The organism is Rhodococcus sp. 06-156-4, from assembly GCF_002259345.1.
GTDB classification, from domain to species: Bacteria; Actinomycetota; Actinomycetes; order Mycobacteriales; family Mycobacteriaceae; genus Rhodococcoides; species Rhodococcoides fascians_E.
The window spans coordinates 170721-219983 of sequence record NZ_NPGB01000012.1; the positions used below are offsets into that span (position 1 = coordinate 170721).

General features: G+C 63.5%; 52 protein-coding genes and 1 riboswitch (1 of these 53 cut by a window edge). Of the genes, 28 read left to right on the plus strand and 24 right to left on the minus strand.

The genetic code is table 11. From position 1 onward, the window contains the following. Window positions 1-180, minus strand: the 5' end (the start) of a protein-coding gene (locus CH290_RS07780) for an NUDIX hydrolase (RefSeq protein ID WP_033188957.1). Its footprint begins 288 nt before the window's first position; only the first 180 of its 468 coding nucleotides appear in the window; its start codon is at window positions 178-180; its stop codon lies beyond the left edge, outside the window. Between the two features lie 94 nt (window positions 181-274). Here CH290_RS07780 and CH290_RS07785 point away from each other — a divergent pair, with 94 nt between their 5' ends. From CH290_RS07785 to CH290_RS07800, 4 genes are all read left to right on the plus strand, one after another. Then, complete coding sequence (locus CH290_RS07785) at window positions 275-1114, plus strand: helix-turn-helix transcriptional regulator (protein WP_033188958.1); 840 nt, start codon at window positions 275-277, stop codon at window positions 1112-1114. Between the two features lie 89 nt (window positions 1115-1203). Beyond that, a complete protein-coding gene (locus CH290_RS07790) occupies window positions 1204-2121 on the plus strand; it encodes an SDR family oxidoreductase (RefSeq protein WP_033188959.1) in 918 nt (305 codons plus the stop codon). Between the two features lie 53 nt (window positions 2122-2174). Beyond that, window positions 2175-2507 (plus strand): hypothetical protein, encoded by a 333-nt coding sequence (locus tag CH290_RS07795; RefSeq protein WP_033188960.1) that lies wholly within the window; start codon window positions 2175-2177, stop codon window positions 2505-2507. A 90-nt stretch (window positions 2508-2597) separates the two neighbouring features. Then, window positions 2598-3662, plus strand: a complete 1065-nt coding sequence (locus CH290_RS07800) for an ABC transporter substrate-binding protein (RefSeq protein WP_033188961.1) — start codon at window positions 2598-2600, stop codon at window positions 3660-3662. Here the strand turns inward: CH290_RS07800 and CH290_RS07805 are convergent. The 3 genes from CH290_RS07805 to CH290_RS07815 all read right to left on the minus strand — a co-directional run bounded on the left by CH290_RS07805 (window position 3659) and on the right by CH290_RS07815 (window position 7256). Then, a complete protein-coding gene (locus CH290_RS07805) occupies window positions 3659-5029 on the minus strand; it encodes an APC family permease (RefSeq protein ID WP_230620939.1) in 1371 nt (456 codons plus the stop codon). The genes CH290_RS07800 and CH290_RS07805 overlap by 4 nt on opposite strands. Window positions 5030-5114: 85 nt before the next feature. Continuing rightward, window positions 5115-6059 carry a manganese catalase family protein gene (locus tag CH290_RS07810; protein WP_019665728.1) on the minus strand — a complete coding sequence of 315 codons (945 nt, stop codon included), beginning with the start codon at window positions 6057-6059 and terminating at the stop codon, window positions 5115-5117. Window positions 6060-6512: 453 nt separating this feature from the next. Beyond that, the gene (locus tag CH290_RS07815) at window positions 6513-7256 is read right to left on the minus strand and encodes a hypothetical protein (protein ID WP_033189003.1); all 744 of its coding nucleotides are present in this window, start codon (window positions 7254-7256) and stop codon (window positions 6513-6515) included. A gap of 88 nt (window positions 7257-7344) precedes the next feature. On the opposite strand from CH290_RS07815, the gene CH290_RS07820 reads away from it, so the two are divergent. From CH290_RS07820 to CH290_RS07830, 3 genes are read left to right on the plus strand one after another with little or no spacing between them, the layout of a single operon-like run. Beyond that, entirely contained in the window at window positions 7345-8586 is a 1242-nt protein-coding gene (locus CH290_RS07820) for a hypothetical protein (protein ID WP_230620940.1), read from the plus strand. Window positions 8587-8618: 32 nt separating this feature from the next. After that, a complete protein-coding gene (locus CH290_RS07825) occupies window positions 8619-8852 on the plus strand; it encodes a type II toxin-antitoxin system Phd/YefM family antitoxin (RefSeq protein WP_033188963.1) in 234 nt (77 codons plus the stop codon). Further along, window positions 8849-9244 carry a type II toxin-antitoxin system VapC family toxin gene (locus tag CH290_RS07830; protein ID WP_033189005.1) on the plus strand — a complete coding sequence of 132 codons (396 nt, stop codon included), beginning with the start codon at window positions 8849-8851 and terminating at the stop codon, window positions 9242-9244. Before CH290_RS07825 ends, CH290_RS07830 begins: the two co-directional genes overlap by 4 nt. Window positions 9245-9885: 641 nt before the next feature. Here the strand turns inward: CH290_RS07830 and CH290_RS07835 are convergent. Both CH290_RS07835 and CH290_RS07840 read right to left on the minus strand, forming a co-directional pair. Beyond that, window positions 9886-10359: a DIP1984 family protein gene (locus CH290_RS07835; RefSeq protein ID WP_033188964.1), complete on the minus strand. Its 474-nt coding sequence runs from the start codon at window positions 10357-10359 to the stop codon at window positions 9886-9888. Window positions 10360-10575: 216 nt separating this feature from the next. Next, window positions 10576-12480: a flavin-containing monooxygenase gene (locus CH290_RS07840; RefSeq protein ID WP_033189006.1), complete on the minus strand. Its 1905-nt coding sequence runs from the start codon at window positions 12478-12480 to the stop codon at window positions 10576-10578. A 169-nt stretch (window positions 12481-12649) separates the two neighbouring features. On the opposite strand from CH290_RS07840, the gene CH290_RS07845 reads away from it, so the two are divergent. The 9 genes from CH290_RS07845 (at window position 12650) to CH290_RS07885 (ending at window position 22853) form a co-directional block, all read left to right on the plus strand. Next, the gene (locus tag CH290_RS07845; protein ID WP_020110594.1) at window positions 12650-13303 is read left to right on the plus strand and encodes a nitroreductase family protein; all 654 of its coding nucleotides are present in this window, start codon (window positions 12650-12652) and stop codon (window positions 13301-13303) included. Window positions 13304-13338: 35 nt separating this feature from the next. Further along, window positions 13339-14901, plus strand: coding sequence for a class I adenylate-forming enzyme family protein (locus tag CH290_RS07850; protein WP_033188965.1), 1563 nt, complete (start codon window positions 13339-13341; stop codon window positions 14899-14901). Beyond that, window positions 14898-15521, plus strand: coding sequence for a TetR/AcrR family transcriptional regulator (locus CH290_RS07855; protein ID WP_033188966.1), 624 nt, complete (start codon window positions 14898-14900; stop codon window positions 15519-15521). The genes CH290_RS07850 and CH290_RS07855 overlap by 4 nt, the downstream gene beginning before the upstream one ends. Beyond that, entirely contained in the window at window positions 15518-16651 is a 1134-nt protein-coding gene (locus tag CH290_RS07860; protein WP_033188967.1) for an EstA family serine hydrolase, read from the plus strand. The genes CH290_RS07855 and CH290_RS07860 overlap by 4 nt, the downstream gene beginning before the upstream one ends. A gap of 258 nt (window positions 16652-16909) precedes the next feature. Further along, window positions 16910-17794, plus strand: a complete 885-nt coding sequence (locus CH290_RS07865) for a TolB family protein (RefSeq protein WP_033188968.1) — start codon at window positions 16910-16912, stop codon at window positions 17792-17794. Window positions 17795-18195: 401 nt separating this feature from the next. Next, window positions 18196-19503 (plus strand): hypothetical protein, encoded by a 1308-nt coding sequence (locus tag CH290_RS07870; protein ID WP_230620941.1) that lies wholly within the window; start codon window positions 18196-18198, stop codon window positions 19501-19503. Continuing rightward, window positions 19500-20597, plus strand: a complete 1098-nt coding sequence (locus tag CH290_RS07875; RefSeq protein ID WP_230620942.1) for an outer membrane protein assembly factor BamB family protein — start codon at window positions 19500-19502, stop codon at window positions 20595-20597. Before CH290_RS07870 ends, CH290_RS07875 begins: the two co-directional genes overlap by 4 nt. Window positions 20598-20841: 244 nt before the next feature. Next, window positions 20842-21753, plus strand: a complete 912-nt coding sequence (locus CH290_RS07880) for a hypothetical protein (protein ID WP_141216190.1) — start codon at window positions 20842-20844, stop codon at window positions 21751-21753. A gap of 2 nt (window positions 21754-21755) precedes the next feature. Beyond that, complete coding sequence (locus CH290_RS07885) at window positions 21756-22853, plus strand: hypothetical protein (RefSeq protein WP_033188971.1); 1098 nt, start codon at window positions 21756-21758, stop codon at window positions 22851-22853. Window position 22854: 1 nt separating this feature from the next. Here the strand turns inward: CH290_RS07885 and CH290_RS07890 are convergent, their stop codons facing one another. The 5 genes from CH290_RS07890 to CH290_RS07910 form a co-directional block, all read right to left on the minus strand. Beyond that, complete coding sequence (locus CH290_RS07890) at window positions 22855-23304, minus strand: MarR family winged helix-turn-helix transcriptional regulator (protein WP_230620943.1); 450 nt, start codon at window positions 23302-23304, stop codon at window positions 22855-22857. Between the two features lie 27 nt (window positions 23305-23331). After that, the gene (locus CH290_RS07895; RefSeq protein ID WP_033188972.1) at window positions 23332-24549 is read right to left on the minus strand and encodes an FAD-dependent monooxygenase; all 1218 of its coding nucleotides are present in this window, start codon (window positions 24547-24549) and stop codon (window positions 23332-23334) included. A 144-nt stretch (window positions 24550-24693) separates the two neighbouring features. After that, a complete protein-coding gene (locus CH290_RS07900) occupies window positions 24694-25530 on the minus strand; it encodes an alpha/beta fold hydrolase (RefSeq protein WP_230620944.1) in 837 nt (278 codons plus the stop codon). A 49-nt stretch (window positions 25531-25579) separates the two neighbouring features. Continuing rightward, the gene (locus CH290_RS07905) at window positions 25580-26530 is read right to left on the minus strand and encodes an alpha/beta hydrolase (protein WP_033188974.1); all 951 of its coding nucleotides are present in this window, start codon (window positions 26528-26530) and stop codon (window positions 25580-25582) included. Window positions 26531-26562: 32 nt separating this feature from the next. Continuing rightward, complete coding sequence (locus CH290_RS07910) at window positions 26563-27360, minus strand: SDR family NAD(P)-dependent oxidoreductase (protein WP_033188975.1); 798 nt, start codon at window positions 27358-27360, stop codon at window positions 26563-26565. Window positions 27361-27437: 77 nt separating this feature from the next. On the opposite strand from CH290_RS07910, the gene CH290_RS07915 reads away from it, so the two are divergent. The 3 genes from CH290_RS07915 to CH290_RS07925 all read left to right on the plus strand — a co-directional run bounded on the left by CH290_RS07915 (window position 27438) and on the right by CH290_RS07925 (window position 30781). After that, window positions 27438-27998 (plus strand): TetR/AcrR family transcriptional regulator, encoded by a 561-nt coding sequence (locus CH290_RS07915; protein WP_033189009.1) that lies wholly within the window; start codon window positions 27438-27440, stop codon window positions 27996-27998. 90 nt (window positions 27999-28088) lie between these two features. Next, on the plus strand, window positions 28089-29327 hold the full coding sequence (locus CH290_RS30185; RefSeq protein ID WP_052083117.1) for a hypothetical protein: 1239 nt from the start codon (window positions 28089-28091) through the stop codon (window positions 29325-29327). Continuing rightward, entirely contained in the window at window positions 29324-30781 is a 1458-nt protein-coding gene (locus tag CH290_RS07925) for an outer membrane protein assembly factor BamB family protein (protein WP_033188976.1), read from the plus strand. The genes CH290_RS30185 and CH290_RS07925 overlap by 4 nt, the downstream gene beginning before the upstream one ends. A 13-nt stretch (window positions 30782-30794) precedes the next feature. On the opposite strand, the gene CH290_RS07930 is transcribed toward CH290_RS07925, so the two are convergent. The 3 genes from CH290_RS07930 to CH290_RS07940 form a co-directional block, all read right to left on the minus strand. Continuing rightward, the gene (locus tag CH290_RS07930; RefSeq protein ID WP_033188977.1) at window positions 30795-31349 is read right to left on the minus strand and encodes a hypothetical protein; all 555 of its coding nucleotides are present in this window, start codon (window positions 31347-31349) and stop codon (window positions 30795-30797) included. A 117-nt stretch (window positions 31350-31466) separates the two neighbouring features. Further along, a complete protein-coding gene (locus CH290_RS07935; RefSeq protein WP_080738081.1) occupies window positions 31467-31898 on the minus strand; it encodes a hypothetical protein in 432 nt (143 codons plus the stop codon). A 73-nt stretch (window positions 31899-31971) separates the two neighbouring features. Continuing rightward, a complete protein-coding gene (locus CH290_RS07940) occupies window positions 31972-32145 on the minus strand; it encodes a hypothetical protein (protein WP_020110612.1) in 174 nt (57 codons plus the stop codon). A 372-nt stretch (window positions 32146-32517) separates the two neighbouring features. On the opposite strand from CH290_RS07940, the gene CH290_RS07945 reads away from it, so the two are divergent. Continuing rightward, window positions 32518-33231, plus strand: coding sequence for a hypothetical protein (locus CH290_RS07945; RefSeq protein ID WP_020110613.1), 714 nt, complete (start codon window positions 32518-32520; stop codon window positions 33229-33231). Between the two features lie 19 nt (window positions 33232-33250). Here CH290_RS07945 and CH290_RS07950 read toward each other — a convergent pair whose 3' ends face one another. Beyond that, complete coding sequence (locus CH290_RS07950) at window positions 33251-34171, minus strand: LysR family transcriptional regulator (protein WP_033188980.1); 921 nt, start codon at window positions 34169-34171, stop codon at window positions 33251-33253. Between the two features lie 161 nt (window positions 34172-34332). On the opposite strand from CH290_RS07950, the gene CH290_RS07955 reads away from it, so the two are divergent. From CH290_RS07955 to CH290_RS07970, 4 genes are all read left to right on the plus strand, one after another. After that, the gene (locus CH290_RS07955; protein ID WP_052060137.1) at window positions 34333-35697 is read left to right on the plus strand and encodes an MFS transporter; all 1365 of its coding nucleotides are present in this window, start codon (window positions 34333-34335) and stop codon (window positions 35695-35697) included. A 3-nt stretch (window positions 35698-35700) separates the two neighbouring features. After that, window positions 35701-37410, plus strand: a complete 1710-nt coding sequence (locus CH290_RS07960; RefSeq protein ID WP_033188981.1) for an acyl-CoA dehydrogenase family protein — start codon at window positions 35701-35703, stop codon at window positions 37408-37410. Next, on the plus strand, window positions 37407-38585 hold the full coding sequence (locus CH290_RS07965; protein WP_033188982.1) for a CaiB/BaiF CoA transferase family protein: 1179 nt from the start codon (window positions 37407-37409) through the stop codon (window positions 38583-38585). The genes CH290_RS07960 and CH290_RS07965 overlap by 4 nt, the downstream gene beginning before the upstream one ends. A gap of 101 nt (window positions 38586-38686) precedes the next feature. Next, window positions 38687-39841, plus strand: a complete 1155-nt coding sequence (locus CH290_RS07970; RefSeq protein ID WP_371828580.1) for an acyl-CoA dehydrogenase family protein — start codon at window positions 38687-38689, stop codon at window positions 39839-39841. A 30-nt stretch (window positions 39842-39871) separates the two neighbouring features. On the opposite strand, the gene CH290_RS07975 is transcribed toward CH290_RS07970, so the two are convergent. From CH290_RS07975 to CH290_RS08000, 6 genes are all read right to left on the minus strand, one after another. Next, window positions 39872-40507, minus strand: coding sequence for a hypothetical protein (locus CH290_RS07975; RefSeq protein ID WP_033188983.1), 636 nt, complete (start codon window positions 40505-40507; stop codon window positions 39872-39874). An 18-nt stretch (window positions 40508-40525) separates the two neighbouring features. After that, entirely contained in the window at window positions 40526-41383 is an 858-nt protein-coding gene (locus tag CH290_RS07980; RefSeq protein ID WP_033188984.1) for a helix-turn-helix transcriptional regulator, read from the minus strand. Between the two features lie 16 nt (window positions 41384-41399). Further along, window positions 41400-42152, minus strand: a complete 753-nt coding sequence (locus tag CH290_RS07985; protein WP_033188985.1) for an SDR family oxidoreductase — start codon at window positions 42150-42152, stop codon at window positions 41400-41402. 528 nt (window positions 42153-42680) lie between these two features. Next, complete coding sequence (locus CH290_RS07990; RefSeq protein WP_033188986.1) at window positions 42681-43226, minus strand: GNAT family N-acetyltransferase; 546 nt, start codon at window positions 43224-43226, stop codon at window positions 42681-42683. A 34-nt stretch (window positions 43227-43260) separates the two neighbouring features. Further along, window positions 43261-43473 carry a hypothetical protein gene (locus CH290_RS07995; protein ID WP_033188987.1) on the minus strand — a complete coding sequence of 71 codons (213 nt, stop codon included), beginning with the start codon at window positions 43471-43473 and terminating at the stop codon, window positions 43261-43263. A 326-nt stretch (window positions 43474-43799) separates the two neighbouring features. Continuing rightward, window positions 43800-44801, minus strand: coding sequence for an ABC transporter substrate-binding protein (locus CH290_RS08000; RefSeq protein ID WP_230620945.1), 1002 nt, complete (start codon window positions 44799-44801; stop codon window positions 43800-43802). Window positions 44802-44871: 70 nt separating this feature from the next. After that, window positions 44872-45058, minus strand: a riboswitch (cobalamin riboswitch). Window positions 45059-45228: 170 nt separating this feature from the next. Between CH290_RS08000 and CH290_RS08005 the strand changes: the two genes are divergently transcribed. The 4 genes from CH290_RS08005 (at window position 45229) to CH290_RS08020 (ending at window position 47781) form a co-directional block, all read left to right on the plus strand. Next, window positions 45229-45768, plus strand: a complete 540-nt coding sequence (locus CH290_RS08005; RefSeq protein WP_141216191.1) for a hypothetical protein — start codon at window positions 45229-45231, stop codon at window positions 45766-45768. Next, complete coding sequence (locus CH290_RS08010) at window positions 45765-46589, plus strand: hypothetical protein (protein WP_094623455.1); 825 nt, start codon at window positions 45765-45767, stop codon at window positions 46587-46589. The genes CH290_RS08005 and CH290_RS08010 overlap by 4 nt, the downstream gene beginning before the upstream one ends. Window positions 46590-46705: 116 nt before the next feature. Then, window positions 46706-47182 (plus strand): hypothetical protein, encoded by a 477-nt coding sequence (locus CH290_RS08015; RefSeq protein ID WP_230620946.1) that lies wholly within the window; start codon window positions 46706-46708, stop codon window positions 47180-47182. A gap of 71 nt (window positions 47183-47253) precedes the next feature. Then, window positions 47254-47781, plus strand: coding sequence for an AAA family ATPase (locus CH290_RS08020; RefSeq protein WP_033188991.1), 528 nt, complete (start codon window positions 47254-47256; stop codon window positions 47779-47781). A gap of 54 nt (window positions 47782-47835) precedes the next feature. On the opposite strand, the gene CH290_RS08025 is transcribed toward CH290_RS08020, so the two are convergent. The 3 genes from CH290_RS08025 to CH290_RS31035 form a co-directional block, all read right to left on the minus strand. Continuing rightward, window positions 47836-48093 (minus strand): hypothetical protein, encoded by a 258-nt coding sequence (locus CH290_RS08025; RefSeq protein ID WP_033188992.1) that lies wholly within the window; start codon window positions 48091-48093, stop codon window positions 47836-47838. Between the two features lie 85 nt (window positions 48094-48178). Next, complete coding sequence (locus CH290_RS08030; protein WP_052083119.1) at window positions 48179-49147, minus strand: GDP-mannose 4,6-dehydratase; 969 nt, start codon at window positions 49145-49147, stop codon at window positions 48179-48181. Between the two features lie 8 nt (window positions 49148-49155). Next, window positions 49156-49263 carry a GDP-mannose 4,6-dehydratase gene (locus CH290_RS31035; RefSeq protein ID WP_349290518.1) on the minus strand — a complete coding sequence of 36 codons (108 nt, stop codon included), beginning with the start codon at window positions 49261-49263 and terminating at the stop codon, window positions 49156-49158.

Sequence of the window (49263 nt, forward strand, 5' to 3'; positions counted from 1 at the left end):
GAGGAATTCGCGCTGAGCTGCGGCCCAGGGATCTTCGTCGTCCTCGTACTCACCCTTGATGATCGACCAGGCGCCGGCGTCCTTCCTCGCCCAGAACGGCCCTCCCGGGTGACCGAGGAGGACTTCGACCTCACCGTTCACCGTTCTGTACAGAATGATTCCAGCGCTTAGTTTGGCCATGGTGTCCTCTCCTCGGGTGTGTCGATGCCTCCATCCTGCATGGGTGGATTCGCGAGTCCTGGCAATGCCCGGCTGCTGACGGTAAGAACAGGGCATGATCGATCGCGAAGGGTTGGCGGCGTTCTTGGTCGGCCGTCGGGCGTTGTTGCAGCCGGAGGACGTGGGGTTGCGACGTGGCCAGCGGAGGAGAACTGCTGGGCTGCGACGTGAGGAGGTGGCGGAGCTGGCCCACATGTCCACGGACTATTACGCGCGGTTGGAGCGAGGGACCGGTCCGCGGCCGTCCGCCGAGATGATTGCGTCCATCGCTCAGGGGCTGCACTTGACGCTGGCGGAGCGTGATCACGTCTTCCGTCTGGCGGGACACAATCCGCCGGCGCGGGGGTCGGCGAGCGAACACGTCAGCCCCGGGTTGCTGCGGATCATGGATCGGCTTCAGGACACTCCTGCCGAGGTCATCACCGAGCTGGGTGAGACGTTGCGGCAAACTCCTCTCGGTGTGGCGTTGACCGGCGATGCTTCGCTGCGCACGGGGGCGTCGCGCAGTCTGGGTTACCGGTGGTTCGCTGATCCTGCTGCTCGTGAGCTGTATCCACCCGAGGAGCGCGAATTCCTGTCGCGGCTCTACGTTTCGGGGTTGCGTGAGGTGGTGGCGGTGCGCGGCCCTGGGTCGGCTGCCGCGACGATGGTGGAGATGTTGGAGTCGGAGAGCGAGGAGTTCGCGCGGCTGTGGGCGGCCCACGAGGTGGGGCTGCGTCCGCCGGACGTCAAGCGTTTCGATCACCCCTCCGTCGGCAGGCTGGAGCTGCAGTGTCAGACGCTGCTGGACCCGGATCAGTCGCATCGCCTGCTCGTCTACACCGCTGTCCCCGGCAGTGAAAGCTACGAGAAGCTGCAGCTCCTCGCGGTCGTCGGCGCCGAGCCCGGTCTGTGAACGGATAGAGGTGGATCGATAGGTCCTGGTTCGACGGGTTTCATGCGCCGAAACTGGTGTTCACACATCCACTTCGACGGGAGCCCATCATGGCACGCAAGATCAGCACCGAACTTCTCGACTCGACAGGCAAGCTGGCTGTCGTGACCGGCGCCAGCGACGGTATCGGCAGTGTCATCGCGACGCGTCTCGCTGCCGCGGGAGCCGAAGTGCTCTTACCCGTGCGTAATTCGGCGAAGGGCGAGCGAGTTGCAGAGCGGATTCGGGCAACCGTGCCGGGGGCGAACGTCTCGATCCGGACGCTGGATCTGTCGTCTCTGAAATCCGTTGCAGCGCTTGTCGATGAGTTGACGGTCGAGGCGAGGCCGATTCACATCCTCGTCAACAACGCCGGTGTGATGCAGCCACCGAGCAGGCAGGTCACGCAGGACGGTCTGGAACTGCAGATGGGCACCAATCATCTCGGTCACTTCGCCCTTACCCGCGGGCTTCTACCGCTCTTGCGCGACGGCGGTGCCCGGGTCACCAACCAGACGTCCATTGCTGCTCGCAGCGGCGGAATCAACTGGGACGACGCGAACTGGGAACGCAGTTACGACGTCGGCAAGGCATACAGCCAGTCGAAGATCGCGGTCGCGCTGTTCGCTCGCGAACTCGATGCTCGGAGCAAGCAGGGCGGGTGGGGTATCACCGGCAACATCGCGCACCCGGGTGTGTCTCCGACGAATTTGCTTGCCGCTCAGCCAGGAATGGGTCGGGACAGGGACACGCTCGCGCGGAGGGTGGTCGACGCGTTGGCGCGGGTGGGTATTGCCGGCAGCGTGGACAGTGCAGCGATGCCTGCGGTGGTCGCCGCGGCGGGTGTCGCCGCACAGGGTGACGAGTTCTACGGCCCATCCCGTGTCGTCGGCGGCCCTGCTGCCCGTCTGTCGATGTGGAAGACGATGACGAACATGGACGACGCCCGACGCCTGTGGGACCTCTCGGAGAATTTGCTCGATCGATAGCCGATGCGGAGATCGGGCGGTGCTCGCCGGTCTGCGCCGGTACCGTGGGTGATATGGCCAGCGGAACCATCGACGACGGTTCGCGCTACGGCGCGGGCGGGTGGCGATGGAGCGTGGGCGACGTCAGGCTGGTGGTCACTGCGCTGCTGGTGGCGGTCATGGCCTTGGGTCTCGTACTGCGATTCTGGGTGTTGTTCGGTGCGGTTGCAATTCTGGCTGTTGCGCTGTGGTTGATTCAGGACAGTGCGGTTCAGCGCCAGGCTCGACGTGAGCTCGAGGAGCGGCACCGCGCAGATCTTCGGTCACGCGCCGACGCCGAGCATCAGGCGTTCCTTCGTGGTGAGCGCCGTGGGCTGTACGGCCAGTACGAGCCACCCGAGGTCTGACTCCGACAATCTGGACACGAAGGGAAGGTTAGTCTAACCTCCCTCTCGGGTGCCGCTGTGGCGCTCGTCGAGTCCAGAGGATCCCCCACGATGAACATTTCCACCAGGACGTCTGCTGCCCTTCGTGGCGTTGCGGTCGCGTCGATTACCGTGATGGCTCTTGCGGGGTGCTCCGGGAACAGCGGCTCGACGACGGAATCCGCCGCGGCTGCGGACTCCTTGCTGCCGGCCGCCGAGGGCAAGACCGAATATCCGCTCACGCTGGACACGGCAACCGGTCCAGCGGTGATCGAGGAGCGTCCCGAGCGTGTGGTGATGGCGAGTTCCTGGGACGCGGACCTCTTTGCTGCACTGGGTGTTACGCCGGTGGGCACCGACGAGCAGATCGACTTCTATCCGTGGGCGGTGGAGAAGATCCCGGGCGAGATCGAGACGGTCTGGCCCATCGGCGACACTGCGTATCCGGCGGAACAGGTAGCCAACACCACGCCTGACCTCGTCGTCGACACCCTTGCGGCGGACCCTGTGGACACCGAGCAGTTGGCCGACATCGCGCCTGTCGTCGGCGCACCGGCCGGCATCGAGGCGCCGCTGTGGGAAGACCGGCTTCGTCTTCTGGGCGAGGCGCTGGACCTGTCCGACCGCGCTGAGCAGTTCATCGACGAGTACAGCACCACCTTCGAGAACATCCGCGCCGAGCACCCCGAGTTCGAGGGCAAGACCGTCGACTACCTCGTGTACTGGGGAGGCGGAAGTGGCACCGGCTTCATGAACACCGCCGACAGTGAGCCCGAGGCGCTGCTGTCCTCCTTCGGATTCGCGGAGAACACCAACGCCGCAGTGCTGCCGCAGGACGGAGAACTGGGCGACGAGCTGCTGGACTCGTTGACCGGCGATGTTCTGGTCATCTCCAATCAGGCTGCCGACCAGGCGGAGTTCGACGCCTGGTACGCGAGCCCGCTGCTTCAGCGGCTCCCCAGCGTGCAGGAGGGCCGGACCGTCGTCCTGAACCTGGCGGCCGACAACACGGTCACCTACAACGGTGAGCGTCAGGACTTCACGGGTCACTTCGGTCGAGCGTGGTCCGTCGGCCCTCTCGCGCACGAAGAGCTCGCCGACCTGCTGGTGCCCAAGCTGTCGGCGGTTCTGACCTAGCCGCGCTCGGCGGGAACGTTCTTCGTCGTCGAGTCGGTGGTGAACCGGCGAACGACGTACAGCAGGACGCCCACGGCCAGGAGTAGTGCTGCACGAAGCCAGGTTTCGGCGGATTGCTGGGTAGCCAGCACCACGCAGGTCACGAGCGCGAGGATCGGCAGGATCGTCGGCGCGCGGAAGTGGTCCTCGCCGGTGTCGTCGCGACGCAGGACGAGGACGGCGACGTTGGTGCTGACGAACACGAACAGCAACAGCAGCACGACGGTTTCCGCCAGGGCTGCCACCGATCCCGTGAGGCAGAGTCCCATCGCGACGACGGTGGTGGCGATGATCGCCGTCCATGGCGTGCGGCGTCGGGGAAGGACCTTGGCGAGGACGGAGGGGAGCAGGCCGTCGCGAGCCATTCCGAAGGTCAGCCGTGAGGCCATGATCATGGTCAGCAAAGCTCCGTTCGCCACGGCGACGAGTGCGATGAGGCTGAAGAACCACGCGGGAATGCCGGCGTCGGCGGCGTCGACCACTTCGAGGAGCGGCCCGCTCGACTCGGCGAGGGTCTCCGGCGGTACGACGGTGGTGACGGCGAGGCCGACCAGTGCGTACACCGCTCCGGCTGCGGCGAGTGCCCCGAAGAGTGCCCGCGGATAGACCCGACGGACGTCCTTCACTTCCTCGGCGATGTTGGCGGAGGTCTCGAATCCGACGAACGAGTAGAACGCCAGCAGCGCTGCGCCGAGCACCGCCAGGGCGGGCGTCGTGGTGCCGTCGAACTCGAGAACGCGCGATGGGTCGCCGTCGCCGCGCCCGAGTACCAGCCCGGCGAGCGCGATGATCAGGACCAAGCCGGACACCTCGACGACCGTCATGACGAGGTTGGCGCGGAGAGACTCGGTGATGCCGCGTGCATTGAGGAGGGCGACGATGACCAGGAACGCCAGTGCTGCGGGCACGGTGGGAACGCCCACGAAGACCTGCAGGTAGTCACCGGAGAAGGCGAGTGCCAGCCCGGCCGCGCTGGTCACGCCGGCTGCCAGCATGCAGAAACCGACCATGAACGACACGATCGGGAGTTTGTAGGCACGCTGAGCAAATACAGCTGCGCCGCCGGCGCGGGGATATTTGGTGACCAGTTCTGCATAGGACGCGGCGGTGAGCATCGCCATCACCAGTGCGACGACGAGGGGCACCCAGACGGCCCCGCCCACTTCTCCCGCAATTTCGCCGACGAGGGCGTAGATGCCGGCTCCCAGCACATCGCCGAGGATGAAGACGAACAACATCTTTCCGCTGATCGCGCGGGCGAGAGGTGTGGTCTCCTGCCGATCGTGCGTCGCGTCGACCGCTTCGTCGTGGGTCCGTCTCGGTCGCATGCGAACCTCCGTGATGTGGTGGGGAAACACGTGGAGGGCGACGCGGTGTCACCGCGTCGCCTCCACCTGCCTTGATTCGGTTGTGTTACTTGATCTTCGGGTCGTTCGCTGCGGCGATCTCCACCTCGGCGGTGGCCTGGATCAGCGCCAGCAGGTCCTTGTCGAGGCCCGGTGAGAACTCCTCACGCCGCTCGGGCGAGATCTTGATGGGGACGCCTTCCGGCATGATGGCCGTGGACAATTCGGTTCCGTCGTTCGACGGTGAGGCGCCGCGGTAGAGCTTGGCCGCCTGGCTCTTGTCGTCGGCGCTGAAGGTGTACTGGATGCTCTGCAAGCCCTTGTCCAGCAGTTTCTTGACCTCGGGGAACCGCTCCGCGTTGGTCTTGGGGATCGGCAGCACCGAGCCCCAGTTCACGCCCAGGCTTTCCAATGCTTTGGCGAACGCGTTCTCGTGCGCCTGGTCGCGGACGATCAGGTAGGAGATCGTCGAGCGGGCCGTCTTGTTGTCGGTCATTTCGTAGATGCGGCATTTCTGAAGGCGGCCGGTCGATTCCAACATCAGGTTGTACAGCAGATCCAGCACGAGGTTGCCGCTGTTGTAGACGTAGGAGCCCGACCACGGGTTTCCTGCAGCATCGACCGGGAGGGCGCCCTGTGCGCCGACGAGATAGTGGTGAATGTTGCTGGTGTCCAGAGCAATCTTCAGGGGTGTAGCGCCTTTGGCGCCGGGCTTGTCGACGGGGTCCGTCTTCTTGCCGTTGTATTCGGGGGATCCGTCGAGCAAACGGGAGATGGTGGTGCCGATGAGTTCGACGTGGCTGATCTCTTCCGTACCGACGCCCTGCAAGAGGTCCTTGTACGGTTTCGATGCCGGATCTCCACGAAAGTTCATGGACTGGAACAGGTATTGCATCATGGTGCGCATTTCGCCGAACTGTCCGCCGAGGCCCTCCTGAAGGGCGTTGGCAGCGGCCGGATCCGGCTCGTCGACGGCGATGTCGTTGATCAATTGTTCGGTGTGTAGATACACGATTCTCCCTAGGACAGCAGTGCATCGAGCGTGAACGATCGGGTTGTCTGCGACGCCGGGACTTGACTGTCGCTATTCCGCCTTCGAAGGCGTGCTGGGAATGCATCAGCACTCCGGCTATACCCCTGGATGGCAGGGAGAAACATCACATCCGACCGGAGGTCCGGTTTGGTATCGCCGCCTTCGGGGCACTCCTGCACTTGCGCGACACGGCTATCGAAGACGGCGGAGGGCAAGTAAACGTATGCATGACGAGCACGACGTAGTGGTATGGAAAGAAAACGTTCAGCGGCAGGCGTGGTGGGAATCCATTCTCGGGCTGGCTCCCGAAGCTAGGCCCCTCACGGTTGTACCGCCTCTCGATGCGGACGACGTCGCAGCCGCGTAGTTGTGACCATCTGACTCGACTTGTGTAATCCTCGGCCGTCGGTTTCCCGGCGGCCGTTTTGTTGTTCAGGCCTTGGTTCGGTGCCTCACCCACACGTTCGGTTCCACGTAGACCGCGGTGCCTTGCCGCGCGTCGCACAACACGGGCGCGAGAGCGCCTGGAACGTCGACGGGCCCGGACTGGTCGAACGGCAGACCCGTCCACGTCCGCCAGTCCTCGAGAGTGCCTGGGATGACCATGGACCGGGGTGCGACTCCGGCGATCGTTCCCCCGGCTCGTACATGGACCCTCAACCACGGATCCGCGGGCAGTCCGTCCTGTCGACGTCCAGCCGCGTAGGAGCTCATCGATTCGCGGGGGTCGGTCTTGCCATTGGGTCGTACGGGGGCGATGAGTTCGTCGAATCCGAGGCGTCCCGCGTTCTCACGCAAACCTGTCAGTAGTACCGAAGACAGGCCATGGCCTTGCATTTCCGGCGTCACAGCGATTTCCAGCGCACACACGGTGTTCGGGACGACTGCTGTCATACGGTCGCGGATCCCTCGGAGGACGGCGCCGTCCCAGCCATCGTCGGACAGGCCGCCACCAGCAGAAACGTACAACGGAATCGAATGAGCTTTTCCGACGACCGATCCGGATTCGTCCTGGCACACGAGAGTGAAATCGGCGAAACGCTCGACCACTTCCGGTCGGTAGTACAGCGACGCGATGGGGTCGTGGGTCATGAACGTCGGCCAGGAATCGGGCATGCCCCACGCGGTCTCGGCGAGGTCGGGTCGGTCCGCAAGCACCGACACGGTGAAGTCCATGACCTCCATCGTGCCGTGCCGACCGCAGCGCGGTCGAGTGACTTTCCTTCAGCGGCATAACCGGACAAGACGTGACAAGCTGCTCGACGTGATTGCACGACGCGTATTCGCTCACCTGACCGTTTTCGTCGGTGCGTTCACGGCAGTGTGGGCGGTGGTGGTCACGCCGGCGCGTAACTTCGCGTATGTCGCGGGAGGGGACCGCCTCGACGTCTTCGTCGGAAGTGCGGCTGCGGCGGCCACACTGGCAGCCGTCGTGGCCGTTGTGGTGGCTGTGTTCGTGACCGGCCGTCGAACTGTCTACGCGACAACGGGTATCGGGGTCGTGTTGCTCGCGGCTGTGTCTTTCGGTTCGTTCGACGTGCAGATGCATCTGCGTGCGATCGCGGGTGGGTTGATTCTCGGTGGTTGTGCGGTGCTCGCCGGTGCCGGTAATCGCCGAACCGTGCAGTGCGCGTTGGTAGTCGGTGTGCTCTCCGGCATGGTGTTGGTGCCGCACATCGAATCGAGCCCGGTCCGCTATGCCGAGTACCTCTCCAACGCTTCGTCCGGGCACTACATTCTCGTAGCCCTTGCGGTGTTGGCTGTTCTGTTGATTCCCTCGAATGTCGAGGGGGTTGTCGAGCGGGTGCAGCACCGGACGCGAGTGCTGACCGTGGGGATGCTGGTCCCTGCCGGCGGCCTGGTTCTGTACTGGCTGTTCGTGCGCTCGGTGGACCGGCTCGGTGCGGACGGAGCGATGCAGGATCGCTGGCTTCTGGGCATCGCTGTGGTGCCGTTGCTCGTCGGCGCGGCGTTCGCCTTGCCCTGGACGACCGGCACCGTTGTGCTCGCCGCTTTGGCGTACGTGGCGGCTCCGACGACGGGGTCGATGGGATTCGCTTCTGCCGTGGTGTTCGTTGCGTTGTTGGTCGTGGGCGTCGTGGTGGGGTGGCGGCGTTCGCTCCCCATGGTGGGTTTCCTGTTGATCGCGCTGGTTGCAGCGGTTGGACTTCTCGCCGATTCTCAGCTCGACCCCATCGAATCGGCAGCCACCGTAGTGATCCTGCCCGTCGCCCTCGGACTCCTATTCGCGTCGCTGCTTCCGACGAGCCCACCGGCCTCGGTGATCGCCGTGACCACCCCGATAGCAGTGGCGGTCCCGGTCGTCGCCGAGTTCGGGTGGACTGCGTACACCCCGCTGACGAGCATGCAGCCTGTCTTCTCTCGGAGCGGATGGGAGTGGACGTCGACGGCAATCAGCGTCGGTTCCGTCCTTGTCGCGGCGGGGGCGTACGTGATTCTGACGCGAGCGGACAGCCGGGGTTCTCGGTCGGCCTTATCTGACTAGTTGGACTAGTCAATTTTGGGTACGCTGATGTCATGAGGACGGTGAGCAGTACGGAAGCGAAAGCGAAACTGAACGCCATCCTGTCCGAAGTGGAGAGAACTGGCAGCCCCGTGACTGTCACCTCTCACGGGCGACCCGTCGCTGTCATATCGCCGGTCGCGCCCACGACGCGAAGATTCGGCCAGTTCCCAGGGTTGGTGATTCCGGAGGACTTCGACGAGCCGATCCCCGAGGACGAGTTGACGGCGTGGGACGCGCCGTCGTGACCGCAGTCTTGCTCGACACCAATGCGCTTCTATGGCTGCTGACGTCCCCGCAGAAGATTGCGCAACCTGCGCTCGCGGTTCTCGAGGATCCATCCAACGAGTTGTTCGTCTCTGCCGCGTCCGCGTGGGAAATCTCGATCAAGACGAGGCTGGGGCGTCTCGATGGTAGTGGGGTGTTGTCGAGTTGGTCGGACTCGCTGGCGGCCATGGCTGCGCAGGAATTGACCATGAATTCAGCAGACGCCACCTTGGCGGGTCAGCTCGAGTGGGCGCACAGAGATCCGTTCGATCGGATGATCGTTGCACAGGCCACTCGTCGCGGGTTGGCAATTGCGACAAGTGACAAAGTCATACGGAAGGGCGCGATGACTCCGATCATTCCAACCGCGTAGAAGTCGTGCGCCGTCATACCCATGGCAAGCGGCGGTCCCACCATTGCAAGCCGGCAGGTGCGTCGACTTCTACCGTTGCGGCGCGGTATCTTTCGTCGAGGTGAGTGACTGCTGCCCTGAGGCGGTGGGCTTTGCGGCTGTTGCCCCGCATTATCCGTTCGAGGCGGTCTCGGGTTCCGTTGCCCGTGAACGGGCCGTCACATGCGGGACAGCCGGTCGGCCCCGCGACGATGGCGGGATAGGTATCGAAGTTCGATGTGGGACGGGATGACTCGAAAGCTACGCGCCGCTCGACGCGTTCCACGCGTCGGCGCCACTGGTCGAGCAAGTCGAGCGTCCCGTTGTTCGAGCGTGGTCGTCTGGTCCTGTGCTGTATGCGGGTCATAGTCGATGCGTCATGACGGAGACGCAGGCCCGGTGATTGGATCGTGTTGTTGTTGTCAGGTGGCCCCATGCCCACCCTCGCTTTCGTTCGACCAGCACTCGGTGATGATATGTGCGCTTTACACCGTGATGCGTGAAATATGCTGAGCTGCAGTGTCTATTAGGGCGTTGCTCGTCACGCAAGAGGGTGGTCGGATGTCCGCCGACCGCGGGACGTGCTCGCTTCGAACGAAAGCTACCTACTACCTGACAATTCCTCAGTCCGTCAGCAGATCATGTTCCCAATTGGCGCTCTGTATCGTGAGGTCGATCAGCCGAATCCGGGTAGCAAGATCGTCTGCTGTGCTGCGCAATTCGGCCACTGGTAGTGCCGCAACATACGTCAACTCCGATCTCAGTTGCCGCGGGCCGTAGCGTTCTCGTTCCTGACCGGACGCAGCGTCGGCGGCGGCGGTGAGGACTCTGCGTCTGATCCGCAGCACATCTCGGTGGGCCAACGCATCAGTGATGGTTCCGTCTCCGATGGGTGCGGCACTGTTCGTGCGATTGATCGTCCGGATCAGCACTTCCAGCCGATCGAGCGCTGCACTGAGCTCGGACAGCAGTCTGCCTGCATCTTCTGCAGGCGTTTCGCCTTCTTGATGCCGGGAGTTGGCCAGAATCCGAACCTTCAAATGTTCGGTGTGGCGTACCAGTTCGCCTCGTTCCGCGAGGGCTTCCGCGAGTTTCATGATCTACACCCCGGTTCGCTGGGACCGAAGGTGGTGAACGTACGGGCGCTCATGCGCCTTTCGACGTGTCGATTGAAGTCATAGGAAATTGGTACCACAGACGGGGACTGTCGGTCTACCCCAGCGAACGGCCCGGGACTGCCGTAACAATTGCGTACCCGTCAGGCGGGATCCCGGCTCACGCGTGCGCAACTGTTACACCAGGACCGGTGCGCGCTACCTCCTCGCGCTCTCGACGTCGAAGTCGTCGAGATCTGCGTGTCGGGTCATGTTCCAGTAGTCGACGATGCGCCAGGGGAGTGTGGAGACGACTCGGCCGGCGTCGTTGCGGTACCAGTTGTCCATGCCCTGGTGGGTCCAGATCATGCGGGAGTGGGCGTCGTCGTGGCGTCGGACGTAGTCCTGTTCCACTTCTGGTTTGCATTCGACGGCGCCGATGTTGTTGTCCGCCATGGTGCGTAGCAAGTCGACGATGTAGCGCACTTGGCATTCGGCGATGGTGATGTAGCTTCCGCCGTGGCCGAGTACGGTTCCCGGTCCGCAGGTGAGGAACAGGTTGGGGAAGTCGGGGACGGTGATGCCGAGGTGTGCGTGGGCGTCTTCGGGTCCCCAATAGTCCTTGATCGAGACACCGGATCGTCCTCGAATGTCGATGGGGCTCAACAGCTTGTGGGTTTCGAATCCGGTTGCGAGGATCACGACGTCGACCTCGGCGACGTGTCCGCCGGACCCGACGACGGAGTCCGGTCCGATGGATGCGACTCCTTCGGTCACCAACGTGACGTTGTCGCGTTTGAGCGCGGCGTACCACCCGTTGTCGAGCAGCATCCTCTTGCCGAAGGGCGGGTAGTCGGGCAGAGACTTCTCGATGAGGTCCGGCCTGCCGTCGAGTTCCTTCTCGACGTACCGCGTGAAGACGCGGCGGTGCGCGTCGTTGATGGCGTTGATCGAGCGGCTCGGGTTCTCCCAGTCGGGATCGACCTGCAGGGACGGATGAACACGGTCGTTGAAGTTCCAGGCAAGCCGCACTCGGTACCACAATCGGTACAGCGGAACGGCTTCCATGAGGTAGCTGACGTCGTCGTCGATGGGTTCGAAGTACACGTCGCTCGACGCCACCCATTGCGGTGATCGCTGGAACACCGTCGCATGCCCGACGGTTTCGGCGATGGCGGGTAGGACCTGCATCGCGCTGGCGCCGGTGCCGACGATGGCTACCCGCTTGCCTTGCAGGTCGAGGTCGTCGGGCCATTCGGCGGTGTGGAAGATGGGACCGTCGAACGTGTCCAGTCCCGGAATGTTCGGCACCTTCGGCCGATTGAGCTGGCCGGTTGCGGTGATGACGATGTCGGCCGTCAGGGTGTCGCCGTCCATCGTGGTGACGGTCCACGATTGTGTGTCCGGCTGATACACGGCGGAATCGACCTCGGTGTCGAACCTGATTCGATCCCGCAGATCATGCTCGGCCGCAACGTCACTGAGGTACTGCCACACCTCATCGCGCTTGCCGAAGTGCGTGGACCAGGACCGCGGGGCGAACGAGTACGAGTACAGGTGGCTCGGGGTGTCCACGCCCGCGCCGGGGTAGGTGTTCTCGAACCATCCGCCGCCGACATCGGAGTTCTTCTCGAGGACGATGTGCTCGATACCGGCTTCCTGCAGCTTGATTGCGGCGAGCATGCCGGACACGCCGGCGCCGATCACGATGACCGAGAAGTCACACGGCGTCGGCGTCGCAGAAGGATCCTGGGGCGAGGGTTGGGAGGTGAACCCCATGTCCTCGGCGACCATCTCCGCGAACTCGGGTGGGACGGATTCGCCGACGGCGGCGGAGATCATCTCGACCAGATCGTCTCCTGTGGGCGACGGTAGTGCTGGGGGTCGTCCGCTGGTGATCGCGTCCAGTGCGGCGGCTCGGATGATGTCGGCTACCTCGGGTGCGAATCCGCCGCCGTCGTTGTCGTCCATGCCGCGGCTGCGCGTCGGGCGGTACGGGTCTTCGAGCCATGCGCGGTCGCCGGTGAGTTGATAGAGCACGGCGACGAGACTGGGCATGTTGGCCGCGTCGAGTGCTCGGACCAGCCGATCTCTTCTCAGTGCAGTCGGGGCTGTGACGGTCACCGGAACCTCCTTCGGGGCACGAGTCGCACGGGCCTCTCGCAAACTAACCACAGTTAGGCAAACTGACGCAATAGCCGAACGACGTCGGATTTCAGCCCTTGACAATGTGGCTTGCGCCACATAATGCTGTCACCACTACCTAACAGCGGACAGGCGAAGGGAACTCCTCATGGAACTCACCGAGGCAATGCGCACCACCGGCACATGTCGGCGCTACTCGACCGAGCCGGTACCCGACGAGGTGTTCAAGAGCGCGTTCGACGTCGCCCGCTTCGGTCCGCAGGGCGGCAACCGTCAGCCGGTGCGATGGATCGTCGTCCGTGACGCTGCGCGCAAGCAAGCACTCGCGGATCTGTATCTCCCCATGTGGGACGCCTACTTCGCCGGCATCACCGGTGGCACCGTCGCGGTGGGGGCCTTGCCGAAGACCGTGCAGGATGCGGACTATTTCGCCCGTCACCTCGCCGAGGTCCCTGCGATCGTCGTGGTCTGCGCCGCGATGGACGGGCTTCACCCCACCGACCACGAGCTCGGCCGACTCTCCGTCGTCGGCGGTGCATCGATCTACCCCACTGTGCAGAACCTGTGCCTGGCGCTCCGCGATCAGGGCGTCGCGACGGCCGTCACCACGCTGCTGTGCCACGAGGAGCCGGCTGTCCGCGCAATGCTGGAGATTCCCGACGAGTACATCACTGCCGCGCACATCACCGTCGGCTACCCGGAGAAGAACTTCCCGAAGAAGCTGACACGCAGCCCGGTCGAGGAAATCGTTGCGCTGGAGACTTTCTCGCAGCCGATGTTCGATCTGTCCCCCGCACTGTAGAGAGTCCCCGCACTCTAAGACCTCAGGAGCCCACCGTGCCCGGACCCGCCCCTCAGCACCGATCCGCCATCGGCCGCGCGACCATCGGCGATCAACTTCGTCGCCACGCGCGCACCCAGCCCGACAAGACGGCGTTCATCAGTTACGACGCAGCAGGTGCCCGTGTGGTCACCACCTACGCGGACCTCGATACACGCGCCAATCGATTCGCCAACCTGCTTCTCGATCTCGGTGTCGGGCACGGTGATCGCGTCGCGTCGATGGCGCGCAACAGCGTCGACGTCGTTGTCGCGTACTACGGCACGCTCAAGGTCGGTGCCGCGTTCACGGGCATCAACGTGCTCTACCGAGCGCCGGAGGTGAAGCACCAACTCGAGCATGCCGAGCCGACGGTGATCGTCGCCGATCCCGAGTTCCTCGATGTCATCGCATCGGTGAAGCCGGATTCCGCGACGCTCGTCGGATTCGGGGCTCACTACGACGAACTCACCGCGGACACGGCCACCACGGAACCTGACGTCGACATGGACGAGAACGACGTCGCGATGGTCGTCTACACCTCGGGTACCGAGGCCGCGCCCAAGGGTGTGATGATTCCGCACCGGAACTTCCTGATCTCGACGGCACCGGCGTGGAGTTGGGGACTGCGGACGGGGCCGGAGGACACGTGGTTGTTCGTCATGCCGTTCCACACCATCGCCGGCTTGGGTTCGATGACGACGTTGACGTTGATGGGGGCGACGCTGGTCCTGCCTGCGACGGCCGATCCCACGAGGTCGCTGCAGATCATCGCCGACGAGAACATCTCCGTCATCGCGCAGACTCCGACGTTCTATCTGGCGCTGGCGCGGGAGGCGAGCTTCGGGTCTGCCGCCGTCGGGCAGGTTCGACGCTGTCTCACCTACGGCGGTCAGGTCTCTCCGCACACCATCACCGCGTGGGCTCAGGCTGCGCCGGAGGCGATCTGGGGAACGTATTGGGGCCAGTCGGAGCTGTCTCAGCTGGGTTCGGTCGGCTGGTTCACCACTCTCGACGACATTCCGGGTGGCGATGCGTCGTGGATCGGTAAGCCGGTCACGCACCTCGAAATCAAAGTGGTCGACGCGGAGGGCAACGAGGCGGAGATCGGTGAACTGCTCTGCCGGACACCGTCGGTGATGCTCGGGTACTTCAAGGACGAGGCCAAGACGGCCGACGTCTTCGCGGATGGCTGGGTGCACACCGGTGACATGGTGCGTATCGACGCCGACGGAAATCTGTTCTTCTACGATCGTATGAAGGACATGATCAAATCCGGAGGTATGAACGTGTCGTCCCAGGAAGTCGAACGCGCTCTGCACGCGCACCCGGACGTGCTGCGTGCTGCCGTCGTCGGGATGCCGGATCCGTACTGGTCCGAGGCCGTCACGGCGTTCGTCATCGCGGCAGAGGGGTCGACGCCGGATCCGGCCGCGCTGATCGAGCACTGCCGGACGTCGCTGGCTTCGTACAAGGCGCCGAAGGCCGTGCACGTCATCGAGGAGCTCCCGGTGGATGCGCAGGGCAAGATCCTCAAGCGTGAATTGCGGAAGATGAGTGTCGCGACGGAGGTCGGGTGACCGCGCCCGACGGATCGGAGGTGGCGGTCCCTCGCCAGATCCGCACCAGGCGCCGCAAGGAGGACATCGCGGCGAAAGCCGCCGAGATCTTCGCGCGCGACGGTTACGCGAACGTCGGGATGCGCGATATCGCCGACTCCGTGGGCATCAAGGGTGCCAGCCTGTATCACCACTTCCCGTCCAAGGAAGACATCCTGTTCGCGATCTGTCTGACGGTCACGCAGGTCCCGGTGGAGGAGACACTTCCGCTGCTCGACGCGCCGGGCACACCGACCGAGCGAATGTCGTCGCTGGTTCGCGCACACCTGGTGCATCTCAATTCTCGACGCGTCGAGTACATCGTCGGTTTGCACGAATTGGCATCGCTGACAACAGAACATCGGTCTGTGGTCGAGGACTATCGCCGTCAGTATCAACGTCGTGTGCGCGACGTGGTGGCCGCGGGGATGCGCACGGGTGAATTCACGGTGCCCGACGCGCGGCTCGCCTCGTTCGCGGTGACGGACATGCTGAACGGAATCAGCAACTGGTTTCACGACGACGGTGAACTGAGCATCGAGGACGTCGCGGACAACTATGTCGAACTTGCTGTCCACCGCCTTCTGGGTGCCCGCGCATGACGGTTCACGGTGAGTGCCTTACCGAGTTCAGCGGTGTGCGGGATGCTCTGGCCGCCAACATCGATTCGGGTGACGAGCTCGGTGCGTCGATCGTCGTCGACATCGACGGCAGGCGCGTCGTCGATATCTGGGGCGGGTACCGCGACGTGGATCGAACGGCGGAGTGGACCGAGGACACGATCACCAACGTCTGGTCGACGACGAAGACCGTCACCAGCCTGGCGGCGTTGATGCTGATCGACCGTGGGTTGCTGGACCCGTATTCGCCTGTTGCGCAGTACTGGCCGGAGTTCGCGGCCGCAGGGAAGGATCAGATCGAGGTACGACACCTGATGTCGCATACCTCCGGCGTCTCGGGATGGGATCGGCCGTTCTCCACCGAGGACATGTACGACTGGGACTTGGCGACATCGAGGCTCGCGGCTCAGGCGCCGTGGTGGGATTCGAGGACCACATCCGGCTATCACGCTGCCGATCAGGGACATTTGATCGGAGAGCTGGTACGACGCGTCGCTGGAAAGTCGTTGCGCTCGTTCGTCGCCGACGAGATGGCAGGACCTCTGGCCGCGGACTTCCAGATCGGGGCGGACGAGAAGGACTGGCACCGCATCGCCGACGTCGTACCGCCGCCGCCACCGGCCGCGGATACGTACTCCGATCCGCTGAAGATCAGGCGTCGAACATTCCTGGGCCCACTCGTCCAGGCTGCGTCTGCGAACACCCCGGCTTGGAGACGTGCGGACATGGGCGCGGTCAACGGCCATGGCAATGCTCGTTCGGTCGCCCGGATCCTGTCGGTGATCTCGCGGGGCGGTGAAGTCGACGGTGTACGCCTGCTGGGGCCGGACGTGATCGATTTGATCTTCCTGGAGCAGAGCAACGGAATCGACCTCGCACTGGGCGTGCCCCTGCGATTCGGTATCGGCTTCGGACTCCCGCAACCGGACACAGTGCCCTACATCCCGGACGAACGCATCTGCTTCTGGGGAGGATGGGGCGGATCGCTCATCGTCATGCACCCGGATACCCGAATGACGTTCTCGTACATGATGAACAAAATGGGCCCGGGAATCATCGGCTCGGATCGCGCCGAGCAGTACCTTCGGGCAACGTACGCTGCAGGCGGGTAAACGATCGAGGACTTCTGCCTTTCCGGCAGATTTCCGGTCGTGAAGACAGTCGTAGGGGGCAGCGAGGAGGCCTTCGCGATCCGACTGTCCGAGTTGCCCACCCATCCTTCGTTGTTGCTGGTACTTACCAGGCGGAATCCCGGTTGATGGGGACGCTGCTGACATGTAAACATGTGGATGATTTTTTACATGTCGCAGCGATATGGAAACTTTCTTACATGAACGATCCCGTACTGGCCGGTCTGCAATGATGGCCCGATGCGATTCTTCCGGTCGATAGCGGTCCTGCTTGCTGCGTCGGGTCTGCTGGTCGGGTGTGCCGAGGATCCGCCTCCCTCTCCGTCACCCCTTGTGGTGTCTTTCGACGACGGCTGGGGTCAGGTGTTCGTCGTGAACTCCGACGGCACCGGGTTGCGCCAGGTCACTCCGACGGTGGCCGATGACATGTCCCACGGCAACTACATAAACGACGCAGTGGTATCGCCCGACGGCACACAGCTGGTCTACAGCGTCCGCGACGGTCTCGTTGTCCAAGACCTCGAGTCCGGTGAACGACGCACCCTCCACGGAAGCGGAGGCCAACCCGAGTTCTCCCCTGATGGGTCGGCGATCGCATTCAAGGACGGTGAGAGCATCAGAGTGATGAACTCGGATGGCTCCGATGTCCGTGAGGTGACCAAGGACGAGGCGGCATACGCGACGTCGTTCTCACCGGATGGCTCCAAGATCCTGTTCGACGTCTCCGGGTACATCCTCGAAGTGCCTACGGCAGGAGGTGAACCGAAGGTCGTTCTGCGAGATCAGTTCTGGAACGCAGACCCGGTCATGTCGCCTGACGGGTCCACTCTCGTCTTCGCCAGCAACCGCGGTGGGAACAACGGGTCGGAGATCTACTCGATGCCCGTGGGCGGCGGCGAGATCACGCAGCTCACCACCACGTACGCGGTGCATCCCGAGTTCACGCCGGATGGTTCACGCATCTTCTATTCGAGGGCAACAACACAATCCGGTGAACTTGTCACCGACATCAGCCTGTCGACCGGCGTCGAGTTGGCATCGATGAAGCCCGACGGCTCCGACCAGAGGCGGCTGACACCCCGATCGATCACCGGGCAACACCCGAGCGTCGGTGGTGGACAGTAGGGCCTGCAATCGGCCCATCAGATCGTCGAGCCGCGACCGTGCGTAATCGGGTTCGGCAGTCCAACAAGTCGCAACCTCCCACGCTGAACAGGATTGCCGCCTGTGAGTTGCTTGCCGCCACAGGAATCGCCGTCCAAATTCCGGGCATGACCACGACGGTGCTCCTTGCGACGTTTCTGCTGGCCGCAGCTCTGCTGGCACCAGTGCGGCGTGAATGCGAATGATCGGGGAACGAATCCGCCAGTTCCATGTGCGGACGTGTCAGCCCTGAGATTGAACACACGGCAACATTTAACGGGCCGTCGGACGCGTCTTGACGGCAATTGTGCCGGCGTCGACTTCCCTTGCTTGCGGACCTCGCTTGATGCCGAGGGCCTAGCACAGTTCGGTACTGTCATCCGGTGACCGACAGCGGGCTGCTCGATCGAATCAGGACCATTTCGGTGGTCGTCACCATCGTTGCGGTGGGAGTCGTGGTCGCGAGCTTCATCCCGTCGGGGGACACCGGTCCGTCCACGACCTTGGATTTCGTCAGCGCGCCGGTCGACGTGTCCGCGGACATCCCGGGGTGCGACACCGTCGAACCTCCGGTGGAGGACGAGGGTGAGTTGTTCGCCACGTCTTCCTTCGGAGGGGACAGCACCTACGACAATCCTGATTTCCCGTGGTTCACCACTGCCAAGGCCGCGGCGATGTCCGAGGCCGTGCGGACAGCATTGCCGGCCGACGTGGAGATCGATGTGGCTGCACCCTCCAATTCGCTGAACTTCGCTCCTGTCACCGATTTCGGCGACAGTGAGTTCGATCCGATGACCACCGCGCACGCGGAGTTGACGCGTGACGGTGTCACGGCGTTCGTCTCGGTCAACGTCGGGCCGTCGAGTGATGGTGTGCCCCCATGTGTCGCAGGCGCTCTCGAACGGCGCGATATCGACGCCGACGGAACCGTCGTCGACAGTGGTGACTCATGGTACGAAATCGACGGCGTGCGGACCTACTCACGCTCGGCCACCGCCTATCGCGAGGACGGCACGCGCGTCAGCGTGTATCAGAGTGCCGGTTCGTCGCCGGCGATGCCGCTGGAGCAACAAGAAGCTGCGGCCATTGCTTCGATACCGGAGCTGGCGATGTCGGCTCCATCTCCGGCGGAAAGCCCGGTGCTCCAGGTCGATTGCTCGGTGTATCCGCCGGGCGACGGAACGGTGAAAGATCTGAGCCGTGAGGCCGTGGATGCAGCGAACGCAGCATTCACTGCGAGTTGGGCGGCAATTCCGGACGCACCGGCGTTGGACCGCCCCATCGGATCATTGGTCCCGGACGGTTTCGGGTCGGGAATCTGCACGGACGTGGGCGTCGGGGACGGCACCATTCGCCTGGCGGTGTCGGTTGCCGGCGGACAACCCCTCCCGACTGCCCCGGACCCGTACGATCCATCCTTTTACGGCCAACTACCGGTTCTCCGAACGCTGCCCGACGGATCGGTCGTCGAGTTTCTGGACACGGACATCACTCAGATGATGACGTCCGAGGACGGTACCGGGCTGTTGTCGCGGTCGGTGACGGTCACTCGCCCGTCTGGTGTGCAGGTGTCGGCGCGGTCGACGGTCGAGATCGCCGCAGGGGGACGAGCGCCCCTGACGCTTCCCGAGCCTCTGTCGGCGGAAGTGCTCGACGCCGTCGCCAACACCCCGATCGGACAGTGGCCGTGAGCAGAGCACGCAAGGACACGCTGCGGACCGCAGTAGCAGTGGTGGTCGCCGTGGCTGCCGTCGCGGCAGCGGGCGTCGCCCTCACTCGGACCACCCCCGATGCGCCCACCGACGATGCGTCGGTGGGCGACTGGGCCGAGTACAGCGAAGTGGAGTCCGCGACCACCACCGAGGCCTCGCCCGGTCCCGCACACACACCGGAATGGTCGACCGACGCGTCGGCCGCGTACGGGCGTGACTTCGCCGCCTTGCGTGCGCCTTCGGCAGGGCTGTTGTTCGATTCCAGCCTCTACGGCGTCGTCGACGGTGGCGACGTGCTGATCACCGCCGTCGGCTTGCCAGACCCACGAACGTACTCGTTCGATTCGCCGAAGCTGCTGGGAATCGACGCCGGTGACGGCACCGTGCGCTGGTCGGCGTCGCCCGGAGGTGTCGACACCTGCGCAAGTCGACTCACTCGCGGAGAACTGGTGTGCCTGGATTCGTACGCGGACGTGCCCGCCATCGTCGCCATCGATGCGCAGGACGGGGCCATGCGCCGAGTTCCCTTGCCGCGAGAATGGTTCACCTACGGAATCGAGTCCGACGGCGAATCGGTGTTCATCCTGGAGGGCAACCCGGAGGACGGTGAATCGGTCCTGCACGGTGGCAGCATCGACGCGCTGGCCGGCGCCTGGTCTCTACCCGTCACCGGGTTCGCCACGTGGGACGGTATCGGGTCGACATTGATACACGTGCACGACGGTCGAGGCGTCATCACTCTCGGTAGTGACGCCGAGTTCTTCGATACGGCGACGGGATCGGCCGTCGACAACCTCGAATTACGTTCGCAAACAGCAGTCTTCGACACTGCGTCAGGCACCGAGGTATGGAAGCTGGAGGATCCGTACGCAGTCGAGAAGACGATCGGACAGACTGTCTACTCCCAGGACGGCAGTTCGATCATCGCCGCTGACCGTGAAACCGGGGAAGTGTCCTGGACATGGTCACCGCCAGTGGATGTCGACGGGTTCACCGCGTCGGGAACGGTTGTCGAGGCGGAATCCGGGGTGTACTTCGTGAGCTCCAGCTCGATCGTCAAGCTCGTCGAATGAGACGGTGATCGTTTCCGGACCATGCTGTCCCGGCATTCCGGTGCGCAGCCTTCTACAGATCCAGCCCCGGTGACGACGCGAGAGCAACGAGCGTGTCGACAGTTACGACGCGGCACCGGAGTTCCATCGGGCGCCGCCGCACTGACGATGGGTCGGAGAGCTTCGCGGCTGATCTGAACGTGGTCACCCGTATAGGGTGTCGGTGGTGGGACGTCGGATAGGGCTGGTCTTGTTCGTTGTAGTCATGGCGGGCTTTGTGGCGTGTGGTGAGTACACCGAACCTGAGCCCAGGCCCGTGGCGTCCATCGGATCGGTCGGCGACTTCACGTGTGCCTTGCCTCAGGACGTCGGCGCGTACCAGCGGTTTCCTGGTTCCTACGCCCCTTCCACCAACCCCCGTCCAATTCCAGGAACCGTGCCCGACTCGTTCGTTCCCGCTGAGGCTGTTGTGTGCGACATCGACCTGGCTCCTCGGATCGGCGCGGACGGAGTCGCGACCTACTTCGAGCGCCACTATTCGGGGGATTTCGGGTCTGCGATCCAGGCTTTCAATGCACCCTCGGCCCGGCGCGCATTCCTTCCGGGGTCGTGCGGTGATTGCAGTCTCGCCGCTCCGGTCGACATGTGGTTGGTCGATGCCGACGGGCGTGCGGTACAACCGTCGTACCCTCTGTGGGACTGTGGCTTCGAGAACACCACTGCGTTAGGGGAAGTGCTCGAACTGCCGGAAAAGTACGCGATCCAGCACACCGTCGCTATCGATGCGGCCGGAATCGAATACTTCTATCACTGCTCGCCCGTCTATTCGGCGCCTGTCGACGGGACGGAGAAAATCGATTTCCCCTTCTGGCCGTCCGGGTTCTGCTACTTCGACAACGTCGGGCAGTCTCCCGCGTTCGCCAATGCGAGCATGTTCAGCACGTCGGACATCAGTCCAGACTGGGAGGCCCTGTTGCGCGGGCTCGAACATGCAGCCCCCTGCTCCGAGAGGAGCAACTCGATAGCGACGTCGTCGAGCGGCATGATGTCGTTGGACGGCACCACAGCTCAGGTGCACGTCGAACTCGACGGCTGTAAAAGAATTCTTGCCGACGGATATGCCCCGCTTGCCGCGCCGGCTTACCTCGTCGACTCCATCGCAGCCGAACGGGGATGACGATGCGACCAGAGCGACTCGGTCTCGCAGTTCTGGCGTCGGTGAGTGGTGCGTTCGTTGTCGCGCTGCGAATGACCATGGAGGGCAGTGTCGGGTCGGGTGTGGTGTGCGCGGTCGTGGCTCTTGCGGCGGCAATGGTCCTCGGTGGCAGAACTGCTTGTGCAGCTGCGGTGTTGGGTGTTCTGATTCTCGCTGTTCCGTTCTCGGAACCGGTGACGGGCGTTGCTGCGGGTTTGGTTGTCGGTGGTCTTGCCGCCGGACTTGTCGGGACCCGAGCAGCGCTGGGCGCGTTGGTGGTCGGCACCGTCGCGGGCTTTGCGTTGTCGCCGATGTTCGAGTCGATCCCGCGGCGGTACGCCGACTACCTCCCGGAGCCGGTCATACCGACAACCCATTACGTTGCGATGGGCGTTTTCGCGGTGTTGTTGTTTGCGGCGTTCTGGGCTGGCCTCTTCCAGTCGGCGGGAACAGGTGACCCGATCACGGCTGCGGATCGACGACGGTTCATCGTCGCCGGACTCGGGCTGCCGGCGTGCCTTTTGGCTGCTTCGTCGTTCGAGTTCTTCGAGCGGTGGCCACTGGCGCTGCTGATGATCGTCGTGTTCGTCGGTGCGGCGTTCGTGTTGCCTGGGTCGACGGGCATGGTGGTGCTCGCGGCGCTGGTGACTCTGGCGTCGGTGGCGTCTCCGGTGTACGGGTCCGAGTCCGGTGGCATCTTGGTGGCCGCTCTGCTCGCAGGTCTTGGGGTGGGGTGGAGGTGGTCGCGACCTGTGGTTGCGCTGGCTTTGTTGGCTGTCGGTGTCGTCGCTGAGGCGTTGGGCGTTTTCCTCATGGGGATGGTGTTCGTGCCGTTGGCGTTGGGGATGTTGTACGCGTCGGTGCGTCCGTCGAGTGGTCCGGCGACGGTAATTGCCGTCACCGCGATTCCGCTTGCAGCGGCGATACCGATCACCGTGCAGTTCGGGTGGACCGCGTATACCCCTCTGACCAGCGCATTGACTGCCCCCTATTCGTGGCTGTGGGCAACGTCGTTGGTCGCTGTCGCTGCATCGGCCGTCGGCGTGGTGGTGCTGCAGCGGCGTCGGAACGGCGGCGTGTAGTTCAGGTCCGTCGCTCCCGGGGAAGGACGGCGGCGAAGCGGAGAAGGAAGTCGCGGACGACGACGAGTGTGGTGTCGTCGTAGTCGGCGAGAGCGGTTTCGAGATCGGTGGATGCCCGACGAACGAACGGGTCGATTCGTTCGCGCGCGAGGGGCGTCGAGCGCAACGCCACGCTTCGCCGGTCGGTGCTCTCCCGGCTGCGGCGCACGAGATCCTGTCCTTCGAGGCGATCGATCAGTGCGGTCGTCGCCCCGGAGGTCAATCCGATCCGGGCCGACAGCACAGCGGGAGACAGTGGTGTGCCTTCGTTTTCGGCCCAGATGATCTCGCCGAGCGCGTTGCCGTCGGTGGTCGGCAGGTTCATCCAGCGAGCCAACTGATACGCGGACTCCTGGTAGCTGACCGCATAGTGACGAAGCGCTTCGAGCGTTTCGGTTCTCACTGTCGACATCGGTCGATCCTTTCGGCCAGGCGGTGATCAGGCGCGCAGAAGTGGATAGTCCGCAAGCGTCGGAACCTGCTTTTCGTGCGTCAGCAGGTTGGCTTGAAAGAACCGGCGTACTGGTGCTGAAGCCGCGACCTTGTATGCCGAATGCAGGGCTTTCACACCTAATTTCGACGACGGGTGGAGTAGCCGAGCGCTTCCGCGTCGCATTCCTTGTGCGCTGTCAGCGTACGCGCGCATCTGCTTCTCGTAGCGGCTGAACGCTTCTCGATGGTTGTCGGGGTGGGCTGCGAGTTCGCCGGTGAGGATGTGTGCCCCGACGAGGGACAGAGTGGTGCCCATGCCGGTCGGGCCGGATCCCCATGCAGCGTCGCCGACGAGGGCGACGCGGCCCTTGCTCCAGGTGGAGACGAGCACCTGCTCCATTCGCTGGGTGTAGAAGTCATCCGGCCGCTGGTGAAAGCCGTCGAGGATGCGTTCGGTTTGCCAGCCCGCCCCGCGGAATCGCTCTGTCAAAATGTGCAATTGGGCGTCCACCGGTAGGGATTCGAATCCTGAGGGCTCGGATTCGAAGGACAGTGACGCTCGTATCGTGCCCTCGTTGTCGGGCCGCAGCGTTGCAACGCGGCCTCCGCCGGCTGTGCACCAGTCCCAGGTATCGACGTCGGTGGGAAGGCGATCGATGGTGCCGTAGGTGATGCTGACCCCGAAATCCCGCAGCGTGGTCTCGTCGTCGAACACGATGCGTCGGGTTCGAGAGCTACGACCTTCGGCGACGAGTACGAGATCGAAGCGTTCGGTGCTGCCACCGTCGAAGGTGACGTCGACACCGGACGAGTCTTGCTCCACACCGACGACGTAGTCGCCGAACCGCTGATCCACGTCGCGGGGAACGATGTCGACGAGAATCTGTGCGAGCCGTCCGCGGAGGATCTCGATCTCTGCGGTCGGTCCGTCCTGGCCCTCCTCGCGAGGAAACACCGCGTGGGGCGTCCCGTGCCGGTCGACGAACCGCGTGCCCTGCTCGCCGGTCAGATTTTCCAGAATGGTGTTCTCGACGCCCATTCGACGTATCACGTCGCGCCCGAGTCCGCGTATGTCGATGTTCTGCCCGGTCTCGCGCGGAGCTGGAGATCGCTCGAGAAGGGTGACGTCGCATCCGGCTTTGGACAGACCCCATGCCAACGTGGGCCCGGCGATGCTCGCGCCGGTGACGAGGACCCGAGTGGGCCGGTGATCCGATCTCGACATGGTGTTCCTCCCGCGAACCGATCAGGTATCGCTGTGACGAAGTTACTTTACTGTGGAGGTACATGCCCGGCTGCAGGTTGCCGCAAACCCGAAGACGTGAACGTGCCGGCGGGTCATCGCGAACAGTTCACTCATCGCAGGCGATCACCCTGCAAGCAGTGCCTCGTCGATCATCGCGCCTACAGCGGCGGCGCCGACCGAGGTCATGATCGTTCCGGCGTGATCGAGTCCGGCCAACGGGCGGACGGAGGTCATGTCGACGGCCTCGATGTCCTGCGGTGAGTACATCGGCGGAGAATCGGCTCCGACGCTCCACTGCGCGTGCAGGAATCGAATGGGCACCGTCAGTTCCTCGAATCTCGAGCGGCCGAAGAACACGTCGGTGGCGTCGGTGACGACTGCATCCGCCGACAGCCGGACGGCGCCGTCGACCAGGTCGTGTTCGGCGTATTGCCGGAGCAGCGGGTCGGCTGGGTCGAGTAGGGGCAATGACGTCGAGACCAAGAATTGGATGTAGTCGTCGACGCTGTTCCAGTGCTGCTGCGTTCGGGCGATCCTGTCCCCGAACACTGCTGCAACGTTTTCTTGCGTCAACCCCTCGGGCGGTCCTACCGGCACGCCGCCGTCGACGAGGACGAGGCTCTTCACCCGGTTCGGATAGCGGGCCGCGAACTCGACCGCCACGAATGCACCCATCGACATTCCGCACACGTGCACCGCCTCCTGGCCCAGTGCATCGACAACCGCGTCCAGGTCCTCGGCGTGCTGAGCCAGTGACGACGGGCCGGTGACGTCCACACTGTCACCCCTCCCGCGCAGATCCGGTGCGACGAGCGTCAGATGCGGAGCCTCCGCGTGCAGCCAACCCCACAGTGTGCGCTGGCTGGAGACCCCGTGCACCACGAGAATGGGTTCGGTGGTGCCGGAGAGAGTCTCGACGGCGATGCTTCCGCCCGATACAGGTACCCGATCGATGGACATGACCGACACGTTATCGGCTGGAAACGAAGGACAACGGTGAACCGGTCAGCTACGCAGTGGGGGCGGAGCACCCAGCGAGCGCCACGTTCTCGGCGAGGAACGCCAATTGGTCCCGAATCACTGCCGAAAAGAGTAAATCGACATAGGGATCGAAGTGACCGCCGGTATAGGTGCGGACCGTGGCTGTGCGGATCTTCTGCGCAGCACGGAGGGCGACCGAGGCGGGAGTCACCGTGTCCTCGGACATGATCTGCACCAACGTGGGGCACGCGATCGCCGACGCCGTTCGGCCGGGCGAGTACAGCCCGATCTTCAGCAGAATCCGAGCTGCGACGGTCTCGGGGTAGTCACCGTGGGTGAGGCCGGATTCCTGCATCATGCGATCGCGACCGGAGTACGCATCCGGCGAGACCATCACAGCGCGCGTTCCAGGCAGGCCGACGCTGTCGATGTAGTGCGGTGGCTTCTTGCGAAGTGCGCGCACGACGTCTTTGACGGCCGAGGGCAGGACACGCAGTGTGTGCCGGAATCCGACTGCGCGGACGGCGGCGATCCCGTCGATGTGGGGTACCTGCGCGATGACGGCGGCAAATTCGACGCCGGTGCCCGCGAGGGTGAGTACGTGGCCTCCGGCGAAGGATGTACCCCATCCGACGATCCTGCTCGGATCGACTCCGTCGAGCGTCCGCGCGTAGTCGACAGCAGCACGCCAGTCGGCGAGTTGTCTCGGTATATCGAGCAGTTGTCGTGGTTCGCCGTCGCTGTCACCGAAGTGTCGGTAGTCGAATACACACACGATGTAGCCCGCCGCAGCGAAACGTTCCGCGAACGCGTACAACCGCATTGCCCGGGGCGTACCGAAGCCGTGTGCCATGACGATCGCCGGAAGCGGTGTTGCGCTTGCTTCCTGGGGTCGAAATATGGTTGCTGCGCAGCAGATACCGTCGGAGGTGAACGATGCTTCGGTGCGGGTGAATTTGGAACGTTCGTTGGTGGTCATCGAGCATCTCCTTGCGATTCGCAATGAGCGAGTCAGTGTTTGAACGGATTCAAGGTCTTGCCCAGGAAGTACCCGAGCCGGGTGGGAATCGGCTTCGCGGCGGCTGCGGTCACCTTGTTCACGACGCCCGGTATGCACACCGGTTTGCCCGCCTCGACCGCCCGCCAGCCCTCCTGCACAACGGCTTCGGGGTCTTGCCACAGAATCGACGGTAGTTTCGAGGTGGCTGCATCACGGGTCCCCATGACGTCGTGGAACTCGCTGTGGGTGAAGCCCGGGCAGAGAGCAGTGACGTGGACGCCGTACGGACGAAGCTCCATGTCGAGAGCTTGCGAGACATCGAGGACGTAGGACTTGATGCCGGTGTAGAGCAGGCTGGCTGCCGGCGGCATGAAGGCAGCCAACGACGACAGATTCACGATCCGTCCGTATCCGCGCTCCTTCATTCCGGGGACCGTCAGATGTGCGAGTTCGGTGACGGCGGTGATCATCACCTGGATCTCGGCGGCGAGCGCCTCGAACGGGGCGTCCGCGAACGACGAATTGCCCGACATGCCTGCGTTGTTGATCAAGATGTCGACGTCGATGCCGAGGGAGTTCGTGCGTTCGACGATCGCGCGCGGGGCGCTGTTGTCGGTCAGGTCAGCGACGACGACGTCGCAGCGCACGTTGTGCCGCTTCGCCAGCTCGTCCGCAAGTGCGACGAGCCGTTCCTCGCGACGTGCAACGAGAACGAGGTTGTGTCCTTCCGCGGCCAAGTGGCGCGCGAATTGCGCGCCGATACCAGCCGATGCTCCTGTGATCAGCGCTGTTCGTCCGGTCGTGGTCATTGCAGGCCCCCGTCTCTTGAATGGTCATCAAGAACGGTAGCAGGGTCTTGATGGGCATTCAAGATAGGATGTCGGGCATGCCCAAGAACCGCGGACTACATGACAGGGAGGCGAAGCGGGCCGAGATCATCGGTGTTGCTCGTGAACTGTTCGTGTCCGACGGTTTCGAGCGCACATCCGTCAGTCGGTTGGCCAAAGCTGTCGGCATCACGGCGAACACTCTGTACTGGTATTTCGAGGACAAGGACGACATCCTGGTCGCCGTTCTGACGGCGATCGTGGCCGAGGACGCAGCGGACTATGCCGACATCGCCGATCGCCCTCTCGCCGAACGTCTCGAATGGCTTGTCGAGCGGTTACAGCGAGTGGGGCCGTTGGTGTCCACCGTGCACGAACGCGCAACCAAGTCGGAAGCCATAAATCTCTGGCACAACGGATTTCACGCGTATGCCGAATCGATCTTCGCTGTCGACGTAGCCGCGTCGGGCTTCTCCGGACCGGAGGCAGACGCAATGATTCGCATCGGGACGTTCGTCGTCGAAGGTCTTCTGACGCACGCGCCGTCGCCCGCCGCGACGCGGGATGTGATCGACCAGCTCGTCACTGCGATGACTCATGGACGTGCTCCGGTCGGCTGACGGCGGATCGACTCGATTACCGACTCAGTGGCGTGTAACGAAGACCGTCAACCGGACGAAAGGGATGCGAGGAGCGAGAACGGAGTTCGGGTGGGGAAGCAGCGTGTGTGGACCGATGCGATGGTCATCGTGTCGATCGTCTCGGTCGGCGTTGTGATCGCCGGTCTCACCAACGATTCGGGTGTCGAATCATTGCCCGCTGCTTATGGAGTGGTGCTCGAACCCGTCGACTCCGACGCCGCCATTCCGGGGTGTGAGTCCGTCGAACCCAACGACGAGCCCGGTCACGCGGTCCAGATGACCATCGGGGACAAGCCGGAGACATACGACAACCCGGACTACCCCTGGTTCGATGGGCCTCGCGCGTCGGCGATGAGCACGGCTCTGGTGGACTCGCTGCCCGCCGATGCAGAACTGAAGTTCGCGGGCCCTCGGCAATCGCTTGTCTTCCAGCCCATCCTGGGAGGCCAACAGGGTGGTACGAGCACGATATTCGAGTCCACCACCGCAACAGGCACAGTGATTCGAAACGGTGTGGAAGGCATGGTCACGGTCTCTGTAACGCAGAACGACGAATCCGCTCCCCCCTGTACTGCAGGCGCTTTGGATGCACGAACCACCATGCGCGACGGCACTGTGGTGGACACCCTCGACACCTGGTACGAGTTAGCAGGTCAGCGATCGACTGTTCGGAGCGCAGTCGCCTACACCCCTGACGGTTCGCGGATACACGCCACCACGGCGGGTGACGCCGGCCGCGTGGTGCTCTCGGTGGACGAGTTGGCAACCATCGCCGCACTGCCGGAGCTGCGCACGACGTTTCCCGTCCCACCCGGGTTTGTCACACCGCCGATGCCGTGCACGGCGCAAGGGTCGACGGAGATCGGCTCGCCGCTCTCACGCGAGGTCGTCACAGCACTGAACGATGCACTGAACACGCTCTGGGACTCTGCCTCTCGGCCGGTTGTCCTGGACCGTCCGCTCGGCTCATTGCAGCTCGATCAGTACAGTCCTGCCAGCGCATGCGAGGACCTGGTGTACGGCAGCAACCAAGCGCTGACGCTGACGGTCACTCCTACCGCCGGTGCCTACGACTACGATCCCGACCAGTCCTCGACTGGTTACGAGAAAACATCCACCACACTTCCCGACGGTTCCGTCCTGAGCATCAGCGGCATCTACGTCACCAGCCCCACCGGGTGGCCGCAGCAGACCGTGGCGCTGGAAACAGCGTCGGGGATGACCGTCAAGGTTCGGGCTTCCGATCGTGCGGTCGGTCTCGAACTGCTTCAGTCCATCGTGCAGACAGTGGGGTCGGTGTTCGCATGAGTACACGCACAGCAATTCTCGCAACGGTCGTTGCTGTGGTGACGTTCTCGGCAGCGGCATACACGGTGGTCACAACGGGGCCCGACGACGATTTCGGGTACGAAGGATCCACGCTCGGCGTTGCGTACTTCGGCGGAGGCGGGGACTTCGGGGGTGACGACGGCTTCGATACTGGAAGCTTCAGCCCCACCGTCGAACCCGAGCCGACGGCCAGCCCTGGGGCCCCGCACCCTGATTGGACGCTGACGACATCGTCGGTCTCGGATGTGCCCGGTGCCGGGTTCTACGATCCGGTGACTGCGGGGGAGTTGGTGTTCCGAAGCTCCGGATTCATCGAGGCGGGTGACGTCCTGATCACGCTCCTAGGAGTGGAGAGCGAGTACGGCTTCGAACTGAGCGACTCGTCGTTCGTCGCCGTCGACAGCACCGATGGATCTGTTCGCTGGCAGACCCCCGCTGCGGGCATTTCGGGAAGCGCGTCCGAAGCGATCAGCGGCAAGATCGTCTGTCACACAAATCGATTCGCCGGAGATTCGGCGTTCGTTGCCGTGGACGTGGCGACGGGTGAACTGACCAGCACACCGACGGAGTGGTTCGTCGATATGATCGGCGGCATCAATGACAGGTTGTATGTCGTCGAAGGTGACATCGAAGGAAATGACCTTCGAGTACACAGTGGCACACCGTCGGATCCGTCGGCGTATTGGACGTCGCAGTTGACCATCGGAGGTTACGGCGAGGACGCGTCGATGTTCGTGCTGTCGCTGGATCACGGGATCGGCTTCGTCGATACATACAGCGATGCAGCAATATTCGACCTCGCCACCGGGTTCGTGCCATGGCAGAAGACCAACTACGACGACTGTGTCGACGCCGATGCTGCTCTGGCCGGAGGGATTGTCATCGTCCAGCCGGTCGTATGCGACGAGTTCGAGCCAGTGGCGACCGAGGCCTTGGATTCGACCGGTCGTGTGTTCGCCCGCACGGACGGAACGGCAACGCACCACCTTGTGATCGATGCACCCGACGGGTCGGCGCCGTTCCTGATGGGTGACTCCGCATACGACCGGGCGACCGGTCGCACGCTGTGGACCAGCAGCTCGTTGGTGGCCGAGAGTGGTGAAGGGACGGCCGTCGCAGTAGTCGGTGAGACTGTGTTGCTCAGCGATGGTTCCGAGCAGAAATTCGCGGCGCTCGATCTACGCACCGGCAGCGAGCTGTGGTCCAAGGAAGGGGCCTTCGCGCCGTCGGCTCGGAACGGAAATGTGCTCGCGGGCCTGGACGGCGATGTCGTGACCGCTCTCGACATCGAGACGGGCGAGGGGTGGACGTTACCGGCCAGCCTCGTCGGCGACAGCCAGGACTTACTGAGCGGCGACGAAACCGTGCGTACGAGTGACGGTCGATTCGTCTACGCGTCGCCGGCGGAGATAGTCGCGTTGACGCCGGCGTGACGGCGCTGCTCGTCTAGACCTGGATGAGGGCGACCGCTGGGGTGAGGATGCCGAAGTATTCGGGCGCCAGGGGGATCAATCCGGACCATCCTGGTATGCGGCCGTAGACCATGACGACGACCGGGCCGCTGCCGGTGGGCAATACGGCGGTCCTGTCGATGGTCGGGTAGAGGCCGTCGATCGTTCCTGGTGCGGTGCCGAGGAATTCGGTGATTCCCGACTGCCCCGTCCTCAGGTTGACCCATCCTGCGTGGAGTTCCGACGGCTCGTACTCCAGCCAGCGCTGCACGACGGTGATGGAGCGGGCCGAGTGATCGATGACGGCGTCGATCCGCGATCCGGGGAATCCGCCCGTCGGGTGGGCGAGGTTGACGGTATCGACGGTGCCTGCGACAGGTGTGGGCGCGGTGGCCAGCGCAGCGATCTCGGCCGGTACGCCAGCGGAGCGCAGGGCGGATACCGGATCGACGGCCGGGTGTGCGTGCGCAACGGCGCCGGCGCCGAACCCGACGAAGATGGCCATGACTGCGGCCGCGACCATCGCCGCGACCTTACCGAGTCGAATCATCTGTCTCCGATCCTCGCTGCACTCGCACCCGAACCAGGGTGAGCACTCCTCAGTGTGACGTGTGGGCTCGGCCTGGTGGTTCATTGTGACGGGATCGTTGTGCAGCATCTGCCCACCTCAGGGCGCGACCAGGCATATGGGACCCAAGGGAACTGCAGGGTTGACGTCGATGGTCGCGATCGGTCCGCCCGCCGAGGTCTGGTAGGCCATCAGCGAGTGTTCGCCGGGTGCAGTGGGTGTCACCAGAGTGAACTTGTGCCCGAGAATCGTTGGTGAGTACCAGTATCCGTCGAACTGCCACATGAATTCCTCGATGGGCATCACCATGCTGTAATCCATCGGCCCGATGTCTGTTCGAGGCTCCGAGAAGCTCTCGGTTCGAGCGACCGCGACATAGGTGCATCCGACGCCGTACTGGGTTGTCGGTCCGAAGCTCAGCCCGGGGAGGATGTCGAGTGAGACGACCTCTGCGGACGCGTTCGGGGCAGCGAACACCGCCGCGCCTGCGCAGGCAGCGAGGACGGAGGCATAGCGGGCAAGCCGGATCATTTTCATTCCACTTGGTCGGTTGGAGTCCGGTGCGTGTTACACAGGTCATTGCGGAATGTCTTCGTCGGTGGACTCACACCCACCCGAACGCCAGCGCGACGTTGTGCCCGCCGAAACCGATGGACGTGCTGAGGGCGTAGTCGATTCGCTGCTGACGGCGATGAGTCACCACATCCAGATCGATTGCCGGATATTGCTTTTCGAGGTTCAGGGTGGGCGGCAATTCGGAGTGCTCGATGGTCAGCATGGTCAGGATTGCTTCGAGCGCACCGACAGCACTCGCTGAGTCTCTCCGAAGGTGTGGATTCGACGACGCCTTGGAGCGTGCGGCGGTGCTGGGTGCGGCATTCCGTGGTCTTCTTGTCGACCGGTTCGCCACTGGCGATGTAAGCCGAACCGACGCCGCAGCTGCAGCGCTTTCCGAATGCGTTGCCGCTCGGTAGCGGGCTGCTGCGTATGTCTGTCCAGTCGACCCGCGAGATGTCCCGGCTTCGCCCACACAGTTGGCGAGGTGCTCCCACGTTGGAGTCGTAAGGAGAACGAACGTGGAGGTTCCTTGATTACCTGCGGTACCGGAGCGTCGTCACCGGAACGCTTACCGGTGCGAGATGATGTCCGAATGTGGAAGCTGTCCCTCTGGTTTGCTGTGCTCGGATCGCTGATAGCCGTCCTCGGGAGCGGTGTCGGGGATATCGCGCCCGGACGGGATTCGAAGGATGTTTTCGACGGCGGAAGCAGCCTGACCGTGCGGTTCTACGGGCCGGACTGGGAGCAGCTGTGGCAAATTGCGGTGGTGGGCGCGGTGCTGGGCGCGCTGATCGGCGTTGTCCTGCACCTCGCTGGTGTTCGAGTAGCCGCCGGCACAGGGAACCGCTTCGGGCGCGTCGTGAGTGCGGGTCTGGTGGGTATCGCTGTAGGCCTTGCGCCAATTCTGGCGATGGTGCTCGACGCCGTGAACGCGTGGCAGCCGGGCTACAGCGTGGCCGTGGAGCCGGTGTCGTTGTTGACGACGTACGCGGTGTGCGCTGGTCTCGCGTACTGTGCAGCATTGCTGTTGGTGTGGTCCATTCTTCGTGTAACCGGCGACGATTTCGGGCCTGGCACGACGAAGCGTGCGGCCGTGTTGTTGCCGGTCGGTGGCATCGCGGCGACGGCCTGTGGGGTGGGAACGGCATGGTTGTACGACTTCACGACACGGCCGTACGTAGTAGTGTCGTCAACTCTTGTTGTGATGCTTGTTCTTTCGGCCACGTTGGTGGCGGCGAGGGTATGGGCAGTCGGTGGAAACACTCCTCGATCCGCTACCGGCGACGCACCGACTGGCTCGGTGTGAAGGGGTTCGTTCCCTATGGTTAGGGCAGAGGCGGTGACAGTGAGGCCGAGATCCCTTTGTTGCTGAGCGATTTTCTGAGGATGTCGATTGCGACAGCGAGCGCGGGCGAGGGATTGGCAGGGTCCCATGCCATGGCGATGCGGAGAGTCCGTGCGGGTCCTGTCAGCGGAAGATACTGCACGCCGTCCATGGTGAGGAGTTGGGTGGATGCGACGACCACAGCAACGCCGACTCCCGCACCCACCATGGCGAGCAGGCTGTACGGGTCGGGTGCCTCGTACGCAACGGAGGGCGCGAAGTCCGCGTCGGCGCACATCGTGATCGTCGCGTCGCGCACCACCGACCCGTGTTCGGCCGGGTAGAACACGAAGCGCTCGTGCGCGAGGTCGCGCGGATCGACTTCGGATGCACCGGCCAGGCGATGGCCCGCAGGAACGGCGAGGATCAGCACTTCGTCGCTGACGGTCACGGTCTTCAGATGCGGCGGCGCGGGTAGGCCGACGATCCCCATGTCGAGCGTTCCGTCGTCGAGGGCATCGACTACTTCCCCTGAGTACAACTGGGGCCGCAGTGCCAGCTCGATGCCCGGATGAGCGTCGGCGATCGACCGCGCCAGACGCGACAATGCCTGATAACCGCTCGCTCCACCGAAGCCGATCCGGACGGATCCGATTTCCCCGGTCTTCGCGGAACGGGCCACAGTGTGGATGACCCCGAGCTGGGCTTTGATCACTCGCACCGGTTCCAGTAAAGCTGTGCCTGCTTCGGTGAGCTGCACCGAGCGCGTGGTGCGGGTGAACAAGTCGGTTCCCAATTCGCGTTCGAGCGCGCGCACGGTCTGGCTCAGCGGTGATTGGGCGACGTGCAGCTTCTCGGCCGCGCGGCCGAAGTGAAGCTCCTCAGCGACGGCCAGGAATGCCTCCAGATGTCGCAACTCCATGTTCGCCCTCTCGTGGCAGAGCAGTCCGCGACCAATTGAGCTTTACTACCACCTAATAAGTCACAATTACATCTTGGACTCTACAAGAAAAAGCGGGAATAGTGATCTGCATCGCACTCATTGGCCCATGCTCGACACGGATCACAGAGTCAGGACATCAGGTGACACATTCTCAACACGGTGACGGCGCAGAGGCGCCCATTCACGACTCGAAGAAGGCGCGCAAGGCAGGTATCACGGCATTCGCGGGCACGACGATCGAATGGTTCGACTTCTACATCTACGGGACCGCTTCGGCGCTCGTGCTGGGCAAGTTGTTCTTCCCGGATGCGTCGCCCGCGGTCGGGACTCTCGCTGCCTTCGCGACATTCGCTGTCGGATTCCTGGCGCGTCCGCTCGGCGGCATCATCTTCGGGCACTTCGGTGACAAGTTCGGCCGTAAGAACGCCGTGGTCATCACACTGGCGATGATGGGCGTGGGCACGGTCGGAGTGGGGTTGCTGCCCACTTACGAGACGATCGGCATCTGGGCGCCCATCGCGCTGGTCACGCTCCGTGTGGTGCAAGGAATCGCTATGGGTGGTGAGTGGGGCGGTGCCGTCCTCATCGCCACCGAGTTCGCTCCTCCCAAGAAGAAGGTCCTTTACGGCGCGTTCGCTCAGCAGGGTTCGCCCGTCGGGAACCTGATGGCGACCGTCGCCTTCCTCGCCTTGACCGCGATGTCGGACAGCGTCTTCGAATCATGGGGTTGGCGTATACCTTTCGTCGCATCGGCGCTGCTGGTCGTCATCGCCCTCTACATCCGTCTGCACATCTCGGAGACCCCCGAGATGCAGAAGGCGGTCGCGAAGCAGGAGCGGACTCGTTTGCCGCTCGTCCAGGTGCTGCGTTCGCACCCGATCGAGCTGGTTCTGGGCGTCGGTGCAGTGGTCGCGGGCGTCGCCATCACGTACGTCAAAACCACCTTCGCGTTGTCGTGGGCGACGACGGATCTCGGGTTCGATCGGAGCGATTTCCTCCTCGTCATCACCCTTGCGTTGGTTGCGCAGGTGCTCATCCAGCCTTTCGGCGCCATCCTTGCAACCAAGATCGACCCGTCCAGGGCCATCAAATGGATGCTGCTTCCCGAGCTGATCTTGCTTCCGTTGATGTTCGTCCTGATCCAGACAGGGTCGGTGGGCTGGGCGATGGTCGGAATGATTCTTGCTACCGCCCCGCACGCCATGTACTACGCAGCACTCGCGGGAATCCTGGCCCAGGTCTTCCCGACCAATGTTCGCTACACCGGGATTTCTCTCTCGTATCAGTTCTCGACGGCGATCTTCGCCGGTACAGCCCCCCTGCTCTCTCAGTTTTTACTCACCACAACAGGTTCGATCTGGGTGGTCGTCGGTCTGGGGCTGTTCTACGTGCTGTTGTCGGTTGTCTGCATGTCGGCGCTTCTGCGCCGGGGCAAGCGGCTCGCACTGATCGCGGCAGACGACTCGTCGACACCACCGGCACTCAGCACCACCGGAAAGGCCTGAATCATGAATTACGCACGCCGTGACCCCGCGCTCCACGCCGTTGTCCGTCGCTGGACCGAAGGTGACGATCGAGTGAAGTTCGACGCCCTGCTCGACACCTTGGGAGAGGATGCGGCGGGGAGACTCGATGCTCTCGCCGCCGTCGCGGACAAGAACCCGCCGGTGCTCCGCCAGTTCGACCGCGACGGCATCCGTGTCGACGACATCGACTATCACCCTGCGTATCTCGAACTGTGCGACGCTGCCTACAGTCGATACGGCCTCTCGGCTCTCTCGCACCGAGGATTGCACGGCTGGGATGCGGCCCCTCCGCACTTGGTTAAGTATTTGGCGTCCTACGTGTTCGTTCAAGCAGAGTTCGGCCTTGCCTGCCCCGTGTCGATGACCGACGCAGCAGCGCGTGTTCTGAAGTTGTTCGGAGATCCTGATGTCTTCGATCGGTGGATCGACGGTCTCACTTCCACCGATCCGGCCACCTCGATGACCGGCGCGATGTTCATGACCGAACCGCAAGCGGGGACCGACATTGCGATGACCGAGACCGTGGCCGAGTCGCGCAACGGTGAATGGCGCCTCACGGGCAAGAAGTGGTTCGCGTCCAACCCCGACGCCGACGTGATCGTGACGCTCGCCAGGTTCCCCGGCGGCGAGGACGGTTCCACCCGGGGGGTGGGCATGTTCATGGTGCCGAAGACACTCGCCGACGGCACACGCAACAGCTATACGATCGACCGCCTCAAGGACAAGATGGGCACCAGGTCGATGCCGAGTGGCGAGGTCACTCTTGCCGGAGCGTTCGCGCTCCAGGTGGGGCAGCTGGACCGAGGGTTTCTGCAGATGGCAGAGATGGTCAACACGTCGAGACTGTCGAATGCGATGCGCGCCAGTGCTCTGATGCGCAGGTCGGTTCGTGACGCCGTCGACCACACACGTCAACGAATCGTGTTCGGTAAACCCCTGTTCGAGCATTCGCTGATGCGTGCCACCCTGCTCGAGCTCTGCCTGGAATCGGAGGCATCCCTGGCGATGGTCGCCTACAGCGCGCAGTGCTTGCAGTCAGCTGACGCCGGCGATCCCGCTGCGAAGCAGCTGATTCGCGTACTGACGCCGCTGGCAAAGCATTTCATCTGCAAGAAGGCGCGCGTGGTCACCGGGGAGGCGATGGAGGTGCGGGGCGGAAACGGATACATCGAGGAGTGGGCGCATGCGCGTTTGGTGCGCGATTCGCACCTCGGTTCCATCTGGGAGGGTTCGAGCAACGTCATCGCATTGGATGTGTTGCGGTGTTTGCGGAAGTTCGACGCGCACCGGCACATTGCCGCCGACATGACGTCGATGCTGACCGACCTCGGATCCGACTGCGCAGACGGCCGGGCGGTTCTGGTCGACGCGTGGGACCAACTTGTCGAGAGAGGCGACCGTCTGTTGGCTGGTTCGAACGACGCAGCGGAGGCCGGGTGTGCGCGGTACGCGAACGCGCTCGCGCAGACGATCATGCAGACCTTGTTGTTCGACCTGGCAGACCATTCCATCACCACCACGGGTGACTACCGCGGACTGTTGGTGGCCAACGCATACCTCGACCGTTCGGACGACGTCTCGGCCGAGGCGCTGCGCCATCTCGAGGCTGTCGTGGACGGAACTTCCGTCGATCGTGAATCCGCGCTTCACGTCAGCTCTTTGGCGGCTTCGACGGTGGGTGCGCTGCGATGAACAACGCCACCCGTCAGGGGCCGGCACCGCTGGCCGGTATCAAGGTGCTCGATCTGTCGAAGATCCTCGCCGGACCGTACGCCACCATGTCCCTGGGTGATCTGGGTGCAGAAGTGACCAAGATCGAGCATCCCGACGGCGGCGACCCGACTCGCGCGTGGGGACCACCGTTCGTCGGCGACGACGCCGCCTATTACCTCGCGATCAACCGTGGAAAGAAGTCGGTGACGGTCGACCTGAAGTCGGACGAGGGGCAGGCGGTGATACACCGCATGCTTGCTGAATCCGACATCGTGGTCGAGAACTTCAAGCCCGGCAGTGGTTTACAGAAGATCTTCGATTACCGAGCACTGTCCGAGCAGCACCCCCACCTCATCGTGTTGCACATCTCGGCCTTCGGCGACGAAGGACCGCTGCGTGACGAACCGGGCTACGACATTCTCGCCCAGGCAGCGGGCGGGCTGATGTCTCTCACCGGCGAGCCGGGTGGCGCGCCGGTCAAAGCCGGCTTTGCGATGGGTGATCTGGGCGCCGGCCTGTTCGGCACGATCGGTATTCTCGCTGCTCTGCACGAACGTTCGCGGACGGGTAGAGGCCAGTACGTCACGACGTCGCTCTACGAGTGCCAATTGGCGCTGCACGTGAACTGGGCGACAAGCTACTTCGCCACCCGGGAGCGGCCGGTCGCCATGGGGTCGGCACATCTCAACCTTGTTCCCTATCAGGCATTTCCTGCGTCGGACGGGCATTTCGTCGTCGCAGTCGGCAACGACACTCAATGGGGACAGTTGTGCCGTGCCATCGGACGCGACGATCTGGGGGCGGATCCGCGGTTTCTGCACAACCGCGACCGTGTCGACAATCGCGACGCTCTCGAGAAAGAGTTGTCGTCGGTGTTCGTCACGGCGTCGGTCGAGTACTGGTGTTCGCAGCTCAACGCTCATGCGGTTCCCGTGTCGCCGATCCTGCATCTCGACGAGATCTACGAACACCCGCATACCGCAGCATTGGGGATGGTGGAGACCGTGCAGCACCCGTCGATCGGCCCGCTCGAGCAGGTAGCGTCGCCGATCAGTTTCGGGGGAGTTCGGCCCACGATGGCAAGCGCCCCTCCCGAACTCGGCGCCGACACCGACGAGGTCATGGCCCGATTCTCGGAGGACCGTCACCTCTGACGACTGTCACCTATTACGGACGTCGCCGACGCGAAGACTCGCGAACTCTCTTGCCGAACGAACGCACAACATACGGAGGAATCTTGTCCGCTCTTGTCTCGATGGAAAAATTGTTCGGTCTCGATTCGCTTCTCGAACCCGAAGAGATCGAAATTCGTTCTACGGTGAGGAAGTTCGCGTCGGATCGAATCCGGCCACACGTCGCCCAGTGGTTCGAGGAGGGCACCTTGCCTGCGCGGGACCTTGCCAAGGAGCTGGGGTCCCTGGGCGTTCTGGGAATGCACCTCGAGGGATACGACTGTGCCGGGATGAGTGCCACGGCTTACGGTCTGGCATGCCTGGAGTTGGAAGCCGTCGACTCCGGTATCCGTAGCCTGGTGTCGGTGCAGGGTTCACTGGCGATGTTCGCACTTCACCGGTGGGGCAGCGAGGAACAGAAGCAGACGTGGCTGCCGCCCATGGCGCGCGGGGAGGCCATCGGCTGTTTCGGGCTCACCGAGCCGGACTTCGGATCCAACCCCGCCGGTATGAGAACCAATGCGAAGAGAGACGGCGACGACTGGATTCTCAACGGTACGAAGATGTGGATCACCAACGGCTCGATCGCTGACGTCGCCGTGGTCTGGGCCCAAACAGACGAAGGTATTCGGGGATTCGTCGTTCCGACCGACACCCCGGGCTTCTCCGCGCCGGAGATCAAGAAAAAGGTCTCGCTGCGTGCGTCGGTTACCTCCGAACTTGTTCTGGACGGTGTGCGGCTGCCGGCGTCGGCGATGCTCCCGACCGCTCAGGGCTTGCGCGGCCCGCTGAGTTGTCTCAACGAAGCCCGCTTCGGGATCGTGTTCGGCTCGATCGGCGCAGCGCGTGACTGCCTGGAAACGGCCGTCGAGTACTCGATGTCCCGTGAAGTGTTCGACAAGCCCCTCGCCGGTTATCAGCTGACGCAGGCCAAGATCGCAGATATGACGCTGGAGGTCGGCAAAGGTCATCTCTTGGCGTACCAGTTGGGTCGGCTCAAGGACAGTGGCGGTCTCACTCCGGAGCAGGTCAGTACGGGCAAGCTCAACAACGTCCGCGAAGCGATCGACGTGGCACGGACGTGTCGGACCATCCTCGGAGCGAACGGCATAACACTGGAATATCCAGTGATGAGGCACGCCAACAACCTCGAATCCGTGCTGACCTATGAGGGCACTACGGAAATGCACCAACTCACCATCGGCAGGGCAATGACGGGAGAATCGGCGTTCCGATAACCGCGACAGCGCACGAGGGCGCGACGACGATCAGAGCCTGTACACCGATTCGTATTCGTACCATGGGCCGTCGAGGTGAGTGAAGGAGCTGTCCTCGCTGGCGGATCCGGTCGGTGGATGGTCCGGTGAGTACACCCAGCCGCTCGTGAAGCTGAAGAAGATGGTCGAGTTGTCGACGAAGTAGACCTCGCCTGGCGTGTAGCTGTTCGCGCGATCGATGTCGAAGGGCCCGATCTCGAACTTGTCGCGGTACGTGCCGGGGTTCTCCCGAAGGTCGACGGCGACGGCTTCGAACTCGGTGCGCTTGTCGAGGAATGTGGTGGAAGGTCCCCACACCACGAACGCGAAAGCGCTGAGGACGACGATGGGCGCAGGCACTATCCACCAGGACCACCGGCGGTCGCGGCCCAGTACATACAGGGTTCGGATGGCCCAGATCAGCCCGGTGACGGCCAGGACTGCGAGGACGACCAGGTGGGCGAGCAGCGGGTCGAGCCAGGTGTGCGCGCCGAACGGCGACGGCCAGAAGTTTCGCTTGACGCAGATCCACACCGCGGCGGCAACCGTGACGAAGGTCAGCAGTATCGGACCAGGCGGCTTGGCCAGGGTCGGCTCGGCCGTCAGCCGCCGATAGACCCAACTGTCGAGCGATGTCCTTCGCGCCATCGAGTCAGCGTATCGGCTCTAGTGTTCGGAGCCGATCTCCTGCATACCGATTGCTCCGAGCAGTTCGAGCTTTTCGTGGGTATCGGTGCCGGGCGCTCCGCGGAAGAGGACGAGGCGTTGCCCGGACGGCGGGCTGATGACGACGTCGCATTCGCAGTCGAGCAGTCCGACGCGTGGGTGCTGCAACCGCTTTCGAGTTTTCGCTACTGTGTCGACGTCGCCGAGTTTCCAGATCCGCGTGAATTCGTCGCTCTCGCGGTGTAACTCGTCGATCAGGCTGGTTGCACGGGTGTCGTCGGGCCGCCGTGTCACTGCGACGCGGAGGTCGGCGACGTAGTTGCGGCTCAGGTGGTCTCGGTCGTTGGGCGCGTACAGCGCGCGGTAGTCCGGGTCCAGAAACCAGTGCCAGATGAAGTTGGCGTGAAAACCGCTTTCGCCGACGAGTTTCCCGAGCAGTGCGATATTGAGTGGGTTCTGTCCGACGATGTTGTGCATGTCGTCGGTGATCAATGCCGGCACGCGGGGAGCGAGGGCGTCGAGGACGGTCATCAGCCCGGGGTCGGCGAACCCCAGGGCGACGGCGGGTTCGGGTGGGTGGTGTCCGGCGAGGACGTAGAGGTGGTCACGTTCGGCGAGGGTCAGGCGCAGTGCACGTGCGATGGCGCCGAGCATGGCCGGGGATGGTTGCGGTCCCCGGCCTTGCTCGATGCGTTCGTAGTAGTCGGTGGACATGGTGGCGAGCATCGCCACCTCGTCGCGGCGCAATCCCGGTGTTCGACGACGCGGACCGGCGGTCAGGCCGACTTCGGCGGGCCGCAGGCGGTCACGCCGGTTGCGGAGGAACTCTCCGAGTTGCTGCTGCTGAAATTGGGGCATGGCCTGGCAATCTGTGTCAGTGGCTGCGGCCGCTGAGGGCGTGGAGTACCTCGTCGTATCGGCCTTCGGCGGTGGCGTTGCGTAGCCACTTTACGCGCTCGACCAGTATCTCCTTGGCCTCGGGCTGCGCGGCGAGCAGGGACATGACCTCGTCGAGGTACTCGTCGAACGGCATGGCCGACGGGCTGTCTTCCTGGCCCATGAGCGTTGTCTGGACGGCCGGAGGTGCCAACTCGACGACACGGACAGCGGTGTCGGTGAGCTGCACGCGTAGCGATTCGGTGAACGAGTGAACGGCTGCTTTGGTCGCGCTGTAGGTGGGCGTCACGGGGAGGGGAACGAACGCGAGCCCGGAACTGACCGTCATGATCGTGGCACGCGGCTGGGCCTGCAGGTGCGGCAGGAACGCGTGGACGAGACGGATGGTGCCGAGGAGGTTGACGGTGACCGTACGTTCGGCGACGTCGATCGATGCAGGGTCGAGGAGGTTCTCGGGCTCCATGATTCCTGCCATCGTGACCAGGGTGTTCAATGCCGGGTGCCGCTGGGTGAGGGCGGCTGCAGCGGCGGAGATGGACTCCGTGCTCGACGTGTCGATTTCGATGGTGTCGATTCCCGGATGGGCGGCTGCGATCTCGCGCAACAGCGCTGTGCGACGTCCACCGACGATGACGGTGTTGCCCTCGGCTTGGAGTCGAAGGGCCAGACCCAGGCCGATGCCCGAGGTAGCGCCGGGGATGAAGATCGTGTTGTTTCCGTCTGAGTTCATGCTTCGACTGTGCGCCCGTTCGGGCTAACGAACCACACCCTGCTTATCCCCGGACCGGCGATCCGGGTCTCGAGGCGTTCGGTGGCTCGGGAGAAACGAGAACACCGGCGGTCACCGTTGCCGATGACTGCCGGTGCCAGGTGTTCGGTCGCTCAGATTTCGCCGGTAGGCGCGGTGTCGGAGCTTCCCGAGAACAGCTGAGCGAGCAGAAGCAGAAGGGAAGGGGTGATTTCACTGGACGAAAACACTGTTGAGCTCCTCGAGAGTTGGGGTCGGTGTAGGTAGCGAGATCGGTGATCTGCCGGTACCGGCTCCATTGGTATCAGAGCCAGCACGGACCCGCGACCGGTGCGAGCATAAAAGTCTGAAAGCTTTTGTTTTGCACATGAACCGGCGGATTGTTACCGGCTGAGTATCGGGCTCCAGCGCGGTCTCTGAGTGAGCAAACATGCGTCAGTCTGCTCATAGCCGAAGGGTGCAGTCACCTGACGTCTTTCGGCCGAGGAACGGTGCACAACCAGGTGTGGCTCAGTTCGACGGGCGGCGGGTCATCGCCGACGAGCCGGGGATCATGTCGTCGGTGACGCGGGCTTCGAACCCGAAGCGTTCGTACAGCCTTCGGCTCGCGGGAGTCGTGGATTCGAGGAAGGCCGGCGCGGAGCCGATGTGGTCCAATCGGTGCTGAATCAATTTGGTGCCGACTCCGGTGCCTCTGGCTCGTGCTGAGGTAGCGATGTCGTGGATGTACCAGTGTGGTTCGTCAGGTCGCTGATCGTCGATCGCTCGATCATGTGCCTGTCCGGCTTCGGTGGGGCTGAAGCTGCCGGTTTCTTCGCGGGAGCCGGGAGGTTCCCAGATCAGTGCGCCGAGCAGCTGTCCGTCCTCGTCGACTGCGACATCGACGTGCTCGGGTTCGCTCTCGACTTCGCTTGCGTAGAACTCGGCGAGTGCGCGGCGGCGGGACGATGAATCGGGAAGATGCGTCGCCCACACCGGATCGTCCTCGAATGCTTCGCTGAAGATCTCACCGATTTCGCCTGCGTCGGCTGCGGTTCCGGGCCTGATCGTCGCCACGGGTGGATCCTCTCGTCTTGTGTGTGAGTCGGTGCTAGTGGTCCTTCTTCAACTCGTCGGCGAGCGCGAACAGCCGACCGAAGTACTCGTCGTTCAGCACTGAGGTTGCGGCGATCTTCACTTCGGCGTCGAGCCCGAACTGCAGGTCTACCAACTCGGCACCGATCGTGATACGCCGCTCGTCCAACTGCCGTAGCTCAGCGGACAGGGCCTGGACTTTGGTGGCGGCGTCACTGTGATCGGACATGTCTCGCATCGTAGTGGACTCGTAACCGGCAGAAGCCGAGCGCAAGTTCCGTGAGGCGTCCGCGCGCATTCACCAGGTGGTAGAGCGAATCAATGCCGGGCCCGGTCAGCGTGAGGCAACGCAACTGCACGTCGAGCCCGGCCGGGTTATGACATGCAAAGATTTGGCCGAATTTTTACGTGTACCCGAGGTGTGGCAAGTTTCTTGCTACGTCCTCTTGACCTGAACAACCGCTTCCTACCGATCTTCTGGTCCTGCTGCAGTCCTGCTTCGACGAGTGCAGCCAGCTTGCTGCGCGTCCCAGCTCGCCAGGATCTCCTGTGAGTTCATCCGGCCAACCCGAACCGACGGAGCCCGTCCGCTAGTTGCTCGGTGCCGCCGACGTTGCGGATGGACGGATCCATGGTGGTGCCGTCGAGAATGATGTAGCGCTTGTTCTTCACGGCGGTGAGCTGGCTTGCGACGGGGTCGGATTCGAGGAAAGCGATCTTGGCGGCCGCGCTGTCTCCGTCGCCACCGCGGTCGAGGTCGGCAAGGACGAGGGCGTCGGGGTCGCGGTCGTAGACGGCCTCCCAGTTGATCTCGGGCCAGTACTGATTGCTGTCGGCGAAGGCGTTGGTGGCGCCCACCGCCGATGTCATGAGTCCAGGCGCACCGCAGCAGCCCGCGAGGTATGGAGTGCGGGTGGCGGCGTACCACCAGGCGAGGCTGACGTCCTCGGCACCGAGATCCGTGGTCGCCTCGGCAGCCCGATCACGCAAGCTCGTAACCAGTTCTTCGCCGCGTTCCTCGACCCCGAACAGAGCCGAGACCTCACCGATCTCCGCGTAGAGGTCGTCGAGCGTCAGCGGTCGTGTCTGTTCTGCTTCCTGCCCGCTGCACTCGCTGGGAGATTGGTAGGTTGCAACACCCATCTCGTCGAACCGGTCGCGGCTCGCGATGCCCTCGGAGGTGAAGGTGTAGTCGAAGGTGGCGTAGACGAAGTCCGGGTCTCGATCGAGGACGGTTTCGAACGACGGGAACTCGGCATCGAGGGGTTCGACTTGCGAAAGCGCGTCTTGGAGCTCGGGAAGCACACCGTCGTCGCTGATTGCGTACCCGACCATCCGGTCCTGGAGGCCGAGCGCGAGCAGTAGCTCGGCGGCGGGCTGATTGACGGCAACCGCTCGCTCGATGGGTTCGTCGATGGTGACCGTTCGATCGCAGTTGGTCACAGACGCGGCGGCGCCGTTCTCTGTGGGTGCGTCGCCGCTGTCCGCGGAACAGGCAACTGCCGAACCGGCGATCAGGACGGCGAGAACGGTGGTGATGAAACTGGGTGTGCTCATGCGCATGCAGGAACGCTCGCTTCGTCGGGGACTCGGGTCGCGGAGTCCGTCTCGGTATGAACACTCCGCCTTCGGCGAAGCGTTGCCGGCCGGTCTTCGGACTCGAATTCATCCCAACGAGGCGCCTTCCCGAGCGTTCGTGCTCAGTGGCGTGTTGCCCCGCCGGTCCTTCTCACCGCTGCGCGTCAGTTCCGGATTCCCACCGGATTCCCTGACCACCTGTCCCCAGGCAGTCTGCTGGCGGAGGAAATTTACCATTTCGGCCGAGAGAGCATTCCGGCGTGGTGAATTCGACCGCACCCCAACGAACCCCGGACTGCCGATCCGGGTCTTGTGACGCGATTGCGCGCGAAGCGCAGCCGAACGTGCTTTTCGTTGAGCGACAGGGAGAACGCCGTTCGATGTGACCATCGGTCATGATGTACCCGTGACCTCGCAGATGCACGAGCGGATTGCCAGGGTGGGACCTCGGTGGTTCACAACCGCGTTCTGGGTCATCCTCCTCGCGTCGATCTACCGGTTCGCCTTCAGAACAGACTGGGAGTGGTGGCTCGTGCTCGGTGTGCTCGGCGGCGGTGCCACCTACTGTTGGTGGCGGGTACGTCGGCCGCAGAAATGGGGAAAACTGTGGGCGCTCTCCTGCGGTCTGATCGGCGTCGCCGCACTGATCGCTGCAGCGTGGGCGCTCTTCACTCCATTTGCGGTAGCCACCGAGAGTGTGGGGAACTACCGGGTCGAATGCGGCTCGGTCGTGCACCCAATTTCTGACAACGAGTTGCGTGAGACCGACGGTGAAACAGGCGAATTGGTGGTCAGGGAGCAACCGATTTCGCAAGGTCGTCTGGAACGGCTCTGCATGAACAGGGTGAACTATCGCACCAGCAACGCCGTGGGAGCCGTTGTGATCGGATTGTTGTTCTCGGTCCGCGCCGCGGGCCACGCCGTACGACGACACGACACGGTGTGACCGGTCGAAGAGGTCAGAGGCCGGACGGGGCAGACTTCCTCGCGACAGCGCCCGGTCGATCCTTCGTGGCGGGCTTCGCCGAGGAATACGCGCGTCTGAGTTCTGAGGTCGGCATCGCCGAGTATCTCCGCTCCCAGTCCATGAGCGACCTGATCTTCGCCGCTCAGCTCGATATCAGAGGCTATCTCTACAGCTCAGGACTGTCCGAGGCCATGGCGATCGACCCCCGCCAACCGGGGACGGTCGCCATGGCGGACGCGATTGCTGCCGAACTCGCAACGGTCGACCGCGACACCTTCACGAGCCCTCAGCGCCACTCGGGCTATGTTGAGCAACTCAGACAACCGCACGTCACCAACCGGAAAAGCGCATCCGAGACTCTGCCAGCAGGTGCACTGTGGACCGCTACACCGCTGGCCGACGATCTCGATACCTGGACCAACAGTCGCGAAAGCAACGCTCCTGCAGAGACTTACGAGTTGAACTTCGACCCCGACGCCGTGGATGTTGTCCGGATCGACAGCGCCTCGGACTGGGCCGCTCTGCTCCAACAACACCCACGCGGAGATTCCGACACCCTTTATCCGGACTGGGAGGCTATAGCAACGCACGGCGACGCTGTACACCTGTCACTCGCTGGGCTGCTCACTGCCCATCCGCCACTCACAGACACGGCCGCGGACGCCTCAGCGCAGGGCTACGCGCACAGCAAGTCCGGGCCGTGGGCAGGAGTCGGCGACTGGACGACGGTCAGTACAGCGTGGATACGGTTGCCTCGCAACAGAATATGGAGATATAAGGGCAGCTACCGACAAGACTGACCATTCGAAACGAATGGGATGCAGCGACGAGAACCGGCGTCGTCGTGGGCGTCGGAACTCGACTGCGATTGGCGTTAACGAGAGTCCGAATTGTCCGGCCTGTAGTGTCCGTCCTCATGATCAAGAAAGCCATGACGAGGTTGGGCGTCATCGTCGGTGCAGCGACGATGACGCTCATGTGCGCGCCGGCGCTTGCGCACGCTCATCATCCGGAGGTCACTCCGCTTCCGGTGGCGTATTCACTCGGCGAGAACTTCTCGGTGCCGTGCAGCGGGCAATTGACCGGATCGGTGCATACGCCGCACGATCGTCCAGGTCAGGTGACCGTACGGGTGTCGTGGCTTCCGTTCTTCACTGGCGAGTGCCACAACGCGATCTTCGTGAACTACTGGTCCGCCTCGGGTACGGACGGCATAGGAAGCGGAACCCGACTGATTCTGCTCCCGTTCGCATCGCGGGCGTTCGAGCCGTTGACGGGTGAGATCACCTTTCCCTTGCCCTCGGGCGGCGGTTCGATGACAGTCACGACCAACGGAGTGAGCAGTACGTATCTCGATCCATTGGCGAATACGGTGAGATTCGTCGTCGCCTGACAGTGCCCCGAGCATGCCGCAAGCATCGATGATGCCTTCGATGCTGGCGGCCTGCAGGTAACGTCGGTTTCATGATCGTCTGGCTCAACGGCACGCACGGTGCTGGGAAGACGACCACCAGCCGTCTTCTCCAACAGCGTTTGCCTGATTCGCGCGTGTTCGACGCAGAAAAGGTCGGCGAGACGTTGATGGACATCTCGCCGGGCCTCCCCGCGACCGATAATTTTCAGCATTGGCCGCTGTGGCGTCCGCTTGTCGTCGAAACGGCTCGCCGGGTACTCGAATACACGGGTGGGACGCTGATCGTGCCGATGACGGTCCTCATCGAGCAGTACTGGCGCGAGATCAGCGACGGACTCGCGTTCCACGGAATTGCTGTCCAACACTTTGTTCTGCACACCGATGAACCGACTCTTCGACGACGGATCGAGAACGACCAAGTGATGGGTCCATCGACCTTTCGCTATGCCCATGTGGATCCGTACTTCGAAGCGGCAGACGCGTGGCTGCACGACGTAGCGACCGTGGTCGATACAACTCACCGCAATCCCGACGCGGTTGCCGACTACATCTCGGATGCACTGCAGTCTCGGCAGTAACTAGCCCTCTTGCCCGCGTGCCATTCATCTCTAGGTTGCGACGGCAGGCCTCGGTCAGGCGGCCAGCGAGTAGCCCGCACCCTCTGGCGTCCGCAGAATCTCCCGCCACTGACGACGGTTGGCGTCCACGGTGTCGGCCACTCCTACAGCGTCGGCCAACAGTTGCAGCGCTCGGCCGGCAGGGATTAACCCCGCCTTTTCGCGGTGGGAGAAGGCGGTGAGTTCGGCTCGCGCGCGTTCGGGGGAGTAGCCACACAACCGAACGAGGGTACGAACGTTGTCATCGATGTAGCCGGTGTGGGCATCGGACATGGTGTCACCTCTTTCGGTTGGGGTGATGACATGTTCCCGCAGAACGGGTGACTACGCGATGGTTCGAATCCCGACGAATTAATCTCTAACGATCTGCGAGGAGCGCGATGTCATGTTGCACCATGGCTGCGACCACGTCGTTGAACGTCTTGGTCGGCCGCCATCCGAGCACACGGTGAGCCTTGCTGGCGTCTCCCACCATTTCGGCCGAGTCGGTGGGCCGCTGGTACGCGTCCGAGCTCGAGACAAGCGGTGACCAGTCTGCGATGCCGGCCGCACGAAATGCGGCGTCGACGAAGTCACGCACGGAGTGCGCTTCGCCTGTTGCGATCACGTAGTCGCCGGCGTCGGCATGTGCGGCGATCAACCGCGCGGCATGTGCGTAGTCCGGTGCCCAACCCCAATCGCGCCTGGCGTCTAGGTTGCCTAGCTCGAGACTGCTTTGCCGACCGTCGGCGATTGCTGCTGCGGCTGCGGTGATCTTGCGCGTGACGAAGCGTGTCGGGCGTTGCGGGGACTCGTGGTTGTAGAAGATCGCGTTGCTGGCATGTAGTCCTCGTGTTCGGAACACCTGGACCATGTGATGACTGAAGGCCTTGGACGTCCCGTATGGGGAGGTCGGCACTATTCGAGTCTGCTCGTTCTGCGGTGACTTTCCGGAACCGGCGAAGATCTCTGCGCTCGAGGCATTGACCAGTCGTCGTACTGTGCCCGTTCTCTCCTGCAACTGCAGTAATTCTTCGGCCAATGACACGACGGAGATTCCGTTGACGAGTGCCGTCTCGACGGGGTTGTCCCAGGAATACGCGACGGAGGAGATCCCTGCGAAGTGAAAGATCACGTCGGGTTCGACGCGAGCAACTACCGCTTTGCAGGTAGAGGGATCGCTCAGCTCGACCGGGATCGCGTGCCCGTCAGGGAGAGTGTTGGTTGCGGGAGTCGACGGCTGCACCGTTCCCCAGACATCCCAACCGTCGGCCAACAGTTGCTGGCTCAGATACGTGCCGTCCTGACCGGTGACACCGGTGATCAGAGCCTTCTTGCTCAACCGCACGCCGTTCTCTAGGAGTTTTCGTTGATGTCGTTGCGGACCATCATCCGCACCAGTTCGGGGAACTCGACCTTCGGCTTCCATCCCAACACATCGCGAGCCTTCGAGGCATCCCCGAT

What these genes read in the sequence shown, in the direction of transcription:
- CH290_RS07915 (WP_033189009.1), top strand. Translation starts at nt 27,438, where the DNA reads ATGCCCAAGAACCGCGGACTACATGACAGGGAGGCGAAGCGGGCCGAG.
- CH290_RS07800 (WP_033188961.1), top strand. Translation starts at nt 2,598, where the DNA reads ATGAACATTTCCACCAGGACGTCTGCTGCCCTTCGTGGCGTTGCGGTC.
- CH290_RS07925 (WP_033188976.1), top strand. Translation starts at nt 29,324, where the DNA reads ATGAGTACACGCACAGCAATTCTCGCAACGGTCGTTGCTGTGGTGACG.
- CH290_RS08000 (WP_230620945.1), bottom strand. Translation starts at nt 44,801, where the DNA reads ATGAGCACACCCAGTTTCATCACCACCGTTCTCGCCGTCCTGATCGCC.
- CH290_RS07885 (WP_033188971.1), top strand. Translation starts at nt 21,756, where the DNA reads ATGCGACCAGAGCGACTCGGTCTCGCAGTTCTGGCGTCGGTGAGTGGT.
- CH290_RS07795 (WP_033188960.1), top strand. Translation starts at nt 2,175, where the DNA reads ATGGCCAGCGGAACCATCGACGACGGTTCGCGCTACGGCGCGGGCGGG.
- CH290_RS07865 (WP_033188968.1), top strand. Translation starts at nt 16,910, where the DNA reads ATGCGATTCTTCCGGTCGATAGCGGTCCTGCTTGCTGCGTCGGGTCTG.
- CH290_RS07905 (WP_033188974.1), bottom strand. Translation starts at nt 26,530, where the DNA reads ATGACCACCAACGAACGTTCCAAATTCACCCGCACCGAAGCATCGTTC.
- CH290_RS07930 (WP_033188977.1), bottom strand. Translation starts at nt 31,349, where the DNA reads ATGATTCGACTCGGTAAGGTCGCGGCGATGGTCGCGGCCGCAGTCATG.
- CH290_RS07995 (WP_033188987.1), bottom strand. Translation starts at nt 43,473, where the DNA reads ATGTCCGATCACAGTGACGCCGCCACCAAAGTCCAGGCCCTGTCCGCT.
- CH290_RS07860 (WP_033188967.1), top strand. Translation starts at nt 15,518, where the DNA reads ATGACGGTTCACGGTGAGTGCCTTACCGAGTTCAGCGGTGTGCGGGAT.
- CH290_RS07900 (WP_230620944.1), bottom strand. Translation starts at nt 25,530, where the DNA reads ATGTCCATCGATCGGGTACCTGTATCGGGCGGAAGCATCGCCGTCGAG.
- CH290_RS07975 (WP_033188983.1), bottom strand. Translation starts at nt 40,507, where the DNA reads ATGGCGCGAAGGACATCGCTCGACAGTTGGGTCTATCGGCGGCTGACG.
- CH290_RS07845 (WP_020110594.1), top strand. Translation starts at nt 12,650, where the DNA reads ATGGAACTCACCGAGGCAATGCGCACCACCGGCACATGTCGGCGCTAC.
- CH290_RS07805 (WP_230620939.1), bottom strand. Translation starts at nt 5,029, where the DNA reads ATGCGACCGAGACGGACCCACGACGAAGCGGTCGACGCGACGCACGAT.
- CH290_RS07825 (WP_033188963.1), top strand. Translation starts at nt 8,619, where the DNA reads ATGAGGACGGTGAGCAGTACGGAAGCGAAAGCGAAACTGAACGCCATC.
- CH290_RS07910 (WP_033188975.1), bottom strand. Translation starts at nt 27,360, where the DNA reads ATGACCACGACCGGACGAACAGCGCTGATCACAGGAGCATCGGCTGGT.
- CH290_RS07880 (WP_141216190.1), top strand. Translation starts at nt 20,842, where the DNA reads ATGGCGGGCTTTGTGGCGTGTGGTGAGTACACCGAACCTGAGCCCAGG.
- CH290_RS08015 (WP_230620946.1), top strand. Translation starts at nt 46,706, where the DNA reads ATGATCAAGAAAGCCATGACGAGGTTGGGCGTCATCGTCGGTGCAGCG.
- CH290_RS07890 (WP_230620943.1), bottom strand. Translation starts at nt 23,304, where the DNA reads ATGTCGACAGTGAGAACCGAAACGCTCGAAGCGCTTCGTCACTATGCG.
- CH290_RS07935 (WP_080738081.1), bottom strand. Translation starts at nt 31,898, where the DNA reads ATGATCCGGCTTGCCCGCTATGCCTCCGTCCTCGCTGCCTGCGCAGGC.
- CH290_RS07945 (WP_020110613.1), top strand. Translation starts at nt 32,518, where the DNA reads ATGTGGAAGCTGTCCCTCTGGTTTGCTGTGCTCGGATCGCTGATAGCC.
- CH290_RS08025 (WP_033188992.1), bottom strand. Translation starts at nt 48,093, where the DNA reads ATGTCCGATGCCCACACCGGCTACATCGATGACAACGTTCGTACCCTC.
- CH290_RS07940 (WP_020110612.1), bottom strand. Translation starts at nt 32,145, where the DNA reads ATGCTGACCATCGAGCACTCCGAATTGCCGCCCACCCTGAACCTCGAA.
- CH290_RS07835 (WP_033188964.1), bottom strand. Translation starts at nt 10,359, where the DNA reads ATGAAACTCGCGGAAGCCCTCGCGGAACGAGGCGAACTGGTACGCCAC.
- CH290_RS07985 (WP_033188985.1), bottom strand. Translation starts at nt 42,152, where the DNA reads ATGAACTCAGACGGAAACAACACGATCTTCATCCCCGGCGCTACCTCG.
- CH290_RS07960 (WP_033188981.1), top strand. Translation starts at nt 35,701, where the DNA reads ATGAATTACGCACGCCGTGACCCCGCGCTCCACGCCGTTGTCCGTCGC.
- CH290_RS08020 (WP_033188991.1), top strand. Translation starts at nt 47,254, where the DNA reads ATGATCGTCTGGCTCAACGGCACGCACGGTGCTGGGAAGACGACCACC.
- CH290_RS07895 (WP_033188972.1), bottom strand. Translation starts at nt 24,549, where the DNA reads ATGTCGAGATCGGATCACCGGCCCACTCGGGTCCTCGTCACCGGCGCG.
- CH290_RS07815 (WP_033189003.1), bottom strand. Translation starts at nt 7,256, where the DNA reads ATGGACTTCACCGTGTCGGTGCTTGCGGACCGACCCGACCTCGCCGAG.
- CH290_RS07965 (WP_033188982.1), top strand. Translation starts at nt 37,407, where the DNA reads ATGAACAACGCCACCCGTCAGGGGCCGGCACCGCTGGCCGGTATCAAG.
- CH290_RS07970 (WP_371828580.1), top strand. Translation starts at nt 38,687, where the DNA reads ATGGAAAAATTGTTCGGTCTCGATTCGCTTCTCGAACCCGAAGAGATC.
- CH290_RS07785 (WP_033188958.1), top strand. Translation starts at nt 275, where the DNA reads ATGATCGATCGCGAAGGGTTGGCGGCGTTCTTGGTCGGCCGTCGGGCG.
- CH290_RS07950 (WP_033188980.1), bottom strand. Translation starts at nt 34,171, where the DNA reads ATGGAGTTGCGACATCTGGAGGCATTCCTGGCCGTCGCTGAGGAGCTT.
- CH290_RS07980 (WP_033188984.1), bottom strand. Translation starts at nt 41,383, where the DNA reads ATGCCCCAATTTCAGCAGCAGCAACTCGGAGAGTTCCTCCGCAACCGG.
- CH290_RS07790 (WP_033188959.1), top strand. Translation starts at nt 1,204, where the DNA reads ATGGCACGCAAGATCAGCACCGAACTTCTCGACTCGACAGGCAAGCTG.